This is a genomic window from Methylocystis sp. H4A, assembly GCF_015709545.1.
Lineage (GTDB): Bacteria > Pseudomonadota > Alphaproteobacteria > Rhizobiales > Beijerinckiaceae > Methylocystis > Methylocystis silviterrae.
On record NZ_JADNQY010000025.1, the window covers coordinates 169,550 to 225,078 of the forward strand.

At 63.1% G+C, this 55,529-nt stretch carries 53 protein-coding genes and 1 riboswitch (1 of these 54 cut by a window edge); of the genes, 25 read left to right on the top strand and 28 right to left on the bottom strand.

The genetic code is table 11. The features are described from left to right. From IYW40_RS12325 to IYW40_RS12345, 5 genes are all read left to right on the top strand, one after another. On the top strand, positions 1-73 hold the 3' end of the coding sequence (locus IYW40_RS12325; protein ID WP_196400681.1) for a 3-hydroxyisobutyryl-CoA hydrolase. 1,001 nt of this gene lie to the left of the window's left edge; only the last 73 of its 1,074 coding nucleotides appear in the window; its start codon lies off the left edge, out of view; its stop codon occupies positions 71-73. Positions 74-98: 25 nt separating this feature from the next. After that, the gene (locus tag IYW40_RS12330; RefSeq protein ID WP_196400682.1) at positions 99-1,289 is read left to right on the top strand and encodes an acetyl-CoA C-acyltransferase; all 1,191 of its coding nucleotides are present in this window, start codon (positions 99-101) and stop codon (positions 1,287-1,289) included. Between the two features lie 320 nt (positions 1,290-1,609). After that, positions 1,610-2,719, top strand: coding sequence for a pyruvate dehydrogenase (acetyl-transferring) E1 component subunit alpha (pdhA, locus tag IYW40_RS12335; RefSeq protein ID WP_196400683.1), 1,110 nt, complete (start codon positions 1,610-1,612; stop codon positions 2,717-2,719). After that, positions 2,712-3,692: an alpha-ketoacid dehydrogenase subunit beta gene (locus IYW40_RS12340; RefSeq protein WP_196400684.1), complete on the top strand. Its 981-nt coding sequence runs from the start codon at positions 2,712-2,714 to the stop codon at positions 3,690-3,692. The genes pdhA and IYW40_RS12340 overlap by 8 nt, the downstream gene beginning before the upstream one ends. Continuing rightward, the gene (locus tag IYW40_RS12345; protein ID WP_196400685.1) at positions 3,689-4,789 is read left to right on the top strand and encodes a dihydrolipoamide acetyltransferase family protein; all 1,101 of its coding nucleotides are present in this window, start codon (positions 3,689-3,691) and stop codon (positions 4,787-4,789) included. Before IYW40_RS12340 ends, IYW40_RS12345 begins: the two co-directional genes overlap by 4 nt. A gap of 4 nt (positions 4,790-4,793) precedes the next feature. Here IYW40_RS12345 and maiA read toward each other — a convergent pair whose 3' ends face one another. Further along, the gene (gene maiA, locus IYW40_RS12350; protein WP_196400686.1) at positions 4,794-5,426 is read right to left on the bottom strand and encodes a maleylacetoacetate isomerase; all 633 of its coding nucleotides are present in this window, start codon (positions 5,424-5,426) and stop codon (positions 4,794-4,796) included. 71 nt (positions 5,427-5,497) lie between these two features. Between maiA and hppD the strand changes: the two genes are divergently transcribed. From hppD to IYW40_RS12365, 3 genes are read left to right on the top strand one after another with little or no spacing between them, the layout of a single operon-like run. Beyond that, the gene (gene hppD / locus IYW40_RS12355; protein WP_196400687.1) at positions 5,498-6,595 is read left to right on the top strand and encodes a 4-hydroxyphenylpyruvate dioxygenase; all 1,098 of its coding nucleotides are present in this window, start codon (positions 5,498-5,500) and stop codon (positions 6,593-6,595) included. Between the two features lie 3 nt (positions 6,596-6,598). Next, positions 6,599-7,900, top strand: a complete 1,302-nt coding sequence (hmgA, locus tag IYW40_RS12360) for a homogentisate 1,2-dioxygenase (protein WP_196400688.1) — start codon at positions 6,599-6,601, stop codon at positions 7,898-7,900. Next, the gene (locus IYW40_RS12365; protein ID WP_196400689.1) at positions 7,897-8,916 is read left to right on the top strand and encodes a fumarylacetoacetate hydrolase family protein; all 1,020 of its coding nucleotides are present in this window, start codon (positions 7,897-7,899) and stop codon (positions 8,914-8,916) included. The genes hmgA and IYW40_RS12365 overlap by 4 nt, the downstream gene beginning before the upstream one ends. Here the strand turns inward: IYW40_RS12365 and phhA are convergent. Next, positions 8,913-9,791: a phenylalanine 4-monooxygenase gene (phhA, locus tag IYW40_RS12370; RefSeq protein ID WP_196400690.1), complete on the bottom strand. Its 879-nt coding sequence runs from the start codon at positions 9,789-9,791 to the stop codon at positions 8,913-8,915. The two genes, IYW40_RS12365 and phhA, sit on opposite strands and share 4 nt — an antisense overlap. Before the next feature lie 99 nt (positions 9,792-9,890). Between phhA and IYW40_RS12375 the strand changes: the two genes are divergently transcribed. The 3 genes from IYW40_RS12375 (at position 9,891) to IYW40_RS12385 (ending at position 13,383) form a co-directional block, all read left to right on the top strand. After that, the gene (locus IYW40_RS12375; RefSeq protein ID WP_196400691.1) at positions 9,891-11,387 is read left to right on the top strand and encodes a CoA-acylating methylmalonate-semialdehyde dehydrogenase; all 1,497 of its coding nucleotides are present in this window, start codon (positions 9,891-9,893) and stop codon (positions 11,385-11,387) included. 2 nt (positions 11,388-11,389) lie between these two features. Beyond that, the gene (gene mmsB / locus IYW40_RS12380) at positions 11,390-12,265 is read left to right on the top strand and encodes a 3-hydroxyisobutyrate dehydrogenase (RefSeq protein ID WP_196400692.1); all 876 of its coding nucleotides are present in this window, start codon (positions 11,390-11,392) and stop codon (positions 12,263-12,265) included. 110 nt (positions 12,266-12,375) lie between these two features. Further along, positions 12,376-13,383 (top strand): DUF4331 family protein, encoded by a 1,008-nt coding sequence (locus IYW40_RS12385; RefSeq protein WP_196400693.1) that lies wholly within the window; start codon positions 12,376-12,378, stop codon positions 13,381-13,383. Between the two features lie 67 nt (positions 13,384-13,450). Here the strand turns inward: IYW40_RS12385 and IYW40_RS12390 are convergent, their stop codons facing one another. The 6 genes from IYW40_RS12390 to ppsA form a co-directional block, all read right to left on the bottom strand. Then, a complete protein-coding gene (locus IYW40_RS12390) occupies positions 13,451-13,993 on the bottom strand; it encodes a DUF992 domain-containing protein (RefSeq protein WP_196400694.1) in 543 nt (180 codons plus the stop codon). Positions 13,994-14,197: 204 nt separating this feature from the next. Further along, complete coding sequence (locus tag IYW40_RS12395) at positions 14,198-14,335, bottom strand: hypothetical protein (RefSeq protein ID WP_196400695.1); 138 nt, start codon at positions 14,333-14,335, stop codon at positions 14,198-14,200. Positions 14,336-14,534: 199 nt separating this feature from the next. Next, the gene (locus IYW40_RS12400) at positions 14,535-14,690 is read right to left on the bottom strand and encodes a DUF3309 family protein (protein ID WP_196400696.1); all 156 of its coding nucleotides are present in this window, start codon (positions 14,688-14,690) and stop codon (positions 14,535-14,537) included. Between the two features lie 244 nt (positions 14,691-14,934). Next, complete coding sequence (locus IYW40_RS12405; RefSeq protein ID WP_196400697.1) at positions 14,935-15,429, bottom strand: cupin domain-containing protein; 495 nt, start codon at positions 15,427-15,429, stop codon at positions 14,935-14,937. Between the two features lie 160 nt (positions 15,430-15,589). Further along, the gene (locus IYW40_RS12410) at positions 15,590-16,660 is read right to left on the bottom strand and encodes a sodium:proton exchanger (RefSeq protein ID WP_196400698.1); all 1,071 of its coding nucleotides are present in this window, start codon (positions 16,658-16,660) and stop codon (positions 15,590-15,592) included. Positions 16,661-16,765: 105 nt separating this feature from the next. Continuing rightward, positions 16,766-19,228 (bottom strand): phosphoenolpyruvate synthase, encoded by a 2,463-nt coding sequence (gene ppsA / locus IYW40_RS12415; protein WP_196400799.1) that lies wholly within the window; start codon positions 19,226-19,228, stop codon positions 16,766-16,768. A gap of 318 nt (positions 19,229-19,546) precedes the next feature. On the opposite strand from ppsA, the gene IYW40_RS12420 reads away from it, so the two are divergent. After that, on the top strand, positions 19,547-20,068 hold the full coding sequence (locus tag IYW40_RS12420) for an ABC transporter permease (RefSeq protein ID WP_175093023.1): 522 nt from the start codon (positions 19,547-19,549) through the stop codon (positions 20,066-20,068). Positions 20,069-20,262: 194 nt separating this feature from the next. On the opposite strand, the gene IYW40_RS12425 is transcribed toward IYW40_RS12420, so the two are convergent. Genes IYW40_RS12425 through IYW40_RS12435 form a run of 3 tightly spaced genes read right to left on the bottom strand, consistent with a single transcriptional unit; the run spans position 20,263 to position 23,927 of the window. After that, the gene (locus IYW40_RS12425) at positions 20,263-20,652 is read right to left on the bottom strand and encodes a hypothetical protein (protein WP_196400699.1); all 390 of its coding nucleotides are present in this window, start codon (positions 20,650-20,652) and stop codon (positions 20,263-20,265) included. A gap of 3 nt (positions 20,653-20,655) precedes the next feature. Further along, the gene (locus IYW40_RS12430) at positions 20,656-23,208 is read right to left on the bottom strand and encodes a cbb3-type cytochrome c oxidase subunit I (protein WP_196400700.1); all 2,553 of its coding nucleotides are present in this window, start codon (positions 23,206-23,208) and stop codon (positions 20,656-20,658) included. A gap of 11 nt (positions 23,209-23,219) precedes the next feature. After that, a complete protein-coding gene (locus tag IYW40_RS12435; RefSeq protein ID WP_196400701.1) occupies positions 23,220-23,927 on the bottom strand; it encodes a cytochrome c oxidase assembly protein in 708 nt (235 codons plus the stop codon). 128 nt (positions 23,928-24,055) lie between these two features. Between IYW40_RS12435 and IYW40_RS12440 the strand changes: the two genes are divergently transcribed. Then, positions 24,056-24,514 carry an MgtC/SapB family protein gene (locus IYW40_RS12440; RefSeq protein ID WP_196400702.1) on the top strand — a complete coding sequence of 153 codons (459 nt, stop codon included), beginning with the start codon at positions 24,056-24,058 and terminating at the stop codon, positions 24,512-24,514. Between the two features lie 154 nt (positions 24,515-24,668). Here the strand turns inward: IYW40_RS12440 and IYW40_RS12445 are convergent, their stop codons facing one another. Next, positions 24,669-26,261: a methyltransferase regulatory domain-containing protein gene (locus IYW40_RS12445; protein ID WP_196400703.1), complete on the bottom strand. Its 1,593-nt coding sequence runs from the start codon at positions 26,259-26,261 to the stop codon at positions 24,669-24,671. Between the two features lie 423 nt (positions 26,262-26,684). Here IYW40_RS12445 and IYW40_RS12450 point away from each other — a divergent pair, with 423 nt between their 5' ends. Together IYW40_RS12450 and IYW40_RS12455 are read left to right on the top strand one after the other, a co-directional pair. Further along, positions 26,685-29,066, top strand: a complete 2,382-nt coding sequence (locus IYW40_RS12450; RefSeq protein WP_196400704.1) for a cell surface protein — start codon at positions 26,685-26,687, stop codon at positions 29,064-29,066. Positions 29,067-29,069: 3 nt separating this feature from the next. Further along, positions 29,070-29,663, top strand: a complete 594-nt coding sequence (locus IYW40_RS12455; RefSeq protein WP_196400705.1) for a hypothetical protein — start codon at positions 29,070-29,072, stop codon at positions 29,661-29,663. A 62-nt stretch (positions 29,664-29,725) separates the two neighbouring features. On the opposite strand, the gene IYW40_RS12460 is transcribed toward IYW40_RS12455, so the two are convergent. Then, a complete protein-coding gene (locus IYW40_RS12460) occupies positions 29,726-29,980 on the bottom strand; it encodes a hypothetical protein (RefSeq protein WP_196400706.1) in 255 nt (84 codons plus the stop codon). A gap of 209 nt (positions 29,981-30,189) precedes the next feature. Here IYW40_RS12460 and IYW40_RS12465 point away from each other — a divergent pair, with 209 nt between their 5' ends. Next, positions 30,190-31,728, top strand: a complete 1,539-nt coding sequence (locus IYW40_RS12465; RefSeq protein WP_196400707.1) for a YifB family Mg chelatase-like AAA ATPase — start codon at positions 30,190-30,192, stop codon at positions 31,726-31,728. 9 nt (positions 31,729-31,737) lie between these two features. Then, positions 31,738-33,453: an ATP-binding protein gene (locus IYW40_RS12470; protein WP_196400708.1), complete on the top strand. Its 1,716-nt coding sequence runs from the start codon at positions 31,738-31,740 to the stop codon at positions 33,451-33,453. A gap of 102 nt (positions 33,454-33,555) precedes the next feature. Here the strand turns inward: IYW40_RS12470 and IYW40_RS12475 are convergent, their stop codons facing one another. Next, the gene (locus IYW40_RS12475) at positions 33,556-34,434 is read right to left on the bottom strand and encodes a pirin family protein (RefSeq protein ID WP_196400709.1); all 879 of its coding nucleotides are present in this window, start codon (positions 34,432-34,434) and stop codon (positions 33,556-33,558) included. A gap of 130 nt (positions 34,435-34,564) precedes the next feature. Here IYW40_RS12475 and IYW40_RS12480 point away from each other — a divergent pair, with 130 nt between their 5' ends. Then, positions 34,565-34,891: a multidrug efflux SMR transporter gene (locus IYW40_RS12480; protein WP_196400710.1), complete on the top strand. Its 327-nt coding sequence runs from the start codon at positions 34,565-34,567 to the stop codon at positions 34,889-34,891. Positions 34,892-34,944: 53 nt separating this feature from the next. Here the strand turns inward: IYW40_RS12480 and IYW40_RS12485 are convergent, their stop codons facing one another. Beyond that, a complete protein-coding gene (locus tag IYW40_RS12485; protein ID WP_196400800.1) occupies positions 34,945-36,057 on the bottom strand; it encodes an amidinotransferase in 1,113 nt (370 codons plus the stop codon). A gap of 386 nt (positions 36,058-36,443) precedes the next feature. On the opposite strand from IYW40_RS12485, the gene rpmI reads away from it, so the two are divergent. Together rpmI and rplT are read left to right on the top strand one after the other, a co-directional pair. Then, positions 36,444-36,644 (top strand): 50S ribosomal protein L35, encoded by a 201-nt coding sequence (gene rpmI, locus IYW40_RS12490; RefSeq protein WP_014890449.1) that lies wholly within the window; start codon positions 36,444-36,446, stop codon positions 36,642-36,644. 38 nt (positions 36,645-36,682) lie between these two features. Next, the gene (gene rplT, locus IYW40_RS12495; protein ID WP_018409162.1) at positions 36,683-37,048 is read left to right on the top strand and encodes a 50S ribosomal protein L20; all 366 of its coding nucleotides are present in this window, start codon (positions 36,683-36,685) and stop codon (positions 37,046-37,048) included. A gap of 100 nt (positions 37,049-37,148) precedes the next feature. Here the strand turns inward: rplT and IYW40_RS12500 are convergent, their stop codons facing one another. Further along, positions 37,149-39,626 carry a hypothetical protein gene (locus IYW40_RS12500; protein ID WP_196400711.1) on the bottom strand — a complete coding sequence of 826 codons (2,478 nt, stop codon included), beginning with the start codon at positions 39,624-39,626 and terminating at the stop codon, positions 37,149-37,151. Positions 39,627-39,761: 135 nt separating this feature from the next. Here IYW40_RS12500 and lpdA point away from each other — a divergent pair, with 135 nt between their 5' ends. Then, positions 39,762-41,201, top strand: coding sequence for a dihydrolipoyl dehydrogenase (gene lpdA, locus IYW40_RS12505; RefSeq protein WP_196400712.1), 1,440 nt, complete (start codon positions 39,762-39,764; stop codon positions 41,199-41,201). A gap of 237 nt (positions 41,202-41,438) precedes the next feature. Here the strand turns inward: lpdA and IYW40_RS12510 are convergent, their stop codons facing one another. Then, positions 41,439-43,322: an alpha/beta fold hydrolase gene (locus tag IYW40_RS12510; RefSeq protein WP_196400713.1), complete on the bottom strand. Its 1,884-nt coding sequence runs from the start codon at positions 43,320-43,322 to the stop codon at positions 41,439-41,441. A gap of 147 nt (positions 43,323-43,469) precedes the next feature. On the opposite strand from IYW40_RS12510, the gene IYW40_RS12515 reads away from it, so the two are divergent. Continuing rightward, a complete protein-coding gene (locus tag IYW40_RS12515; protein WP_196400714.1) occupies positions 43,470-44,015 on the top strand; it encodes a peroxiredoxin in 546 nt (181 codons plus the stop codon). An 85-nt stretch (positions 44,016-44,100) separates the two neighbouring features. Here the strand turns inward: IYW40_RS12515 and irrA are convergent, their stop codons facing one another. Continuing rightward, on the bottom strand, positions 44,101-44,583 hold the full coding sequence (gene irrA, locus IYW40_RS12520) for an iron response transcriptional regulator IrrA (protein WP_014890443.1): 483 nt from the start codon (positions 44,581-44,583) through the stop codon (positions 44,101-44,103). Positions 44,584-44,721: 138 nt separating this feature from the next. Here irrA and IYW40_RS12525 point away from each other — a divergent pair, with 138 nt between their 5' ends. Further along, positions 44,722-45,939 carry a lytic murein transglycosylase gene (locus IYW40_RS12525; protein ID WP_246720780.1) on the top strand — a complete coding sequence of 406 codons (1,218 nt, stop codon included), beginning with the start codon at positions 44,722-44,724 and terminating at the stop codon, positions 45,937-45,939. A 126-nt stretch (positions 45,940-46,065) separates the two neighbouring features. Here IYW40_RS12525 and IYW40_RS12530 read toward each other — a convergent pair whose 3' ends face one another. Continuing rightward, positions 46,066-46,848 carry a hypothetical protein gene (locus IYW40_RS12530; RefSeq protein WP_196400715.1) on the bottom strand — a complete coding sequence of 261 codons (783 nt, stop codon included), beginning with the start codon at positions 46,846-46,848 and terminating at the stop codon, positions 46,066-46,068. Positions 46,849-47,013: 165 nt separating this feature from the next. Between IYW40_RS12530 and IYW40_RS12535 the strand changes: the two genes are divergently transcribed. Next, on the top strand, positions 47,014-48,852 hold the full coding sequence (locus IYW40_RS12535) for a M3 family oligoendopeptidase (RefSeq protein ID WP_196400802.1): 1,839 nt from the start codon (positions 47,014-47,016) through the stop codon (positions 48,850-48,852). A gap of 76 nt (positions 48,853-48,928) precedes the next feature. Here IYW40_RS12535 and IYW40_RS12540 read toward each other — a convergent pair whose 3' ends face one another. Next, positions 48,929-49,300 (bottom strand): hypothetical protein, encoded by a 372-nt coding sequence (locus tag IYW40_RS12540; RefSeq protein ID WP_196400716.1) that lies wholly within the window; start codon positions 49,298-49,300, stop codon positions 48,929-48,931. Positions 49,301-49,501: 201 nt separating this feature from the next. Between IYW40_RS12540 and IYW40_RS12545 the strand changes: the two genes are divergently transcribed. Then, positions 49,502-50,170 (top strand): O-methyltransferase, encoded by a 669-nt coding sequence (locus tag IYW40_RS12545; protein WP_196400717.1) that lies wholly within the window; start codon positions 49,502-49,504, stop codon positions 50,168-50,170. 9 nt (positions 50,171-50,179) lie between these two features. On the opposite strand, the gene IYW40_RS12550 is transcribed toward IYW40_RS12545, so the two are convergent. The 8 genes from IYW40_RS12550 to crcB form a co-directional block, all read right to left on the bottom strand. Beyond that, positions 50,180-50,641, bottom strand: coding sequence for a hypothetical protein (locus IYW40_RS12550; RefSeq protein WP_196400718.1), 462 nt, complete (start codon positions 50,639-50,641; stop codon positions 50,180-50,182). Positions 50,642-50,814: 173 nt separating this feature from the next. Continuing rightward, positions 50,815-51,210 (bottom strand): DUF2946 family protein, encoded by a 396-nt coding sequence (locus IYW40_RS12555; RefSeq protein WP_196400719.1) that lies wholly within the window; start codon positions 51,208-51,210, stop codon positions 50,815-50,817. A gap of 84 nt (positions 51,211-51,294) precedes the next feature. Further along, entirely contained in the window at positions 51,295-52,359 is a 1,065-nt protein-coding gene (gene obgE / locus IYW40_RS12560; protein ID WP_196400720.1) for a GTPase ObgE, read from the bottom strand. Positions 52,360-52,366: 7 nt separating this feature from the next. Further along, positions 52,367-52,969 (bottom strand): GNAT family N-acetyltransferase, encoded by a 603-nt coding sequence (locus IYW40_RS12565; protein WP_196400721.1) that lies wholly within the window; start codon positions 52,967-52,969, stop codon positions 52,367-52,369. A 178-nt stretch (positions 52,970-53,147) separates the two neighbouring features. After that, positions 53,148-53,417, bottom strand: a complete 270-nt coding sequence (gene rpmA, locus IYW40_RS12570; protein WP_175093050.1) for a 50S ribosomal protein L27 — start codon at positions 53,415-53,417, stop codon at positions 53,148-53,150. A 64-nt stretch (positions 53,418-53,481) separates the two neighbouring features. After that, on the bottom strand, positions 53,482-53,790 hold the full coding sequence (rplU, locus tag IYW40_RS12575; RefSeq protein ID WP_175093051.1) for a 50S ribosomal protein L21: 309 nt from the start codon (positions 53,788-53,790) through the stop codon (positions 53,482-53,484). Positions 53,791-54,015: 225 nt separating this feature from the next. Next, positions 54,016-54,708 (bottom strand): spermidine synthase, encoded by a 693-nt coding sequence (locus IYW40_RS12580; protein ID WP_196400722.1) that lies wholly within the window; start codon positions 54,706-54,708, stop codon positions 54,016-54,018. 204 nt (positions 54,709-54,912) lie between these two features. Next, positions 54,913-55,287, bottom strand: a complete 375-nt coding sequence (crcB, locus tag IYW40_RS12585; protein WP_196400723.1) for a fluoride efflux transporter CrcB — start codon at positions 55,285-55,287, stop codon at positions 54,913-54,915. Positions 55,288-55,371: 84 nt separating this feature from the next. After that, positions 55,372-55,433, bottom strand: a riboswitch (Fluoride riboswitch). Positions 55,434-55,529: the final 96 nt, after the last annotated feature.

The following is a 55,529-nucleotide window of genomic DNA, read 5'->3' on the forward strand; positions in this document are numbered from 1 at the left end:
CGCCGGGGACGACACGCCCCTCCCGGCGTTCAAAAGGCGGGATTCAACCCCATATTCTGCCTGGATGGGTTAGCTCGCCAGCCGATGAGGAGATTGTCATGAGCGCTGCCGCACCGGTCGCCATCGTCGGCGCCGCGCGCACCCCGATCGGCGCGTTTCTGGGAGAATTGAAGGACGTTTCCGCGCCGCAGCTCGGCGCGCACGCCATCGAGGCGGCCGTGACCCGCGCCGGACTTGCGCCGAACGACATAGATGAAGTGGTCATGGGCTGCGTCCTTTCCGCGGGCATTGGCCAGGCCCCGGCGCGGCAGGCGGCGCTCGGCGCCGGGTTGCCGGAGACGACGGGCGCCGTCACCATCAACAAGATGTGCGGCTCTGGAATGAAGGCGGTGATGCTCGCGAGCGATCAGCTCGCCGTTGGAGGCGCGCGGGTCGCGGTCGCCGGCGGTATGGAGAGCATGAGCAACGCGCCTTATCTGCTCGATCGCGCGCGCACCGGTTATCGAATGGGACACCGCAAGGTCCTCGATCACATGTTTCTGGACGGTCTCGAGGACGCCTACGAAAATGGTCGGCTGATGGGCTCCTTCGCGGAGGATTGCGCGACGGAGTATCAATTTACCCGCGAGATGCAGGACCAATATGCGTCGACGTCGCTGGCGCGCGCGCAACACGCCACGAGCGACGACTCTTTCGCGCAGGAGATCGCGCCAATAACGCTCGGCAAAGGCGCCAACGCGCGCGCCATCGCCAGCGACGAGCTGCCCGGCAAGGCCAAGGCGCAGGATATCGCCCGCCTGAAACCCGCCTTCAGGGAGGACGGCACGATCACCGCCGCCAACGCCAGCGCGATATCGGACGGCGCGGCGGCGCTCGCACTGATGCGCATCGACGAGGCCGAGCGCGCCGGCGCGACGCCGCTCGCCATCATTCGCGATTACGTCACCGTCGCGGGCGCGCCGAGCCGCTTTTCCGTCATGCCGATCGAAGCGATCCGCAAACTCCTGGACCGAGTCGGCTGGGCGGCGCGCGACGTCGACCTCTTTGAGATCAATGAGGCGTTCGCCGTCGTGGCCATGGCGGCGATGCGCGAACTGGACTTGCCGCATGAGAAGGTCAATGTCCGTGGCGGCGCCTGCGCGCTTGGCCATCCGATCGGCGCGTCGGGCGCACGAATCATCGTCACGCTTCTCGCCGCTCTGGAGGCTAAAGGCCTAAAAAGGGGTGTGGCGGCGCTCTGCATCGGCGGCGGAGAAGCGACCGCGATGGCGATCGAGCGGCTGGGCTAGCGCCAGCGCCTCAATTGCATGATCCTGCGCAGCCGGTCGGTCGAAAGGTCCATCGTGGCGTCGACAGGAAAAACGCTTAGGGGGCGAAAGGCGCTGCTTCGCCGCCCCGCCATTTTTTCTATGCGCACGTCGCCCACGTTGGCAGTCGAGCATGTCGACATTTTCCGCGCGCAGCGCATCGGGGCGCGCAGCCGGAATCAGTCAAGCCCGCAGCCGAGCCCCTTTTCCTGCGCTGCGGCGCCGGGAAATCGCCAAAAAAAATGTCGCGGAGCCGTGACCTCGCGCATCGCCGCGCTACTTCGCTCATCAGGAGCGGGGCGATGGGAAACATTGAGATGGGCTTCGATCTCCATATGGATCTTGTTCAGCTGTTGTCGCCGAGCGGCGAGATCAGCAAGGCGGCCAGCAATTCGGCGAAGGACATCGAGCGACTAGTCGGATTCTATCGCGCGATGACGCGAACCAGAATCTTCGACAACAAGGCGATCAGTCTTCAACGCACCGGTCAGCTGGGCACGTTCGCGTCAGCGCTCGGCCAGGAAGCGATCGGCGTCGGGGCGGCCGCGGCGATGGAAGAACGCGACGTGCTCGTGCCGTCCTATCGAGATCATGCGGCGCAATTCTATCGCGGCATGGCGATGTCCGAATGTCTGCTCTATTGGGGCGGCGACGAGCGCGGCAGCGATTTCAAGAATGCGCGTGGCGATTTTCCAAACTGCGTCCCTGTCGCCACGCAGGCCCCGCAGGCGGTCGGCGCGGCTTACGCGTTGATGGCGCGGAAGGAGGATCGCGTCGTCGTCACGTTCATCGGCGACGGCGGCACCTCCAATGGCGCCTTTTACGAAGCGTTGAACATGGCGGGAGTTTGGAAAACGCCTGTCGTGTTCATCATCAATAATAATGGCTGGGCGATATCGACGCCGCGGGAACTCGAGAGCGCGGCGGAGACTCTCGCGCAAAAGGGTGTCGCCGCCGGCGTTGAGGGGCGCCAGGTCGACGGCAATGATGTCATCGCGGTTCATGAAGTGGTGCGCCGCGCGATCGACAAGGCGCGATCCGGCGGCGGACCGACGCTGATCGAAGCGCTCACCTATCGGCTCGGCGATCACACCACCGCCGACGACGCATCGCGCTATCGCGATCCCGAAATCGTGCGCGCGCAGTGGACGCGCGAACCGATCGCTCGGCTGCGCGCCTATCTCGTGAGCGAAGGCGCCTGGTCGAAAGAGCAAGAGGCGGAGCTTCACAAGGCGTGTGCCGAAGAGGTCGATCGCGAGGTTGCAGCCTATTTGAACGCCTCGCCGCTGAGCTGCGACGCGATGTTCGAACATCTCTACGCAAAGCTCCCGGATACCCTGCAGTGGCAGCGCGAAGAAGCGCGCCGATTTGCCCAGCGCAGCGCAAATGGCAACGGAAACGGTCATGTCTGAAATCACTCTTGTCGAAGCGGTCAATCTCGCGCTCGCGCGCGCAATGAGCGAAGACAAGGACGTCCTCCTGCTTGGCGAGGACATCGGCGTCAATGGCGGCGTGTTCCGCGCCACGAACGGCTTGCAGGCGCGCTTCGGCCGCGAGCGGGTCATCGACACGCCCTTGGCGGAAGGGGGCATCGCCGGCGTTGCGGTCGGCATGGCGGCGATGGGGCTGAAGCCCGTCGCCGAAATCCAGTTTTCCGGTTTCATCTATCCGGCGATCGACCAGATCATCAATCACGCGTCTCGCATGCGCAATCGCACGCGCGGGCGGCTGACCTGTCCCATGGTGCTGCGCTCGCCTTGCGGCGCCGGCATTCACGCGCCCGAGCATCATTCCGAAAGTCCGGAGGCGATGTTCGCCCACATGCCAGGGCTTCGCGTCGTCGCGCCCTCTTCGCCGGCCCGAGCCTACGGGCTGCTTCTGGCGTCTGTGCGCGATCCCGATCCGGTGATCTTTCTCGAGCCCACGCGCCTCTATCGTCTCTTCCGTCAGGAGGTCGAGGACGACGGCGTGGAGCTGCCGCTCGACGCCTGCTTCATCCTGCGCGAAGGCGCCGACGCGACGGTTGTCACCTGGGGCGCGATGGTGCCCGAAACGCTCGCCGCCGCCGAAAAGCTCGAAGAAGAGGGCGTGATGATCGAAGTGATCGACGTCGCCACTCTGAAGCCTCTCGATGTGGAAACGATCCTGCGCTCCGTCGAAAAGACCGGACGCTGCGTCATCGTTCACGAGGCGCCGCGCACGGCGGGCTTTGGCGCCGAGGTCGCCGCCGAAATCGCTGAGCGCGCGCTTTACTCGCTGTTGGCGCCCATTAAGCGGGTCACCGGCTATGACGTGATCGTGCCGCTCGCGAAGTTGGAAAAGCAATATATTCCAAGCGTGGATCGTATTGTCGACGGCGTTCGGCAAGTGATGGAGGCGTCATGAACATCTTTCGTCTTCCCGATCTCGGAGAGGGATTGCAGGAGGCCGAACTCGTCGAATGGCGCGTCGCCGCCGGCGAGGACGTTAAAGTCGATCAGCCGCTCGTGGCGGTTGAAACCGCCAAGGCGGTGGTCGAAATCCCGTCGCCTCGCGCCGGCCGGGTTGAGCGCTTGTTCGCCTCCGCCGGAGACGTGATTCGCATCGGAGCGCCATTGATAGGTTTCGAGGGCGCCGGAGAGGACGCGGGCTCGGTGGTGGGCGCGGTTCAGCAAAGCGCCGCTGTGGTCCGCGACCAGCCGATCTCAGTCGGCCACGTCGGCGGAGCGGTGCGGGCGACGCCTGCCGTAAGAGCGCTTGCGCGCAAGCTGAACGTCGATCTCGCCATGGTGACGCCCTCCGGCGCGGACGGGTTGATTACGACGCAGGACATCGAGCGCGTCGCGCGCATTCTCAGCGAGACGGAAGCCGCCGAGCCGCTGCGGGGCGTGCGCCGCGCCATGGCCCACAATATGGCGCAGGCGCAGGCGGAAGTGGCCGCTGCCACGATCGTTGATGACGCGGACATCCACGCGTGGGCGTCAGGAGCCGATACGACCATCCGCCTGATCCGCGCTCTTGCCCGGGCCTGCAAGGCGGAGCCTGCGCTCAACGCCTGGTTCGAGCCTCACGCCTTCGCGCGTCGCGTGATGAAGAAGATAGACCTTGGCGTCGCCGTGGATCTGTCAGAAGAGGGCTTGTTCGTGCCTGTCTTGCGGGACGTCGGCAATCGTGATGCGCAGGACTTGCGCAAGGGCCTCGACCGCATGCGCCAAGACGCGGCGGCGCGCCGCATCCCGCCCGAGGAGCTGCGCGGCGCGACCATCACGCTTTCGAATTTCGGCATGATCGCCGGGCGCTACGCCGCCCCGATCGTGTTGCCGCCCACGGTCGCGATTCTTGGGGCCGGGCGGATCCGCGACGAGGTGGTCGTTGTCGATGGCGCGCCCGCGGTCCATCGGATATTGCCGCTAAGCCTGACCTTCGATCACCGCGTCGTCACCGGCGGCGAAGCAGGCCGCTTCCTGGGGGCTGTGATCGCCGATCTGACGCTCGCGTCCTAAAGTCTCATTCGGCGTCCGGCTGCGCCTCTGGACGCGCTTGCATGAACGCAGGGTGCGCGGCGCAAGCCGCCTCGACGGCAAGGATGCGCGGGCAGGCGTCGAGGGAGACGTCAAAGCGTCGCGCGTTATAGACCTGCGGAATGAGGCATATGTCGGCAAGCGACGGCTCGGCGCCAAAGGCGAAAGGGGCAGGCGGCGCGATAAGCGCCTCGACCGCGGTGAGGCCGTCCAAAATCCAGCGCCTGCGCCATACGGCGATCTGATCGTCCTTCGCCCCGAACTGCCGCTGCAGCGCCTCGATCACCCGCAAATTGGCGAGCGGATGAATCTCGCAGGCGATCGTCAACGCCGTCGCCCGCGCCTGCGCCGCCAGGACGGCGTCTCTCGGCAAAAGCGGCGGCTCAGGCTTCAGCGCGTCAAGATAATCGATGATCGCCAGCGACTGGGTAATGAGTCGACCGTCATCAAGTTGGAGCGTCGGCACGATGCCCAGCGGGCTTTTGGCGCGATAGCCGGGATCACGCTGTTCGCCGTGCAAGAGATGGACGCGGCGGCGTTCCACGACGAGCCCTTTGAGCGCGATGGCGATCCGCACGCGATAGGCGGCCGACGAGCGATAATAGTCGTAAAGGATCATGGGCCTTTAACCGGATCGGGAACGCAATATTTAAATAGCAGGTCAGCCAAAGCTGTATATAGGGCCTGCTCATGGACTCGACGCTTGGCGGCGCTGGAACGCCCGCCGAAAACCCGATGGGAACAGACGGATTCGAATTTGTCGAATTCGCTCACCCCGATCCCGCGCAACTCGCCTCGCTGTTCGAGAAGATGGGCTTTGTCGCCGTCGCGCGCCATCGCTCCAAGGACGTGACGCTGTATCGGCAGGGGGAAGTGAATTATGTGCTCAACGCGGAGCCTCACAGCTTCGCCGCCGAATTCCAGAAAGCGCACGGGCCGTCGGTTTGCTGCATCGGCTTCCGCGTCGTCGACGCCGCAAAAGCGGTGCGCCGCGCTATTTCTCTGGGCGCCAAGCCTGTCGCCTTCGGGGTTGGCCCGATGGAGCTGAACATTCCCGCCATTGAAGGCGTCGGAGGTTCGCTCATCTATCTTGTCGACCGATATGGCGATCAGGGTTCGATCTGGGACATCGACTTCCGGTGGATCGGCGAGCGCGATCCGAATCCCCCAGGCGTGGGGCTGACCAATATCGACCATCTGACTCACAATGTTCGGCGCGGCCGCATGGACGCGCTCGCGGCATGGTATGAGCGCATCTTCAATTTCCGTGAAATTCGCTACTTCGACATCGAAGGCAAGATGACGGGCTTGCGCTCTCGCGCCATGACGAGCCCTTGCGGCAAGATTCGCATCCCGATCAACGAAAGCGCCGACGAAAAAAGCCAGATTGAGGAATTCTTGGACGCGTACAGGGGTGAAGGGATTCAGCACATTGCCTGCGCGTGCCGGGATATCTATGAGACCGTTGTCGCGATGCGCAACAACGGGCTCGATTTCATGCCGGCACCGCCGGACGCCTATTACGAAGCCCTTGAGCATAGGCTGCCGGGGCACGGAGAGCCGACGCAGCGGCTCAAGGAGCTCGGCATTCTGATCGACGGACTCACGACGGGCGCTCGACGTCTGTTGCTGCAGATTTTCTCCAAAACCGTGATCGGCCCGATCTTCTTCGAATTCATTCAGCGCAAGGGCGATGAAGGTTTCGGCGAAGGAAATTTCCGGGCGCTATTTGAATCCATCGAAGAGGATCAGATCCGCCGCGGCGTTTTGAACCGGGCGGCAGGTTAGGCAATGTCCCCCACGCGCTATTTGCACGGCTTCGGCAATGAGTTCGAGAGCGAAGCTCTGCCCGGCGCGTTGCCGATGGGGCAGAACTCGCCGCAGCGGTGCCCTTATGGGCTTTACGCCGAACAATTGTCCGGCTCTGCATTCACCGCGCCCAACCATCTTAACAAACGCTCCTGGCTCTACAGGATACGACCTTCAGTCCTTCACGTCCGCAACCCCCAGGATATCGAGCCGAGCCACTGGAAAACCGCGCCCTGCCGCGATGTTGACGCGCCGCTCGGGCAGCTGCGCTGGGGCGCAAGCGAGATCCCTGACAATGCGGGCTCTTTCATTGATGGAATGCGCACCATCGTAACGGGCGGCGACAGCGGCCTGAGAGTCGGCATGGCGGCGCATCTCTATCTCGCCGGGCAGTCGATGCACGACGATTATTTCTACAACGCCGACGGCGAGTTGTTGATTGTCCCGCAGTTTGGCGACCTACGCATCTTAACGGAGTTCGGCCTCATCGAGTGCTCTCCCGGTGAGATATGCGTCATTCCGTGCGGCGTGAAATTTCGAGTTGAGCTCTCGGCCGGCCCGTCTCGCGGCTATGTCTGTGAGAATTACGGCGCGCCGTTCACATTGCCCTATCGCGGCGTCATCGGCGCGAACGGACTCGCCAATCCGCGCGAATTCTTTTCGCCGACCGCCGCGTTCGAAGACACGGAAAAGCCCTGCCGCCTCCGTGTCAAATGGGGCGGCCGCTTCTATCGCTGTGACCTCGATCATTCGCCGCTCGACGTCGTCGCCTGGCATGGGAATTACGCGCCCTATAAATATGATTTGCGAAAATTCTGTCCGGTCGGCGCCTTGCTGTTCGATCATCCCGATCCATCAATATTTACGGTCCTGACCTCTCCTTCAGACGAAAGCGGCGTGGGCAATGTCGACTTCGCGATTTTTCCGCCGCGTTGGCAAGTCGCGGAACATACGTTCCGGCCTCCCTGGTATCATTTGAACATTATGAGCGAATTCATGGGCCTGATTTACGGACGCTACGACGCAAAGCCATCCGGCTTCGAGCCTGGCGGCATGTCGCTGCACAACGCGATGCTGCCGCATGGCCCGGACACGGAGGCCTTCGAACAGGCCTCTGAGGCGGATCTTGGCCCGGCGAAGATCGACGACGCTCTCGCCTTCATGTTCGAGTCTCGACTGCCGCTCTATCCGACCTCTTTCGCCATGTCGCTTGAAACCCTGCAGCAAGATTACGCGGAATGCTGGGCGGGCCTGCGCCGTTATTTCACCGGCAATGGACCGTGAAGCTCGCATCCCTGAAGAGCCGGCGGGACGGCGCCCTCATCCTCGTCTCGCGCGATCTCACGCGGGCTGTCGCGGCGGGCTTCGTCGCGCCCACCATGCAATCGGCGATCGAAGATTGGGACGCCGTGGCGCCGGAGCTGCGGGCGCTGGCGGCGCGGCTCGAATGCGGACTTCGCGAGAGCTTTCCCTTTCGCGAGCAGGATTGCGCCTCGCCGCTGCCGCGCGCCTATCAGTGGGCGGACGGCTCGGCATATGTCAATCACGTCGCGCTTGTTCGCAAGTCCCGTGGCGCGGAAATGCCGGAGAGTTTTTGGAGCGACCCCCTGATGTATCAGGGAGGCTCCGACGTCTTCCTTGGCCCGCGTGACGCCATTCCATTGCTCGACGAAAAGCACGATCTCGATCTCGAAGCCGAAGTCGCCATTGTCACGGATGATGTGCCGATGGGCGTGACGCCGGAGGACGCGCGCGATCACATCAAGCTCGTCATGCTGGTCAATGACGTGACCTTGCGCGGGCTGGTCCCTCCGGAGCTTTCAAAAGGCTTTGGCTTTTTCCAGTCAAAGCCAGCGTCAGCCTTTTCTCCGGTCGCCGTAACGCCTGACGAGCTTGGCGACGCCTGGGACGGCGGACGGCTGTCGCTGCCGCTTCTGTCCTTCGTCAATGGCGCGCCGCTCGGCCGGCCGGACGCCGGAAAGGATATGACCTTCGACTTTCCGCGTCTCATCGCGCATGCGGCGCGCACGCGCGCGCTTAGCGCCGGAACGATCATCGGTTCCGGCACCATTTCCAACCGGGACGCCGACGGCGGTCCTGGCAGACCGATCGCGCAAGGCGGAGACGGCTACTCCTGCATCGCCGAGCAGCGCGTGGTCGAGAAGCTCATTGAGGGCGCGCCGCACACGCGATTTCTAACGGCTGGCGATGTGGTGCGCATCGAGATGCGCGCCGCCGATGGGCGCTCGATTTTCGGCGCCATAGAGCAACAGGTCGTCAACTCAGGGCCTAGGCCTTAAGCGCTGCGCTTGGCGCGGAAGTAATGGAAATCGCCGCGCGAGATGATGCGGTCTCCTGGCGCGAGTTCATGCGCCGCAAAGTCAGAAGCGTTGCGCAGGCGATCATAGATCGGCGCAAAATCCTGATAGCCGTCGGCGAGAAGCTTCTCGAAGCTTTCGATGACGAAATATGTCTGCTGAAAATCGCTGATGATGTAATTCGTCCGCATGACGCGTTCGAGGTCGAAGGCGACGCGGTTTGGCGACGAGTTTTCCAGCGAAAAGATCGTCTCGGAAGGCGAGGACATGATCCCAGCCCCAAAAATGCGCAGCCCTTTCGGCGTCTCGATCAGTCCGAACTCGATCGTGTACCAGTAGAGCCGCGCGAGATTGTGGAGCTGCCCGCGCGCGAGCGCGCGTCGGCCGCCCTTGCCATAAGATTCGAGAAAGCGCGCATACGTCGGATTGGCGAGGAGCGGCACATGGCCGAAGACGTCATGGAAGACGTCGGGCTCCTGCAGATATTCAAGCTCCGACTCCGGGCGAATGAAGGCGCCGGCCGGAAATCGCCGATTGGCGAGATGATCGAAGAAGGCGTCATCAGGAATCAGCCCGGCCACCGGAACGACGCTCCAGCCGGTCATCGCCCCCAATCGGCGGCTCAGATCGGCGAAATCCGGAATGCCGGAGCGCGACAGTTCGAGCTGTTGCTTCGCCTCCAGGAATTCGTCGCAGGCCCGTCCGGGCAAGAGCTTCGCCTGGCGGGCGAACAGCCTGTTCCAGCGATCGTGCTCCTCGTCGCTGTAGGAGGCCCAGTTCTGATCAATCGTCCAGTCCGCCTGTCGCGGCGCCTGCGCGTATCGATTCTTGCTTTCGCTCGTGAGCTGCAGTCCCATCGCGGGTGTCCGTCGTGGAAGGCGTCTCTCTCCAACATATAGGCGCGCGATCCCGTCTTGCGAGATGACATCGGCCGGACGCGCCTTAGATGAGCGAACATGGAAGAGCTTTCGCATTTTATCGGCGGACGCCGGGTTAAGGGAAAGTCCGGCCGTTTCAGTGAGGCCTATGAGCCGATGACGGGCGCGGCGATCTCGCGCGTGCCGCTCGCCAGCCGCGACGAGGTGCGTGAGGCGATCGCCGACGCCGCCGCGGCGCAGCGAGAATGGGCGGCTGTCAATCCGCAGCGCAGAGCCCGCGTGCTGATGAAATTCGTCGATATCGTCGGGCGCGAGAAGGAGAGGCTTGCTACGATTCTCGCGCGCGAGCACGGCAAGACGCTCGCCGATGCGCAAGGCGAGATCCAGCGCGGGGTCGAGGTCGCCGAATTTTGCATCGGCGTTCCGCATCTCATGAAGGGCGAATTTACCGATTCTGCGGCGGCCGGTCTCGACGTCTATTCGATGCGCCAGCCGCTCGGCGTCGTCGCCGGCATTACGCCTTTCAATTTTCCGGTGATGATTCCGATGTGGAAATTCGCCCCGGCGATCGCCTGCGGCAACTCCTTCATTCTGAAGCCTTCCGAACGCGATCCTGGCGCGCCTTTGTTTCTTGCCGAACTGATGCTCGAAGCCGGCCTGCCGCCGGGTGTGCTCAATGTCGTCAACGGCGACAAGGAAGCGGTCGACGCGCTGCTCGAAGACCCTGAAGTCAAGGCCATTGGCTTCGTCGGTTCGACGCCGGTCGCCGAATATGTCTATGCGCATGGCGCCGCCCACGGAAAACGCATGCAGTGTTTCGGCGGCGCAAAAAACCACATGGTGATTATGCCTGACGCCGACCTGGATCAGGCGGTCGACGCCCTGGTCGGCGCCGCCTATGGGTCGGGCGGCGAGCGGTGCATGGCGATCTCGGTCGCCGTGCCGGTCGGGGAAGAAACCGCCGACGCGCTGGTCGCGCGGCTTGAACCGCGGGTCGAAAATCTGCGCGTCGGCCCTTCGACCGATCCTTCAGCCGATTTCGGCCCGCTGATCACCCGCGCGCATCTGGAGCGGGTCAAGGATTACGTCGCGCTTGGCGTCGGGGAGGGCGCCAAACTCCGGGTCGACGGACGCGGCTTCAAAATGCAAGGCTATGAGAACGGCTTCTACATGGGCGGATGTCTGTTCGACGAGGTGCGCCCGGAGATGCGGATCTACAAGGAGGAAATCTTCGGCCCGGTGCTCTGCGTCGTGCGCGCGCGCGGCTTCGACGAGGCGCTATCGCTGGCCAATGATCACGAATATGGCAATGGCGTCGCGATCTATACCCGCGACGGCGACGCCGCGCGCGAATTCGCCTCCCGCGTCGAAGTGGGCATGGTCGGAGTCAATGTGCCGATTCCGACGCCGCTGGCCTATTACACCTTCGGCGGTTGGAAGCGTTCGATGTTCGGCGATCTCAATCAGCATGGGCCGGACGCGATTCGCTTCTACACAAAGACGAAGACGGTCGCATCGCGCTGGCCGGGCGGCGTCAGGACGGGCGCGAGTTTCGTCATGCCGACCTTGTCGTAGCCATGATGCGCGCGGCTTTCATCGGTCTGGGCAACATGGGCCGTCCGATGGCGGCGGCGCTGGCGCGCGCCGGCGTCGAGACGCGAGGATTCGACCTTAACGCCTCGCTCGTCGAAGCCGCCGCCCAGGAGGGCGTCGCCGCCGCAGGTTCGTTGCGGGAGGCGATTGAGGGCGCTGACGTTGCGATCACCATGCTGCAGAGCGGCGATCAGACGCTTGCCGTCTGGCGCGAAATCGCGCCTCAGGCGCGTGGCAAACTCCTCATCGACTGCTCCACGATTGACGTCGAAAGCGCGCGCGCCGCGCATCGGCTGGCGCAGGAGAGCGGCGCGCTCTCGGTCGACGCGCCGGTGTCCGGCGGCGTCGCCGGCGCGAAAGCGGCGACGCTGACTCTCATGTGTGGCGGCGAGGCGGAGGCGTTCGCGGCGGCAAAGCCGATCCTCGAACATATGGGCGCGCATGTGCTTCATTGCGGCGGCGCCGGCATGGGGCAGGCGGCGAAAATTTGCAACAATCTCATGCTCGGCGTCACGATGATCGCGACGGCCGAGGCGTTCGTGCTCGCGGAAAGGCTCGGCCTCTCGCACAGGGCGCTGTTCGACGCGGCGTCGATCTCCTCGGGCCAATCGTGGTCGCTCACCACCTATTGCCCCGTGGCGGAGATGACGCCTGCTTCGCCCGCGAACAATGATTACAGGCCGGGCTTCATGAGCGCCCTGATGCTGAAAGATTTGCGACTCGCGCAGGAAGCCGCCGCCCAGGCTGGCGCGGCCTCGCCGCTAGGGGCCGCGGCGACGCAGCTCTATGCGCTGCATCAGGCCGCGGGCCAGGGCGGCGCCGATTTTTCGAGCATCATCAGACTCATTCGCGGCGAATAAGCAATTTCAAACAATCTTGATGTTGAAACAAACACGACATAGCTTGCGCCGGCAGGCGCTCAAAACAGATCAGCCGCACATTCTCTCCACCTTTTTAACGGAGGCGACACGTGTCGAATCATTTTACGGGCCTTAGTCTCGGTCCGCCGCTCGGCGATCAAAGGTTGGACCTATGCGATCTTTACGCCTTTCAGTCTCCAAGCGATCCATCTCGGACGGCGATCATCCTCAACGCCAATCCCTCTTGCGATGAGTTCCATCCTGAGGCGATCTACCGGCTCAATATCGACAATGACGGCGATTGCCTGACGGATATTGCAATCAGCTATGTGTTCTCGCCCAAGCAAAACGGCAAGCAGACCTTCGACGTTTTCCTGGCGCGCGGGGCAGAGTCGCATTCTCCCGAACCCGTAGGCGAGAAGATCGTCTCTGGCGCGGAAGTCTCCTTCGGGCCCAAGCCGAACATCGTGCGGGCAGGCGATTTCACCTTCTTCACAGGCGTTCGCAGCGACGCGTTCTTTTTCGACTACGACGGCATTCTGGCCTTGTACGACACGTCCGGCGGCAGAAATTTCACTGCGCCGCATCTTGGCGGCAAGTCTCCCTGGACTGGAAAGGATTCAAACACCGAGGCCAATGTGCTTTCGACGGTCGTCGAAATGCCGACGAGCGCTCTTGGGGGCAATCCGGGGGTCAGAATCTGGGGACGGTGCAGCGTGCGCGAGGACGGCAAGCTGATTCATGCCGATCGCGCCGGACATCCGTCGGTCAGCAGCTTCTTCAATACCGACGAAACTAAGGAAGAATATAACGCCAGCGAACCCGTCAACGACCGCGAGCGCTGGCTCGAGCTGTTCATCCATCTGATGGGCCATACGGGCGACTACACGAGGGAAGACGCGATTACGGCGATCGACGAGCACGGCATTCTACCCGATATGCTGAGCTTCGATCCAACCAAGCCCGCGGGCTATCCCAATGGCCGCACCTTCGCCGACGATGTCATCAATTTCCGGTTGTCCTTTCTCTCGAAGGGCGACATCCCGCCGGATGGGCTGGAACCGCATACCGACACTTTGAAAGAGTTCCCCTATCTCGGAACGCCGCACTCGAAGTAATCGGCGGCGTAGAAAAACGGGCGCGCTAGCGGCGCGCCCGTTTTTCTGTCCGTTGCGTCGTCGGAGATTACCGGTGTGCGCGGGTTTTCTTCGGCTTGGCGGCGGGCGCGGGGGGCGGCGGCGGCGGGGTCACCGGCATATATTGCAGGCTGACATTGCCGAGGCCTGCGGAAACATTGAGGCCGGTGCCAAGGGAAACGGACACGGGCTGCAGCGAGATTGTCTTGTTGGAGCCGCCGACAAGGACCGCGCCGCCGGCGCCGGCGCCGACTGCGACCGACCCTTCCGCGCCGACATAGTCTCCGGCCAGCGCGCCAGGCGCCACGCTGTTGGTGGCCGCGAGAACCGTCCAAATCATCTGCCCCGGACCGCTGATGCCGATATTGGCGCCGACGTTGGTCAGTCTGCCGATGTAATGCTGGGGCGGGCTGCCTTTAGCGTCCGTATACACGCAGTCGAGCGCCTGATTCTCCATGATGATCATGCCGACGCCGCCGGAGACATGGCAGAGAAGGGTGCCGACTTGCACCGACTGAGCCATGGCGGCGCTGGACGACAGCGCGATGAAAGACATCGCGCACATCGCGCGGCCGAGCGAGAAATGAGACATTATCGAACTCCAATCGATGGGTGCGGAACTTAGCCGCGCGGCGGGACTTTAATGGCGAAAAATACAAAAAGTAACCCCGCAGGGAATCCCTTGGGCAGTCACATGAATATTTGCGCACAGCGGATCGCGCCCAAGCCGAGCGGGCGTGGGTTCGCGCCGGAGCGATCCGACGCCGAAACGCCAGCGCCGAATTTCGTACGCGGATCAATGCGCGGGCGCGGAGTTCGACGCGCCGAGCTGGACGCGGCGCAAGAACCAGGCGAGCGGGATGATCGTCGCTGCGACGAACGTCAGGGCGTAGAAAACGTCGATATAGGCAAGATGGGACGCCTGCGTTTGCATCTGCCGGCCAATCTAGATGATAGCCTGCCGCCGCGCCTCCGACGCCGTCCCGCCGAGCGATAGAAAATGTTCAGTGGCGCGCCGCAACGCCTCTCGAAGCGCTGATCTGCGCGCGCTGCGCAGCGATTTGCGCCTCGAGAGTCTTCGCGGTCGCTTGCGCCGCGGCAAGCCATCGCTACGCCGCGCCGGCTCCGAATTGCTACAGCCTGCCGATAAGCGCCATCACGACGATGATGGCGAGCAGGGCGCCGACAATGCCGCCGGGGCCATATCCCCATTGAGAGCTATAAGGCCATGTCGGCAGGGCGCCGATCAACAACAACAGCAGAACGACGATGAGGACGGTCGAGAGCATGGCTGAACTCCGCTTGTCCGCGCGCGCCACTTGCGCGACAGTTTCAAAGCGCAACTCTGACGCTCGAATAATGTTCCTCGCGAGCTCTGGACGCGGAAGAGGGCGTAACGGCCCGGCTTGCTTTCAGTTGCGCTGGGCCTAGGTTTTCACCGAGAGGCGGCCGCCACCAGCGGTAGCCCTACACGGAACGGCTCGCGACCTCGGATGTAAAGGCGCGAGCCGTTTTCTTTGAAGCGTTTTCCGCTTAGTGCACAGGCGCTCCCGCAGGCGCAATATTCAGCCGTGGGTCGTCTTTCGGATCGTAATAGTCGATCTGCCAAGGACCGGTGGCGTTGATCTGGAGCACTGAGTCCTCGTCGACGAAAACATAATGCAGCACGCCGGCTGGCATTGAAATGAAGCTTCCTGCCGGTAGCTTTTCGACCGTGGCGCGGTCGGCCGCCTGCCCTCGCCCGAAACTGAATGCGCCGGAGATGATCGTGACGAGTTCGGCCTTGGAATGCGTGTGTGGCGGCACCCGATAGCCTTTCGGCGCTTTGATCCTGACGACGAAGTCGCCTTCTCGGCTTGGATCTCCGTACAGCACCGCCATTTCGGCGCCGCCCGGCAGCGAACTCGGCGCCGCCTCCCATTTCATGTTCTGCGGAAGAAATACGCGATGCGCTTCGACTGCGCCGCCCTGGGCCACTCCGCCGCAGGCGAGGACGCCAGCGACGACGATCGCTATTCTTGTTTTCATGAGTCTCTCCCACCGCCGCGATCTGTTTTCCCGCACGACGCCAAGCCAACTGCTCCGCGGCGCCTTCAGGGCGAGAGATATAGGGCGAGAGCGACTGCGCTCATCCCTTCACGGCCGGAAAAAGCGTAGAATTGAGAAGACGTCACGTTGTCGGGAGGGGCTAACCCCACCAGAAGATCGCCGCGATAATGACGTAAAGACCAACAAGCGCGGCCCCGTCGACCATGTCCGCGCGGCCGTCGACGGTGACCACCGTGACCACCAAAACTGAAAGAAACAGGGCCGCCGCAAGAATGGGCGGAATGGCGAGCGTGAACGTCGCCGCGCCGCCCATTGCAAAACTGACGAGCACCAGAATCGGAATAAGCGCGACGGCGACCTGAAGCGCCGAGTTCAGAATGACGCTGACCGCGAGATCGGCCTTGCCCTGAGCCGCGAGCCGAATTCCAACGACGTTTTCGACGGCGTTGCCGGCGATGGCGACGATCACGAGGCCCGAGAAGGCTTCGCTGACGCCCAGCGTTTCGATCGCCGGACCGAGCGCGTCGACGAACCAGTCCGAGACGAAGGCGGCGCCGCCGCCGCAAGCCGCGAGAACGCCGATCCCGGCGCCGAGCGACCATGCATGCACGCGCGCATGCGTCTCGGCCGGCAGCGCGCGCTGCCCCTGACTGAGCATCGCATGGGTAAGCACAACAAAAACTAAAAGAAGCACGACCGCACAGACGACGGCGAGTTCCTGCTCATGCGCGCCGCTCGGCAGATGCAGCTCCTGAGCGAGCGTCGGCAGCACCAGCGCCGACACCGCCAGCAGAAGCAGCGTCGCGATCATTCGCGGGGTCTGACTTTCGAAGTGAAGGACGCCGACCCTCCACCCGCCGCTGATAAAAGCGAGGCCCAGGACAAGAAGCGCGTTCGACAGAATAGAGCCGATCAGCGACGCCTGCACGACGGTCAGCAGCCCGGCCCGGAGCGCAAAGATGCAGACGAACAGCTCGGGGAGATTGCCGACCGCCGACTGAACAATGCCGGTCGCCGCTGGCGAGAGGTGATTGCCAAGCTGATCGGTGGCTTCGCCAATCACATGCGCGACGCTCGCCAGGGCCAAAGCCGAGGCGATGAAGTTTACGATGGGTCCGGCGTCGGTGAAATGCAGCGCCGCGGCGACTCCCACAAGTCCGGCCGCTGGAGCCATCGTCGCGAGGACTTTCCGGTTGGCGGCTGCGCTCATTTGCTTTTCCTTTATTCGGCGACGCGCGCCACAGTCGCTCGACGCCTTGCGCGGGCGCCAAGCGTGAACGGCGATCTAGACATTTCTAAAAGATGCGCTCGGCGGTCAATCCACCTTTCGCGGCTCTCGACCGAGACGCTTCTCCAGGTCGACGATGCGTCTTGTGGTCTGCAAAACCGTGTCGGGATTGAGGCTGATCGAATCGATTCCCAAGCGCACGAGGAACTCAGCGATCTCCGGATAATCCGAGGGCGCCTGGCCGCAAATGCCGCAGTGACGTCCGTTTCGCTTCGCGCCCTCGACCGCCAATCGAATGATTTCCTTCACGCCTTCATCGCGTTCATCGAAGTCGAAAGCGACGATTTCGGAGTCGCGGTCGACGCCAAGCGTCAGTTGCGTCAGATCGTTCGAGCCGATCGAAAAACCGTCGAAATGTTTGGAGAATTGATCGATAAGCATGACGTTGTTTGGAATTTCGCACATCACGTAGATTTCGAGCCCGTCCTTGCCGCGTTCGAGACCGAGCTCGCGCATCAGCGAGATGACCTTCTCCGCTTCTTCGATGCGGCGGCAGAAGGGAATCATCAGCTTGATGTTGGTCAGACCCATCTCGTCGCGCACGCGGGTCATCGCGGCGCATTCGAGCGCAAAACCTTCCCGGTAAGCAGGGTGCGCATAGCGCGACGCGCCGCGAAAGCCAATCATCGGATTGGCTTCCTGCATTTCGAAAACCCCGCCGCCGAGCAATGAGGCATATTCATTGCTCTTGAAGTCGGACATGCGCACGACGACAGGCTTTGGATAAAACGCCGCTGCGATCGTGCCGACGCCTTCCGACAGGCGCTTCACAAAGAATTCGCTGGGGCTCGCATAATTTGCGGTCAGCCGCGCAATTTCGGCGCGCTCCCGCGCTCCGAGCCGCTCCGGGTGAACGAGCGCCATGGGATGCGCCTTGATCGAGTCCGCAATGATGAACTCCATGCGCGCGAGGCCGACGCCGTCGTTCGGCAACGCCGCAAGGCCGAAGGCGATATCGGGATTGCCGACGTTCATCATCACATGCGTGGCGGGTGTCGTCAGAGTTGAAAGATCGACGCGCTCCACCTCGAAGGCGATGGGTCCGTCGTAGACCTTTCCGACGTCGCCCTCGGCGCAGCTCACCGAGATCATGTCGCCGGTGCGAATGAGGCGCGTCGCCGCATCCGTGCCGACGATTGCCGGAATGCCAAGTTCGCGCGCGACGATGGCCGCATGGCACGTGCGACCGCCGCGGTTCGTCACGATGGCGGCGGCCGATTTCATCACCGTGCCCCAGTCGGGCGACGTCGTATCGGCGACGAGGATCTCGCCCGGAACGAATGTTGAAAGCTCGCTGGCGCGCTCGATCACGCGCGCCTTGCCGCTAGCGATCTTTGCGCCGACCGCGCGTCCTTCGACTTTCACCGCGCCGTGCTTCGTCACCTTGTAGATTTCAGCGATGTTCCGGTCGCGTCGGGACGCGACGGTTTCGGGGCGGGCCTGAACGATGTAGAGCTGGCCGTCGAGACCATCCTTAGCCCATTCGATGTCCATGGGGCGGCGCGCGCCGGCTCTGGCGCTATAGTGGTCCTCGATCTCGATCGCCTGGCCGGCGAGCGTCAGCGCCTCTTCGTCGGAGATGCAGAATTTCTCTCTTTCCTTGGCGTCGGTGGGGATGTTGCGCGTCGTCGTCCGGCCCCGGTCCGAAAAGACCATCCTGATTTTTTTCGCTCCCAGCGCGCGCTTCAAAATGGCGCGCTTGCCCTGCCGATAGGTGGGCTTGAAGACGTAGAATTCGTCCGGGTCGACGGCGCCCTGCACGACGTTTTCGCCAAGGCCATAGGCACCGGTGAGGAAGACAACGTCCTCGAATCCGCTTTCGGTGTCGATCGTGAAGATGACGCCAGACGCCGCCAAATCCGAGCGCACCATTTTCATCACGCCGACGGAGTTGAACACTTTGAAGTGATCGAATCCGTTGTCGATGCGATAGCGGATGGCGCGGTCGGTGAAGAGGCTCGCAACGCAATGACGGATCGCGTCGAGAACGGCGGCGGGGCCGCGCACATTGAGATAGGTGTCATGTTGTCCGGCGAAACTTGCGCTCGGCAAATCTTCCGCCGTCGCCGACGAGCGCACGGCGACCGTCAAATCGGGTCCGTATTCGTCGGTGAGGCGGGCTAGGGCGCTGCGAATTTCGGCTTCGACATCCGGAGGCGTCGGCGCGCCATAAACGATGTCGCGGGCGCGCGCGGCGCGCTTGGCGAGATCATCGACGTCAGACGGGTTCAATCCGTCGAGCGCCTCTTTAAGCGCGGTCCAGACGCCCGCTGCATCGAGCGTATAGCGATAGGCTTCGGCGGTGACGGCGAAGCCATTGGGCACCAGGATGCCCTTGGCCGTCAGCTCCCGGTACATTTCGCCAAGCGAGGCGTTCTTGCCGCCCACCAGCGGCACGTCGGAGATGTCCACCTCGTTGAAAAAACGAATAAATTTCCCGGATGCCGAATGCGCCGGCTTTGTCTCTTTGGCGTTGGTGGAGTCGGCCATTTTATTCATAACGAGCTCTTTTGGTAAGGGAGCGAGTGGAGGACCTTGGCTATTGCGCCAAAATTATTACAGCTGCGCGGTGATATTGAGCGCTTACACAGAATTTGTGTGAACAAGGCACGTTTTCAGTCGCATCGGCGCTCTTATTAGCTTAAGCATTGGTTCCTGGAGGCCGATCTGTCCTAGGAAAAACGCTTACCCCGCTGGTTATGGTTAAAACTTGACCTAATGGTCGAGATTTGGCCGGATTCTTGACCATAATAGGAATCTGATTGGACGGCTGGCCCAACTCAGTTCGTGCGATGGCGGGAGGCGCAAATGGATTCGCTGGATCTGGATCAGGTGATGGACGAAATCATCCCGAGAGGGGACAACAGGCCGCTGGCGCCGCCGGCGCCGAACTTTCCTGTCCGTCAGCGGCCGCGCGCCACTGACGACGCTACGGCGGCGCTGGACCTCGTGTCCCAGGCCGCCGCGGCGATCAAGGAGCTCGAAAAGCAGTCCGCTCAGGCGGTGGCGCGCGCGCATAGCGCCGCCAATGTGGTGAGAGAGAAGCTGGAGCGCGCGGAAGACCGTGGCGATCGCGCCGAAGCTGCGTTGCGCAAATCGGAGTCGGAAGCCGCCGAACTCTCCGCGGCCCTCATTCAGACGCGGAAAGATCTCGACGGGGTGCAGTCGCAGCTCGCGGCGAGGCAGGCCGAACTGGCGGCGATGGAGCAGCGGGCGGTCGCGGCGGAGAAGCGCGCCAGTGAGGCCGACGCCTCCGTTCAGAGGATCGTCGACGCGATACGCACGCAGCTTCCGGTCAAGGTTGCCGAACAAGCGAAGCCTGCGGCCTAGAGTCCAGAGCTTGGACGCCAGAGGGTCGCGAGCGGCGTAGGCTGATCCGGCCCAGCCTGAGAATTGACTAGTGCGCGCGCAAACCGGCGCCAGATGCTCCACGCTTTGGCGCAGCCGGCAGCGCGTCAGCGCCGGCTGCTCAGGCGCAGCGCCCGCGGCGCCATCCTCCCGCACTTTTTACGATCTCGGCGACTTCATCGCAGCGTCTGGCAGGGAGCGATAAAGAAAGCCGCGAGGCTCGCCCACACCACGCCGGCGCTCGACAGCAAGATGAGCAGCAACGTCGCATACATTTGAAATTCCGCTGACAGAGCGGCGTCGCCGTCGCTCTCGACCACATAGCGACGCCAGCGGCGCGCCGCGCGCGCGATGAAAACAAGAAGCGCAAGGGCTGCGCCGCCCGCCACGATCACACTCGCCCGTATGATTTGAGGCTCGCTGGACCAGCCGAGCACGCACATCAGCGTGTGCCCGCCATAGACAAAAAGAAAATGCAGGCCCCAGACGATGGGACCGGCGAGTAGAAAGGCGATAATCGTCGTCAGAGACCAGCGAGGATGCTCAGCCTTGCTTGCGCGCGACATCGTCTACTCCAGCATTCGCGGAAAGCCATAAATGAGCAGAAATCCGAGGAGCCCTTGCGCGGCTGTGTAGTAAGCCAGCAGCGCCGCGCTTTCGAATGATACGCGTCGCTGCGCATCGAGTTTCCCCGTGACGAGACGCGCCAAGGCGAATCCGGTCATCACCGCGACAGTCGCCACAAGCTGACCTGTCAAGACGATCTCCAAATACACCATGGCGCCGTAGGAGTTTTCCCCCGGCCGCAGGCCGGATCGCCATTGCGCGTAGCCTTCTATCCCGACCCCGGCGATGAGGCACAAGGCGCCGGCGATCATCAGGAGCGCCGCCGAAAGGCCGATCGAACCGGGTTTGGGAAGCGCACGGTCGGCCATCCCGTAAGCAAGAATGCTGAGAAGCATCAGCGACGCGCCGCTCGCGGCCCAGCGCAGGTCCGGAAGCGGCGACGCGCCAACGACGGGCCAGACTTGCGGGCTGACGGTCCAAAGATAGAGGTAGGAGAAGACGAAGGTGATGTAGAGCGAGCCGGCGACGAGGATAAGCACGATCATCGCCCACCAGGCGTGCGACGAGGGTCCGGACATATAGGTGGGCAGACTGATCCCGCCGCCGATCTCCACCCGTCCGCGCGGCGGCGGGTCGAGCTGCCAGCACCAGACGAGCGTGGCGAAGACGGCCAAAGCGCCGCAGACGAGCGCGATCGCAACGGCCTTTACCGTCAGCAGCAGAAAGAAGGCGGCCGTGAAGACCGCGGAGAACATATGCGCCCAGCCGGGTCCCGGCATTTCAAGGAGATATTCCGGTCGGGCCTCGATGGGCGAGGTGACGATCGTCTCGCGCCGTCCGGTTGCGGCGTTCGGCAGATAATAGGCCCCCGCCGCGACGTCTTCGGCGAGATTGGGCTGATCCCATAGAGGGTAGCGACTCGTCACGATCGGAACGCTGCGCATCGAATAGAGATCGCTCGGCAGCCACTCCAGCGTTCCGGCGTCCCAGGGATTGGTCTGCGTTCTCTGCGTCTCCCAATCGCGTCGGAAACGCACAAAAAGATCCACGACGAACACCAGCACGCCGAGCGCGAGAATGAACGCGCCGATCGTCGATATCATGTTCAGCGTGTCCCAGCCCATGGCGCGGGGGTAAGTCCAAACGCGCCGCGGCATGCCGAGGAGACCAGAGATGTGCATGGGGAAAAAGGCGACGTTGAAGCCGATGAACATCAGCCAGAACACGTAGCGCCCAAGGCGCTCCGAAAGCCGGTTCCGGCTGATCATCGGATCCCAGTAATAGAAGGTCGCAAAGAGCGGAAACACCATGCCGCCGACGAGCACGTAATGGAAATGCGCGACGACGAAGTAACTGTCATGCGCCTGGAGATCGAAAGGCACGACCGCGACCATCACGCCGGTCAGGCCGCCGATGGCGAAGATGAAAAGAAATCCGAGAATGAACAGCGACGGCGTGGAGAGTCTGAATCGATCGCGCGCCGCGGCGATCGTCGCGATCCATGAGAAGACCTGAATGCCGGAAGGCACGGCGACCGCCATGCTCGCGGCCGAAAAGAAACCGAGGCTCAGCGCCGGTAAGCCGGTGCTGAACATGTGATGCACCCACAGGCCGAAGCTGAAGAAGCCTGTCGCGATCAGCGCGACGACGATCAGCCGGTATCCGATCAGCGGCCGTTGCGCCATCGTCGGCACGATCATCGAGACGAGACCGGCCGCCGGTAGGAAGATGATGTAGACCTCGGGATGCCCGAAAAACCAGAAGAGGTGCTGCCACAGCAACGGATCGCCGCTCTGGGCCGCATTGAAGAAGGGCCAGCCGAAGGACCGCTCGATCTCGAGCATCATCGTCGCGAGGATCACGGCGGGGAAGGCGAAGACGATCATCGCCGCAAAGACCAGCATCGACCAGCCAAAGAGCGGCATCTTGTCGAGCGTCATTCCCGGCGGCCGCGTGCGCAGCATCCCGACGATGATTTCAATCGCGCCAGCGATCGCCGATATTTCGATGAAGCCGATGCCGAGCAGCCAGAAATCGGCGTTATCTCCAGGCGAAAATCTTGTCAGCGTCAGCGGCGGATACATGAACCAGCCACCGCTCGGCGAAAGGCCGTAGAAAATCGTCGAGAAAAACACGAGGCCGCCAATCACATAGGCCCAGACGGCGAAGGCGCTGAGCCTTGGAAAGGGAAGGTCGCGCGCGGCCAGCATCTGCGGCAGCAAAATGACGCCGAGCGCCTCCATCACAGGCACGGCGAAAAGGAACATCATCGTCGTGCCATGCACGGTAAAGATCTGGTTGTAGAGATCCTGTCCGATGAAACGATTGTCGCCGTGCGAAAGCTGGACGCGCATGATCAGCGCCAGCACGCCCGCGAGCAGAAAGAACAGAAAGGCCGCGCCGATATAGATGACGCCGACGAGGCTGTTGTTGATCTCGCTGATTTTTCGCCACCCTGGCGGATAGGCCCAGACGCGCTCAAGCTCTTCAAGTTCGCCTGGCGGCCGCGGCGTTTCGTTTGGAAGGCGCTTCGGGTCGCTCTGGCGGTCAGGCATCGAGGCGCGCTCTAGGCGCCGTCCGGACGATCGGAAACCGCGTGCAAGCGATCGTCCTCCAATGCAAGCAGCCACTGGGATGCGATCCAAACGCCGGAGAGGACATAGCTTGCAGGGCAGGCCGCCAGCATCAGCAGGCCGGCAAGGCGCTGATCCGCCAGCATCATCTCTGTGGTCGCTCCCCAACTCGCAGCGCTTGTGTCGAGAACCCGCGGCGCGAACACAAGAAGCACGCCGAGGAGGCAGGCGAGCTTTCCGGTGATCGCCAGAGCGGCGACGCTGCGCCAACGCGCGATTCCTGTATCGCCAAGAATCGCGAGCCAAAAAAGCAACGCCGCCGCGAGCAATGAGGCGTGCATCGAAAGATGCGCAGCCGGATGCGACTCCGTGTAAGCGGCAGCGCCCGGCGCATGCCACGCATAGAGCAGGGCAAGCTGCGCTGCGGTGACAATCGCCAAGGCGCGACCGGTCGTAAGGACTGCTGCCGACGCAAACCTTATCGACAGCACAGCCAAAAAAGGCGCGAGCGCGCTCATGAGTATTATGTGCGTCGCCATGTGCGACGCGCGAGGTCCGAGGCCTGGACCCGCGTAAGCGACAAGACCGACCGCGCAGACGACGACCCCCGCGAGTGCGATCTTCGCTCGCGGCTCCCAGGCGGCTCGGGCGCGGAGCGCGCCGTTCGCCGTCGATGCAATCGCCAATTTCGCTCTGCTCATCGCTTCATTGGTGCGAGTTGCGGATAGGGAGCATATTGGCCAGCGCTCCGGTCAATCCAGAGCTTGCGGCGTATTGAAACGTCTGCTTCGTCGCCTACTGTAAACTTGGGGCGGCAAGCGGCTTCGACGTGGACAAATTTCAGATTCTTCCGCATCTCGCGGCGCTTGCTGGCGCCTATGCGCTCGCTTTGCCGATCGGCTGGGATCGAGAGCGACAGGACCGCAGCGCAGGGCTTCGCACCTTTCCACTCGTCGCTCTTGCCTCCTGCGGATTTGTCCAGGCGGCTGAGCAATACATGGCGAATTCGCCTGACGGCATGGCGAGAATCATCCAAGGCGTCATCACCGGAATTGGTTTCATCGGCGGCGGCGCCATTCTCAAGCAAGGCGCGTCGGTCAAAGGAACGGCGACCGCGGCGAGCCTGTGGGCGACAGGCGCTATTGGAGCCGCAGTCGGTCTAGAAAGCTATGACGTCGCGGTGGCGATCGCGGTTTTCACCTTTCTAACGCTCAAGGTGATCACGCCGATCGAGAACACTGTTCTCGCCGATGAAAATTCGCGCGGCAAGGAAGGTGAGAGTTCGTAGCCGAGTCAGCTGCGCCGGCGGATCCTCTCCATAAATGCGCCGACGCGAGGCGTGCCGAATGCAGATGATCAGGCGGAGAGCGCCGCTTCGCCAGAGCCCGCTCCGCCTGATGAATCGAGGCGCGGCTGATCCGCCCTCGACCTTGGAGGCGTCCTCAGGCGATGAGGCAGGCGTTGCTCTGAAGGTGGCCGAGCACGCGGTCGACGTGCTCGGCGGCGCAGACGGCGACATCGGCCGGCTCGACCACTGTCTGACCGGCGCGCTGGAAAGTGACGCGGCCGGCATCCGCCGCGGCGATCGTCGCGGCGATCAGGCCGTCGCGGTCGTTACTGCCGTCGAGCAGCGGCGTCACCACTTGAGCGACGATATCGAGCCGAATCGGCTCGTGGCGCAGATTGGCCGAGTGCAAGACGCCGGCGGCCGCGTCAGCCCGCAGCATGGGGCAGGCGATAGGCTGCGCCGAAAGCGCGCGAGCGATCCGCAGGGGTTCCGTCGAGCCCGTCAAGAGCCCGACAAGCGTCATGCGCATAAGCGCGTCGGCGATTCTGGATCGCATCGCCTCGTCGACGGAGGCGCCGCGCACCTCCATCGCTGCGACGAGCTCGTCGATCGAACTCGAATCCGGCAGGCGCGCGACAAGCGCGTCCATGGCCTTCCGCACGCCAGGATCCCGTGTGGAAAACCAGGCGCCGGAACCGTCGGCGAAAAAGGCGATGCCGTCCGCTTCACGCGAAAAACCAAAGTCCGGCCGCGCCAGAAAATGTAGATCTTGGAGCGCATCGGGCGTCACTGTGCGGACGCACTTGCCTTCCCGCTCTTTATGGATGAGCAGGGTCTGGCGGAACGTCCGGCCGGTGAAAATGTCCATATGCTGCTCGAGCGACACCTGATTGTCGCCCGCCAGCGCGCGCAGCAAGGGCGCCGCCGCCGGATTCATATTTTCGGGCATCATCGTCGAAAGCCCCGCCTCGCCGAGATAGGCCAGTCCGCGGCCCCCGGCGCTCGCCATGAACTCGGAGAAACTGCACGGCTCGTTGCAGTCTTCGAGAAATTCGTGGCCGATGTAGGAGTCGTCCGCCATACGCAAATTGGCGGCTTCGGCGCGGAAAATACTGCCCCAGGTTGTCTCCGCCGGCGTGTTCTGCTCCAGAAAGGACAGCATTTCGCGGGCGCGGGCGACGCGCTCGCGCAGCGAGCCGTGCGGCCCGACGTGCAGCCCCAGCGCGTCGCGCAAGGTCTGCCGCAGCCGCCATCCGGGCTGAACATTGTAGCTGATGAAGGCGACGCCGTGCGGCGCCAAATTCTCGCGGGCGATGCGCAGAATCGCGTCGCGCACCTGCTCGGGCACCCAGCTGTAGACGCCGTGACAGATAATATAGTCGAACCCCCCGTCCTTGGACCGAAGGTCGGTCAGGCTCTGGCGGCGCAGATTGACGTTGGACAGTCCGAGCGCGGCGATTCGCTGCTGACCCTCATCGATTTGTCGCTGGGAAAGGTCGACGCCGAGAAAATAGGCGTCGGGGTGACGGGCCGCGAGCGGGATGAGATTGCCCCCGGCCGCGCATCCAAGCTCCAAAACGCGGGCGCGGGAGAGATCGGGGGCCGTCAGCTTGAAGATGCGGGCGACCGCGCCAAGCCGCGCCGGATGCGTCTGCGGAAAGGGATGCGAGACATAAGGAAGATCGTCATAGGAGGCGGCGTTACGCGCAATCGCCGCCTGCACGGCCGTCCCGAAGTGAGTCGTCATAAGCAAGTTTCCGGAGCGTAAAGGGAGTTTCATTCTCCCTTTCGGCCGGCGGATTTGCAAATGACGCGCGGCGATTCTCGCAAAACTGCAAGAGAATCACGCACCTATCTCTCGTTGTAGGCCGATATTTCCCAAGTGGTGGATGCGGCGGTTTGAGGCGCGCCCGGCGCTCAATTGAGGCGCGCATGATCAGAATCCAAATAGATGAGTTACTTCAAGTATTTGACGTGTTTTCAGTCACTTCCGCACTGTTTCCTATTTATCACAGCGGCCGGAAATGTGGCCAAACCGAGCGCAAAAGGCGTCGTTCGTCGTTGACTGTGCATGCCCGTATAAATTGTAAACATCACGATCGCTCTTCCCGCGGCTTGGCAAATTCGCGGCTCGGTGCTCATCGCAGACTAGGAACTGGGGGAACTGTTCGTGACCAAACTTTCTCGGAAACTCAGCACGTCGAAAAATGGCGCCATCGCGATTCGTCGCGCGCTCATGGGCGGCTCGGCCGCTGTAGCGATGGGCGCGGCGTTTGCTCCGACTTCGGCGAGCGCCGCAGTCTGCGGCAATTCATTCGGCTCCGCCGCTGCGTTTACTTCCTTTGCCTGCGGATTTCTCGACAATGCGTCGGGAGCCGTGTCCTCGGCTTTCGGCATTGGCAATACTTCCTCTGGGGCAGGTTCGGCGGCGTTCGGCAACACCAACACCGCGTCTGGGAACCTTTCGTCGGCCTTTGGCATCGGCAATACCGCCTCTGGGCTCGGCGCCGCTGCATTTGGCAACGGCAACAACGCCATCGGAGCTGGCTCTGCGGCGTTTGGCGTTCTGAACACCTCGTCGGGCCTCGGTTCCTCGGCCGTTGGCGTCGGCAACCTTTCGAAGGGCGATCTGTCGACGGCGATCGGCAATCTCAATGAGTCGAATGGCGCTGGCTCCGCGGCGATCGGCATCGGCAATACGTCCAACGGCGTCGGCTCCTCGGCGGTTGGCGTCGGCAACACCTCGAACGGACTTGGCTCGTCGGCGGTTGGCACAAAAAACACCTCCAACGGAGCTGGGTCTGCGGCAATCGGCGTAGGCAACACCTCGGATGGAGTTGCCTCGGCGGCGATCGGCGTCGGCAACAAATCGACCGGATTGGGTTCTGTCGCGCAGGGCGTCGGCAACACCGCGTCGGGGCCGCTGTCTGTCGCGCAGGGCGTCGCCAACACTTCCGCGGGAACGGGCTCCACTGCGGTGGGCGTGGCGAATTTCGCCAATGCGGACGGCTCCACCGCGGTCGGCAATCTGAATATCATCACCGCCGCGTCGACCAAGGCGACCTCGGTCGGCTCGTTCAACGCGATCGCCGGCGAAAACTCGACCGCTGTCGGCACGCTCAACGGCATCCTGGGGAAGAACTCCACTTCTGTCGGCGCCAAGAACCTTGTGGTTGGAGACAAGTCCACCATCGTCGGCACGACCAACGCCGTCATCGGCGACAATTCCAGCGCCTTCGGCACGGTCAACGGCGTCATTGGCGACAACTCCGCAGCCATGGGCGCCTTCAACGGCGTGATCGGCGACGGTTCGCACGCCGTCGGCACGCTTAACGGCGTGATCGGCGACGGTTCGAACGCGGTCGGCACGATCAACGGCGTGATCGGCGACGGTTCGAACGCGGTCGGCACGATCAACGGCGTGATTGGCGATGGCTCGAACGCGGTCGGCACCATCAACGGCGTCATTGGCGACAAATCCACCGCGATCGGCAACACCAACCTCGTCGTCGCCGATACTGCCCAGGCCTTTGGCTCTGGCAATCTGGTCACCGGCGACAGCGGCACCGCCGTCGGCACGGGCAACGCTGCGTTGGGCGACAATTCCTTCGCCGCCGGCTCAGGTTCGAAGGCGATTGGAACGAACGCGGTCGCGATCGGCAACAACGCGCAGGCGGGCGCCAAGGGCGCCAACGCGATCGCGATCGGCACGAACGCGAAAGCCACCGACTCGGTCGCGATCGGTCTCAATTCGACCGCGTCGAACAACGGCACGGCCGTCGGCGACTTCTCGAAGGCGACGGGCAAGGCCTCGAACGCCTATGGGTTCGGCTCCACGTCGACCGGCTTGGGCTCCTCCGCGACCGGCGCCTTTTCGAACGCCAGCGCCGCTGGCGCCACGGCCTCTGGCGCGTTCTCAAACGCGAGTGGCATCGGCTCCACGGCGAACGGCGCGTTCTCCAACGCGAGCGGCGTGGCTTCCACGGCCATGGGCGTCGGCTCCTCCGCGACGGGCTTAGGCTCGACGGCGATCGGCGCCGGCTCCTCCGCGACGGGCGTCGGCTCGACGGCGATCGGCGTCGGCGCAGTCGCCACCGCTCCCAACCAGATCGTGCTCGGCACGGCGAACAACGTCTACCAAGCGCCGGGCATCACCTCGGCCCAGAGCCTGGCCTCGCAGGTTGGCGTGACGAAGTTCACCACCACTGACGCTAACGGAAATCTTGCGACTTCGGCTTTCGGTCCGCAGGACATCCAAGCTCTCCAGGCCGGCGTTCTGGGCCTGTCGCAAAGCGTGTATAGCCTCGGAAGATCGGTGCAACGTGGTTACGAGGGCACGGCGGTCGCCGTCGCGCTCGGCGGCGCCAGCTACCTGCCGGACAACAAGTTTTTCTCGGTCACCGGCAACTTCGGCACCTTCCGTGGTCAGTACGGCCTTGCCGCTCAGGCGCAACTTCGCTTGAACGAATGGGCGGTGGTCAATGCCGGCATCGGCGCGGGCCTCAAATACGGCGGCGTCGCTGGCCGCGCCGGCGTGACGCTGGCTTGGTGATCCATGATCGTGAAGGTCAAGACAATACTGCTCGCGGCCCTTGTGGCCGCGAGTTTCTCTCCGATGATGGCTTCGGCGCAGTCGCCTAAGCCGGCGCCTAAGCCTGCGCCGTCGAGGCCGGCGCAGGCGCCAAGGCCCGCTGATATCGACAAGAACGGGGTTCTGATTCTCGTCCGCTCGACTCTGCTTGCGCTCGACCAGGCCAACAAAACCGGCAATTATACGGTGCTGCGCGACCTTGGAGCCCCGGGCTTCCAGACGAACACGGCCGCGCGGCTAGCGGAAATTTTCGCCTATCAGCGCAACCAACATCTCGACCTGTCAGGCGTCGCCGTCTTGGAGCCGCAGCTCAGCATGCTGCCGCAAATCGAGTCGACGGGTATGATGCACATGTCAGGGTTTTTCCCCTCCGTGCCGACGCAGATTCGCTTCGAGCTGCTCTATGCGCCGGTTCAAGGCCAGTGGAAGCTGTTCGGCCTCTCGGTTTCGCTGGGATCTTCGGCGCCGGTGGCGCCGAGCGACGCGCCAGCCCCGAGCGCCGCGGAACAGCCAAGAGGCGGGACGGGACTTCGCCCGTCCGGGCCAAAGCAGCCCTGACGGCGACGGGAGGGCGCCGCCAAAGCGCCGGGACGGTTCGCCATCCCGGCTTTTCGCTGAGCTTAGTTTGGCCAGCAGCGGCGGCCGTAGGGGCCGAGATGGAAGCCGCGCGGGCAGGCGCGACCGACGCCGTATCCTCCCCATTGTCCGCCCCAACGGCAGCCGCCATAGGGACCGCGATGGCCGTAAGGCCCGCAACCGCCATAAACTTGCACGATCGGCGCGCCGGCCGTCTCACTCGGCGCGAGCGGCATGGCGGCGGCCGGCGCGGCCAGAGCCGCCGCAAAAACAAGCGCGAGACCCGTCGTCCATTTCATCTCCAATCTCCTCCTTAAACCTGTCCAATCGCACGGCTTGCGCGCCGCGCCCGCAGAATATCAGCGCGCGAACCGAAACTTGGCAATTGCAATTTGCGATCTAGGTTAGTTCTGGCGCGGCTATGTTCATATAATGTTCTTGCGCTGGGATCGCGCGCCCGTTAAGCTGTCGAAGATAATTGCAGAAAAGAATTTCTCGGGAGCGCGCGATGGCGGTGAGGGTGGCGACGGTCGCGTTCGAAGGCGTCGAGGCCCGTCCCGTCGACGTCCAAGTGCAGATTTCGAGCGGCGCGGTCGTCTTCAACGTCGTCGGCCTGGCCGACAAGGCCGTCGCCGAGTCGCGCGAGCGGGTCCGCGCGGCGCTGATCGCGTCCGGTCTGGCGCTGCCGGCGAAAAGAATCACCGTCAATCTCGCCCCTGCCGACATGCCCAAAGAGGGAAGCCACTATGACGTGCCGATCGCGCTTGGCGTCATGGCGGCCATTGGAGCCATTCCCTCCGACGCGCTCGAAGGATTCGTCGTGCTTGGCGAACTTGCGCTCGACGGAACGCTGACGCCGACGGCGGGGGTCCTGCCGGCGGCGGTGGCCGCCAACGCGCGGGGCTTGGGATTGATCTGTCCGAGCCAATGCGGGCCGGAAGCGGCCTGGGCGTCGAGCGATATGGAGGTGATCGCGCCGCGCTCGCTCATCCAACTCGTCAATCACGTTAAGGGCGTGCAGGTTCTGGCCCGGCCTCAGCCGGCGGTGCGCAGGCTCGCCGCCGATCAGCCCGACCTTTCCGACATCAAGGGACAGGAGAGCGCCAAGCGCGCGCTCGAGATCGCCGCCGCCGGCGGCCACAACCTTCTGATGAGCGGCCCTCCGGGGGCGGGAAAATCGATGCTCGCCGCGCGGCTGCCGTCGATCCTGCCGCCGCTGACCCCGCGGGAATTGCTCGAAGTCTCAATGGTTCATTCGGTGGCGGGGCAGATTGCCGGAGGCGAACTGACCGACCGGCGGCCCTTTCGCGCGCCCCACCATTCCGCCTCGATGCCGGCGCTGGTCGGCGGCGGCTCCCATGCAAAGCCTGGCGAGATTTCGCTCGCCCACAACGGGGTGCTTTTTCTCGACGAATTGCCGGAGTTTCAACCGCAAGCGCTGGACAGCCTGCGTCAGCCGCTGGAGACGGGCGAGGTGGCGGTGTCGCGCGCCAATCATCGCGCCGTCTACCCAGCCCGCTTTCAGCTTGTCGCGGCGATGAATCCTTGCCGTTGCGGTCACGCGATGGATCCGGGCTACGCCTGCAAGCGCCAACCCAATGAACGCTGCGTCGCGCAATATCAGGCGCGGCTTTCGGGGCCGCTGCTCGACCGTTTCGATGTGCAGATCGAGGTGCCGGCGGTGACCGCCGCCGATCTCGTGTTGCCGCCGCCGAGCGAGGGTTCGCGGCAGGTCGCGGCGCGCGTCGCGCGGGCTAGAGAGATTCAGCGCGCACGCTACGACGCTCTCTCGCTGCCAAGGGTCGCCGCCAACGCCGCCGCGCCGGCGGCGGTCATCGAGCGCGTGGCGTATCTTGACGCCGCCGGCACAGCGCTGATTCGGGACGCCTCCGAGCGCTTCGGCCTCACGGCCAGAGGGTTTCACAGGGTCTTGAAGCTCGCGCGCACCATCGCCGATCTCGACGGCGCTGAATCCGTCGGCCGACCGCATCTTGCTGAAGCGCTTTCCTATCGCGCAGGACTTGCGTCGGGGCGCCTTGCGGCCTGATATGGGCGCATGTCCTTAAACCATATTGTGGTTTTGTTCGCGGCGCAGCTCGCCATTCTGCTGCTGGCGGCGTCCATTTTCATTGCTTTGCGCAGGCGCGGCCGCGAACAGGTCGAGGCCGAGTTCGAATCGCTGCGCGATGAAATCTGGGAGCTGCGCGCCGCCGCCGCGGCTCGCGACAGAGCGGAAGCCGCCAGTCTTGCCAAGTCGCGCTTTCTCGCAGCGGTCAGCCACGAATTCCGCACGCCGCTCAACGGCGTCATGGGGCTGGCGCAGCTTCTCGCGATGACCAGGCTCACCGCCGAACAGGCGAGCTATGTCGAAGCGATCGGCGATTCCAGCCGTTCGCTCTCGCAGCTGATCGACGACATTCTGGATTTCTCCAAAATCGAAGCCGGCAAGTTCGAGCTGCGTCACGAAGCCTTTGCGCTCGCGCCGTTCGTCGAAAGCGTGGTCGAATTGCTGGCGCCGCGTGCGATGGCCAAAGGGCTGGAGCTTGCCAGCGTCATCCTGCCCGACACGCCGCGCGAGATCGTGGGCGATCCGGCGCGACTTCGGCAGGTGCTCGTCAACCTCATCGGCAACGCGGTGAAATTCACCGAGCGCGGCGGCGTGGGCGTGCGCGTCGCGCGAGACGGCGCGCGGCTGCGCTTCGAGGTGCGCGACTCCGGGCCGGGCGTTCCAGAGGCGGCGCGCGAGGCGATCTTCGAGGAATTCGAGCAGGCCGATCCTTCCGAGAACCACCCGCAGGCGGGCACAGGGCTCGGCCTCGCCATCTCTCGCCGTCTCGTCGCCAGGATGGGCGGCGCGCTGGCGCTGGTCAATTCATCGGACATGGGCGCCGTTTTCGCCTTCACGCTTCCTGCGCCGCCGTTCAGCGAAGACAGGGCGCCGGCGCCTCTTTCCGGGCTTAAGGCGCTGATCGTTGCGCAAAGCATCTTTGAAGCGCCCTATCTCGCCGAGAGCTTGCGGTTCGCCGGAGCCGAAGCGGAGATCGTCGCGGCCGAGGATGCGCCCTCCGCGCTGCAAAGGCGGCGCGAGAAACCCTTCGACGCCGTCATCGTCGACTGCGCGCTGGGCCCGCAAATGACCGCGCAGTTGGCGAAAGTCGCTCGCGACGCGCAGGCGGGACGACTGTTTCTGCTCTTCTCGCCAATCGAACGGCGCGCCTTCGGCGAAGACGCTCTGTGCGACTTCGACGGCTGGCTGGTGAAGCCGGTGCGGATCGCCTCGCTGATCGCCCGTCTGTCGCCAGAGCGCGCCAAGGCGCCGGCGCCTGACGACGACGCGCCGCCGCAGGCGCTCGCCGGGGTGAACGCGCTTATCGCCGAAGACAATGAGATCAACGCGCTCATCCTCACGCGTCACCTCGCGAAGCTTGGCGCGACAGTGACTCGGGCGGAAAGCGGCGCGCTTGCGCTCGCGCGCGCCCGCGAAGCGATCGAGGGCGTGGGCGCGCCCTATGACGTGATCGTCATGGATCTTTTCATGCCGGATTTCGACGGACGCGAGGCGAGCCTCCGCATTCGTGAGGCGGAGGCGCGGGCAGGCGCGCCGCGCACGCCCATATTGGTGCTCACGGCCAGCGCGCGCGAAGAAGACGAGCGCGCCGCCCGCGCCGCCGGAGTCGATGCTTTTCTCACCAAGCCGGTGGAGTTCGCATCGCTCGCGGCGACGATCGAAGAGCTGAGATTGGCGCCGCGTCGCAGCAGCGCTTCCTCTTAGAGCAGGTTCCGAAAAAGCTGACAGACTTTTTCGATAGGAACCTGCTCCAACATTTTGATGTTGAGCGATTCCTTACATCATTCGATGTGCTCGGAAAGCGCTCTAGCCGCCCTGGGGCGCGATGACGCCGAACCGTCCCGACTGATAGTCGGCGAAGGCCTGCCGCAATTCATCCTGCGTATTCATCACGAATGGGCCGTGTTGCTCCACGGGCTCGTCAATCGGCTCGCCGCTCATGAGGATCAGCTTCACGTCATTGTTGGCTTCGAAGGCGATGTCGCCGCCTTCCTCGTCGAATACGACAACGTCCGTCGCGCGCGCGATCTGCTCGCCATTGACTTCGACCGTTCCTTCGAGAATCGCCGCAAGCGCCGTATGGCCTTCTGGAAGCGCGAATCGGGCGCTTTTTCCTGCGTCGATCCGCACGTCCCAAAGATCGATCGGCGTCGCCGTTTGCGCCGGTCCGCGATGGCCATCGAATTCCCCGGCGATGACGCGGACGATTCCGGCGTCATCTGGCAGATCGACGCGCGGAATGTCCTTGTCGAGGAGGGTCTGGTAGCGCGGCGGGCTCATCTTCTCGCGCGCCGGCAGATTGACCCAAAGCTGCACGACCTCGAAGCGTCCGCCCGACTTGCCGAAGCTTTCGGAATGATACTCCTCGTGGACGACGCCCGAGGCCGCGCGCATCCACTGCACGTCGCCGGGACCGATAAGTCCGCCGGCGCCGGTCGAGTCGCGATGCGCGAGCTCGCCGTCCAGGACGATCGTCACCGTCTCGAAGCCGCGATGCGGATGGGCGCCGACGCCGCGCCGCTTGGCGGTCGGTGGAAAGTCAAACGGTCCCGCGTAGTCGAACAGCAAAAAGGGGCTCACCCCCGCGCCATGTTCGTGATGCGAAAACAGCGAACGCACGGGAAAGCCGTCGCCGACCCAGTGCATGGAGTCCGGGGCGGGGTAAACGCCGACAATTTTTCTCATGAGGAAGCTCCTTGCGGCCTATGTGGGCGGCATTGGGCGAAATGCAAATTGGCGGTTCTTGACGGATCGGACCGCAAAACCCACAAGTCGCCGGACGCGGCGACGACGTCGCATTGGCAAGGACGGTTAGATGGATTGGATCATCCTCTTTATCGGCAGCATCTGCGAGGTCGGCTGGCTCATCGGGATGAAATATGCCCAAGGATTCACGCGGCTCTGGCCTTCGCTCATCATGGTTTTTTTTATGGCGGCGAGCGTCGGATGCCTGGGCCTAGCGGTGAAAACGATTCCCGCCGGCACGGCGTACGCCGCGTGGACGGGCACAAGCATCGCCGCGGCGACGCTTGTCGGCGTCTACCTCTTTAACGAACCGACGACCTTTCTGCGTTTAGGCTCGATCGGCCTTATCGTTCTGGGCATCATCGGCCTGCGGCTCGGCGGCGTCGACCTGAAATAGAGATCGCCCGGCGCTCCTTGCCAGAAGCGTCGGGCGAAAGAAGCGCGATTGAATCAAAAATAGCTTTCGAGCGTTCCGCGCCGCCGCACGTCGAGCGTCGCGCAGTGGAACGCGCCGCCGAACGCCGCATAGTGCAGGAAGGGCGCCGGGATCGGCTCGTAGCCCCATTTCTCCATCTGCCGCATCATGTTGGTATGATGCGGATCGACGATGACGCGTTTCTCGTCGATCATCAGAATGTTCATGCTGAGCCATTTGCCGCACATCGAGGTGATCGCGAGAATGCGGTCGTTGATCGGATCGGGCTCCGGCGCGACGAGAATGTCCCATTTCTTCAAAATGTCGGGCAGTTCGTCGGGATCGATATATTCGGGATTGATGAGCACGCGACCCGGCCCCAGCGGCAGGATCGTGGTGTCGATATGCATCGGATTGGGGCAGCGGCTCTTGATCTCATGGATGCGATAGCCCTCGCCAAGATGGCGGCGCAGCCAGTCGATGCCCATGGCGTTCGTCACATTGGAGCGCGTGACGAAAATATCGCGGCCGCAGCGGAAGAAATCGGCGGCGTCGAACACCGGCTCGAACTCGGTGAGAATATAGCGGAGCGGCTCGCCCTTCTCGGGCAGCGTGAAATCGGGGTCGAAGAGTTCGTCGGTGAGTTGCGGCTTGGGCGCCGAGGTCCAACGCGCGCCGCGCTTAAAATAGTCCTTCAGGATCGGCCGATAGGAGTGCGTTTCGAAATAACGGCACGGCCAGGCCATGGGCGTTTCCAGAATCTCGTCGCCGAAGACGAGCATGGAATCGCGCGGGCAGGAATTGCAGAAGCCGCGCGACGACCAATAGGGCGTCGAAAATTTCGCCTTGTGATTGAAGGGCTCGGGCCGCGTCACCGTGACGCCGAGCGATTCGAGCACCTTGATGAAATTGTCGAGCTCCTGCTGCGCCGGCTCGATCATGAATTTCGGAAAGCGGAAGCCCGCAGCGAGCGACTGGGCGCGCGCGGCCATGCCGGGGATGTTGCAGGTGACGACCGGATGGTCGGAAGGAATTGTCGAGCCTTCGAGGCGGCCGACGATGATCTCCTCCAGTGGATCCCACTCATTGTGGGAATTGACTGGACAGTCCGCGGCAATCGCGGCCCCCATAGATGCATGCATATTCATAATGCGCCCCGGATCGTTTCCAGCGAGTGACATCTAGCGCTTTCCGATTGTTCTTCAATCTTACGAAAAAACGGCGTTAATTCTTGGTTCAACGTCGCGCTGCTTGGTCTTCCTCGCTCTGTTGCCGACTCAAGCCTTCTTGGCGGTCGGACTATGTCGCCAAGAGGCGGGGCCGTCTACTCCAGCCGCTCCCAAGGCTTGTCCTGGCGCTCCCAAGGCTTGCGCGGACTTGCGTTTCCCCCGGCATTGGGCAATAAACCGCGCTCTACAGAACCGCCCGGCCAGTGATGGGCTGCCGTGGCGGTTCTTTCGCTCGCGCGAACACGCGTCGTTCGGACCAATTTCCTGCGGCGCAAACAACAGGGCCCAGAGCCCGGGAGAGCAAAATGCCCAAACTGAAGACGAAATCCGGCGCGAAAAAGCGCTTCAAGATCACCGGCACCGGGAAAGTGGTCTACGCCCAGCAGGGCAAGCGCCACGGGATGATCAAGCGGACGAACAAGCAGATCAGAAATCTGCGCGGCACGAACGTCTTGTTCAAGACTGACGGCGACAACGTCAAGAAATACTTCCTGCCGAACGGCTGATCGCAAAGAGCGCACTATTTCCGCAAAGGAGTTTCGTCATGGCTCGCGTCAAACGCGGCGTCACATCGCACGCCAAGCACAAGAAGACCCTCAAGGCCGCCAAAGGTTTCTATGGCCGCCGCAAGAATACGATTCGCGCCGCCAAGGCCGCGGTCGACCGCTCGATGCAATATGCGACGCGCGACCGCAAGGCGAAGAAGCGCGTGTTCCGCGCGCTGTGGATCCAGCGGCTCAACGCCGCCGTGCGCGAGCACGGGCTGACCTATTCGCGGTTCATCGACGGGCTCGCCAAAGGCGGGATCGAAGTCGACCGCAAGGTTTTGTCGGATCTCGCCATCCACCAGCCGGAAGCCTTCGCGGCGATCGTGGCGCAGGCCAAATCGGCGTTGCCGCAGGCCGCCTAAGACTTATATCGCGAACACATTCGAGCCTCCCGCAGCCGGCTGCGGGAGGCTTTTCGTTTTGGAATGTTTTCTATTCTTGGACTGCCTATTGCCGGCGATTTCATCTCGCCCGCCCACGAATTTTGGGAGCGTCCGCCGCCGGCCGATTTGGCTCTTGAGCCGTAGGCGCGCTCTGTAATTCGGCTGGCGTTGACGGCACGGGCCAGCGTGTTGGCCGATCCATGACGAACTGATTGATCGCGCAAATGAACGAACTGAACATGAAGCCGCCATGGCTCATGAGCACATCGTCATAGGCGCGCATGTTCCAGAACGGGTCGTTCGCGCGCGTGATCGGGAGCATTCCCGCGAGCCGGAAGCCGTGAGTCATCTCGACCGCTGGATGACCGCCGCTGCCGCGAGGATTAGCAGGATCAAGATCGAGCGGCGGCGCCAGCGATGCGCTCTCCCACTGAGTGCCAAACGGCGGCGTCGCTCGTCGCGCGCGCGTGAGCCAATCATGGCTGATCTGGCAGTCTAACGAAGGATCGGATGCGATCTGCTCGTAGGGCGCCTGGTTGGGCGCCGCCCAACCAATGCTGCGGATTTCATGCGTCGTGCCGAGCTGGCGCGCCGGCATGCGATAAGTGTCGACGAGACTTACCGACGACCGCGGCGGATCGAGATGGCCGATTGTGCGCGAAGATTCGATATCCGTATTCTGGAAGGGAAGATCGCTCACGAATTCTCCGACCCTCTGCCAAAAGCTCAGCGCCCGCTGTTCTCGCCGGTTTGCAGGCAGCTCGAAGCTTTCGCAGGCGGCGCGCCAATCGCGCGCGGCGCCGGCGATCATCGCGCCAAGGGGACGGAGGTCGCCGCGAAAAAGCGGGAAAGCGAGATAGGTCGCGAGGTCAGACTTGATGCCGATTTTCTTTTTTCGATCGATATCCTCCACCGCTTGATCGAGCGCAAACGGCGTTCTTAGCGCCCCGCAGGCGCGCTCGTCGGGGTTCGGCGTCTCGTCATGGAAGATGAATTCCCCGGGTTTTTTTGCCTCTAGGAACCGCTTGTATCTCGCGCACATTTCGCTCGGCGAATTCAGATCCGGACCGAGCAAACTCAGTTTGTCGTGCATGGCTATGGCGCAGTCTGCCGGCCGAATCCCGCCGGGAGGCCAGGAATAGGCCGAGGTGACTGAAATCACGACAGGACTTTGATGAGCGGGAAAAAAGCGGTGACCCGCCATGAGGTCGCCTTCGCCCTCGAAGAAAGCGACTTTCTCCCAGACGGCGCGCTGAACATCAGTCCATTTGGAGGCTTCAGCCGCTGGGTTAATGAGAACCACGAGATCGCCGAGCGGGGGATAAAAATAGGCGTTGGCGCCCGGATGATTACGCACAGCCTTGATCAAATGGTCTTTCAAAGCCGTGGCCAACATGTTGCCGCCGAGGCTATGACCGATCACGATCATCTTGTTTGGATTGTCTCGTTGCTTTGCCTTCGTCCCGGGCTGTTTGTTGAGAACCTGCTCGATTTTTCTCAGCGCCATGAGGGCGTGCGGCGCAATATATTCGCTGACCGGTTTGCGGTCGAACAAGGTCAGCGTCGCGACGCCGGAAGCGAGCGAATCGCCCCAGGAATTGATCCAGTTCTTCCAGCACAAAGGCTTTTCGCTGGGTAAAACGCCGTTCGAGCAATGTGAGGCGTCGCCATCTAAGAGCGCGCCCACGCTATTGCCCAGGGCGATAAAGGGAAGATGCAGTCGCGTCTCGTTCAGGCGTGCGCCTCGCCAGCCGACGTACGCCGCCGTCACCTCGCGCCCGCAATGCTCGCTTTCGCCAGCGTTGCACCGGTCGCGAAGGTATCGCGCGACATGCGCCGCGTAAGCGCGAAGATCGGTGACATTGCCGTCTCCGATCGATGCATCATGCCGCCAGCCATGAACGAAGACGATTACATAATTGCTATGCTTGACGACATTCCCGAATTCGTCGCTGTGGGTCCGCTTTTCAACTGATCGAAGATGCGCGTTGAGCGCCTCAAGTTGTGTGATCGGCTTCCATTCGCTGCGCTCGATATAGCTCACGCGATCGGTCAATTCGTTCAGGGTAAACAGCTGATGAGGGTCCTTGATCAGCTCGAACGGCTCGCCCTCCTCCTTGAATTCCAGAAAGGCCAGCGTGTAGCCAAGCGGATTCGATCGATTGTTGGCATCAGCGCTGGGAACAGGAACTTCGTGACGCTGTATCGCGCATTGAAATCTCGTGTCCCAATGACCTGCCTCGTCCTTGAGCGCCGCTTCGTTTTCGGCGTTGCCATAAGCAGCGAGAATATTCCATGCCGGCGACGCGTAGTTCCCGTTTTCGCCGATCCGCATGTTGCAATCGCGCGAGTCGGGATCAAGAACGCGATAGGGGTGGTCCTTCGGCGTGGAAATGGCCCAAGCGGTCACGAGAACCATCAGAAAGGCCAAAAGCAAAAGACGCACGACAGTTATTGCGGCGCGCCAGATGAAACGAGCTGCGCGACGCAGACCAGTGAGGATCTTGAAAGAAAGTGAACGCAGCGAGCCGGTCGTAGATGCAAGACGGGCGCTCATTCAAAGCCCCCTTATGGTCACGTGACTGCAAACGCCTAAACAATATATGCTTTTCTCCAGGCCGTAAATTTTCGTGAATTTTTTAGGTTTGCCGACAACGCTGAAGACTGGGTCACTTGGAAGCTAGGACGAAGCATGGCCGACACATATGATCTCATCGTCATCGGCGGCGGACCCGGCGGCTATGTCGCCGCGATTCGCGCCGCGCAATTGGGGCTGAAGACGGCGGTCGTCGAGCGCGAACATCTTGGCGGCATTTGCCTGAACTGGGGATGCATCCCCACGAAAGCGCTGCTGCGCTCGGCCGAGGTCTATCGCCTCGCCAGCGAGGGCGAGCGGTTCGGCGTTTCGTCAGGCGCCCTGAGCGCCGACGTCGCGCGCATCGTGGCGCATTCGCGCGAGGCGGCGACGCGGCTCAATGGCGGCGTGGCGTTTCTGCTCAGGAAGAACAAGATCGACGTCATATGGGGCGAGGCGACGATCGCGGCAAAGGGCGAGGTGCGCGTCGCCGCGCCGACCAAATCGCCCACGCAGCCGCAATTGCCCTCGCCGAAAACGAGGCTCGACCATGGCGTTTATCAGGCGAAACACATCATCATCGCGACCGGCGCGCGCCCGCGCGTTCTGCCGGGCCTCGAGCCCGATGGACGACTCATCTGGACTTATTTCGAGGCGATGAAGCCGGAGCGCTTTCCAAAATCGCTGCTCATCGTCGGCGCCGGCGCCATCGGCGTCGAATTCGCCTCTTTCTATCGGACGTTCGGCGTCGAGGTCATTCTTGTCGAAGCGCTGCCGCATATTCTTCCGAGCGAAGACGAAGAGATCGCCGCTTTGGCGCATCGATCATTCAAGAAGCAGGGGATCGATATCCGCGTCGCGACGACGGTGACGGGCGTCGAGAAGAAGGCCGACAGCCTCGCCGTGACGCTGAAGCCCGCAGACGGCGAGATGGAGACGCTCGAAGTCGAGCGCGCGCTGTCGGCGATCGGCGTCGTCGCCAATGTCGAAAATCTCGGGCTGGAGGCGCTCGGCGTCGCCCTCGAGCGGGGCGTCATCAAGATCGACGGCTTCGGGCGCACCAATGTCGAAGGCGTTTACGCGATCGGCGATGTCGCCGGCGGCCCGATGCTTGCGCATAAGGCGGAGCATGAGGGCGTCACTTGCGTCGAGGCGATCGCCGGATTGGACGCGCACGCGCTCGACCGATCGCGCATTCCAGGCTGCACCTATTGCCATCCGCAGGTCGCGTCCGTCGGTCTGACCGAAGCGAAGGCGAAAGAGCAGGGGATTGACGTCAAGATCGGCCGCTTCCCCTATCTCGCCAATGGCAAGGCGATCGCGCTCGGCGAACTCGAAGGCGTCGTGAAGACGATCTTCGACGCCAAGAGCGGGAGGCTGCTCGGCGCGCATATTTTTGGGGTCGAAGCGACGGAACTGATTCAAGGCTTCGTTATCGCGATGAATCTCGAGACCACCGAAGAAGACTTGATCCGCACGATCTTTCCGCATCCGACGCTGTCGGAAACGATGCATGAAAGCGTGCTCGCCGCCTTCGGCCGCGCGATTCACGTTTGAGGCGACGTTCGGTTGAGCAGTTCGTCTGGGCTGTCATTCCCGGCAGGCCGAAGGCCTGACCGGGAATCCAGAGCCGATACAACAATGCTCGCTCTGCTCTGGATTCCCGATCGCGCAAAGCGCGTCGGGAATGACATCCGGGGAATTCAACGGAATGTTGCGAGGCGTGGCGCGCGCCGAGGGCGCCAGGCGCGGGTCGTCCCCAACGAAACTTCTGCACGCCGCCGTCCCCGCGCGTCAGCTCTGCAGCACATAGGTTCCCGGCGCGTCGCAGAGCGCTTCGGCCATCGCAGGCGGCGCGACTGGCGGGCCGGAACGGGCGGCGAGCCAGGCGCTCCATTCCGGCCACCACGATCCTTCCCTGACAGCCGCGATCTTCACCCACTCTGCGGGGTCGGCGTAATGCTCGCCGTCCACGCGGTTCGTGAAGCGGTATTCGCCGCGCTTCTTCTCGGGCGCCGAGACGATGCCGGCGTTATGCCCGCCGCTCGTCAGCAGGAAGGTGATCTGGGCGTCGACGAGCAGGTGGATCTTATAAACCGAACGCCAGGGCGCGACGTGATCGCGCTCCGTGCCGACGGCGAAAATCGGCGCGCGAATGTCGCTGAGCGCGACGGCGCCGCCGTTGACGCGCAGCCGGCCCTCGGCGAGATCGTTGTTGAGGAAGAGCCGCCGAAGATATTCCGAATGCATCTTGTAGGGCATGCGCGTGGCGTCGGCGTTCCAGGCCATCATGTCGGTCATCGGCTCGCGCTCGCCCATCAGATAGGATTTGAGCGCGTAGGACCAGACAAGATCATTGGAGCGCAGGAGCTGGAACGCGCCGGCCATCTCCTTGGAATCGAGAAAACCGTGCTCCCACATCAGATCTTCGAGAAAGTCGAGCTGGCTTTCATTGACGAAGAGCGTCAGTTCTCCGGCTTCGGTGAAATCGGTTTGCGCGGCGAGGAGCGTCACGCTCTTGAGCCGATCGTCATTGTCGCGCGCCATGGCCGCCGCGGCGATCGTGAGCAGCGTTCCGCCGAGGCAATAGCCGGCCGCATGTATCTTTCGGTCCGGCATGAGCCGCGAGATGACGTCGAGCGCGGCCATCACGCCGAGCCTGCGATAGGCTTCCATGTCGAGATCGCGATCTTCGGCGCTCGGATTGCGCCAGGAGATCATGAAGACCGTGAAGCCTTGCTCGGTCAAAAACCGCACGAGCGAATTATGCGGCGATAAATCGAGGATGTAATATTTCATGATCCAGGCGGGTGTGATGAGCACGGGCTCGGGCCGTACTGTCTCGGTTGCCGGCGCATATTGGATGAGCTCGATCAGCCGGTTGCGGTAGATCACCTTGCCGGGCGTGATCGCGACGTTCTGTCCAGGGACGAAGGCTTCGGCGCCGACAGGCCGCTTGCCGCCGGCGCGCCGCTCCATGTCTTCGAGAAAATTCTGCAGGCCATAGACGAGATTGACGCCGCCGGTCTCGAACGTGCGTTGCAGCGCCTCGGGATTCGTCAGCAGGAAATTCGACGGCGAGAACATGTCGAGCAATTGCCGCGAGGCGAATTCGACGACGTTTTCATGCTGCCTGGTGACGCCGCGGATGCCCGTGGTGGCGTTGTGCCACCACTGCTGATTGAGCAGAAAACCCTGGTAGAGCAACGCATAGGGCCAGCTTCGCCAGGCTTCGCCGGCAAATCTCTTATCCTGCGGCAGCGGTTCGATGCAGGGCGCGGCGTTGGGCTGCAGCGCGCAACGCCCGGCGTAATTGGCGAATCGCCAAGTTTTGCGCATCGCCTTTTCGGCAAGCTGCATCTGCTTTCCTGGCGCTGACGCGAGATGCGCCGCCCAGTCCCAATAGGCGCTCGCCATCGAGGCGGGCGAAAGGCCGCCGGTCAGATGGGCGACGCTCGCATGAAGCGAACGGTCGATGACATTGCTCAGCGCCGCGTAGCCGTATGAATCACTGTCGGTGGCGCGTTCCGCCGCCAGAAAGGCGCTGGGCCACGCTTCGACGAAGGCTTTCGACGCAAGGCTAGGAAAGTCATGAACACGGGAGGAGTGGGGAAGGCTGGAAGTTGTCTGCTCTGCGTGCGCAGGGTTCGGCTGCGCGGCATGGGGGTGCTTTGTCATCAAGGTCCTTTAAGCGGCGGGCGCTCGACTGGATTCTGATCTTATTTCGGGCAATGCTGCGCCGCAACATTGTGTTTCCCGGACTTGGCCGGGAGGCGAGCGCTACCATGTCCCTGTGAAGGAATGCCGACCGCTTAGGAGACCTTCATGAGAGCCATCGCCGTAGCCGCCCTATTAACTCTCGTCTCCAGCGCGGCGCTTGCCGCTCTCAAGCCCGGAGACGCCGCGCCCGACTTCAGTCTGGAGGCCGCGCAGGGCGGCAAGGAGTTCTCCTTCTCGCTGCGTCAGGCGCTCGAGAAGGGACCGGTCGTGCTGTATTTCTATCCGAAGTCGTTCACGAGCGTCTGCACGCTCGAGGCGCATGAATTCGCCGAAGCCATCGAGCAGTTCGCCGCCATGGGCGCCAGCGTCATCGGCGTGTCGAGCGACAAGATCGCCACGCAGCGGGAATTCTCGATGAAAGAGTGCCGGGACAAATTCCCCGTCGGGGCCGATCCGGGCTTCAAGGTGATCAACGCCTATGACGCCGGCTTCAAGGTTCCGGTCGCGGGAGCGATGTTCGCGAACCGCATCTCTTATGTCATCGCGCCCGGCGGGAAGATTCTGTCAGCGGTCGAGGATTCGGGCGCAACGAAGCATATTGAGAATGCGCTCGCCGTCGTGCGGCAGTGGCGCGACGCGCAGCGGAAATAAGCTGCGAGCAAGGGGCGATCGTCCGTATGCAAAGGCCAGCCGCCCGACGCGCTAAAGCAGCGCGCATCCCGCGGCGGGCTGTCGCTCACCCCCTCTTCGGGCGAATGCGGATGATCACGTCGCAGCCGACGATTTCCATCCCTTCCGGCGGCGCCGGCAGTCGCGTAAATTCGACAGAGCCATCGGCGGCGTCGAACATGCGGCCCGTCGCTTCATCCATGAAATGGTGGTGCGGCGAGGTGCGGGTGTGGAAATAGGTGCGGGGACCCTGCACGGCGATCTCGCGCAACAGCCCGGCTCCGGCGAACTGGTTGAGCGTGTTGTAGACCGTGGAGAGAGACATTGTTAGACCGGCTTCGCGCGCTTCGGCGTGCAAAGCCTCCGCGCTCACATGTCGATCGCCATTGCCGAAAAGCAGCCGGCTCAGAGCGAGCCGCTGAACGGTTGGACGCAGACCTGCGCCGCGCAGCCGGGCTTTGATTTCCGAGACCTTCGTTGCGCTCTCGGGGGATTGATCGCGCAGTTTGATCGAACGGTCGAAACTCGTAGTCGAAGGTTGATGAGTCATTCTTCGCGACAGGCGAGCATCACTCGCTCCCTATTCATACATTAAGCTTTTTTCAGTAGAGGGCAGCGCCCGCCCCCTGTCAAACGAAATGGCGGAAGGTGTAATATTTCCAAAGAAGCAGCAAAGGACTGGCTAATGATGCGGCGCCTTGAGCCAATACTCTGTGCAGGGATTGATCGACGTCAGATGCTCGGCGCGTCGGTTCGTGCGGTCGCCGCTCTCTGGCTTGCCGGAGGCAGCGCCAAAGCCGACACGTTCGAGGCGTTTTTGCAGGGCCTGTGGCCGTCGGCGCAGGCCGCCGGCGTCTCGCGCGAAACCTTCGACGCGGCGATCGCGGGACTTGCGCCGGACCCGTCGGTCTCGGCGAAGCCGCGCGCGCAGTCCGAGTTCACCATCTCGATTCCAGCCTATCTCGCCGGCGCTGTGACGAATGGTCGCGTGGCGCGCGGTCGTGCGGTCGCCGCCGAACTCGCGGGCCCGCTCGGTCGCGCCCAGTCGCGTCACGGCGTTCCAAGCGAGATCGTCGTCGCCATTCTGGGCGTCGAGAGCAATTTCGGAACGGCGGCCGGCGGCTCTGACGCGCTGCGCGTCCTGGCGTCGCTGGCGTGGAAGGGGCATCGCGCCGAAACCTTCATTGAGGAATTTGTCGCCGCGCTCGTGATGCTGGAGAAGGGCTACGCGACGCGCGCGCAGCTGCGCGGCTCCTGGGCCGGCGCCATGGGCCAACCACAGTTCATGCCCTCCGCCTATCTCAAATATGCCGAAAGCGACGAGGGCGGCGGCGCGCCGGACATCTGGCGCTCGCGCGGCGACGCCGTGGCCTCCATCGCCAATTTCCTGGCGAAATCCGGATGGGTCGCCGGATTGCCCGCCGTCGTCGAAGTGCGACTGCCCGAGGGGTTCGACTACGGCGCCTTCGATCTCGACTTCGCTCGCTGGCGGCAGCTCGGCGTGACGCGCGCCGACGGCGGCGCGCTCCCCGGCGGCGGCGCTGCAAGCCTTTATCTGCCGGCCGGCGCGAACGGCCCGGCCTTTCTGATCACCGACAATTTCGAAGTCATCCGCCAATACAATACGTCCGACGCCTATGCGATGTCGGTCGCGCTGCTCGCCGATCGCATCGCCGGCCGCGAGATCCCGATCGCGCCCTGGCCGAAGGTCGCGCCGCTGTCGACCGCCGACGTCAAGGCGATGCAGCAGCTGTTGACGGAGCGCGGATTCTATCGCGGCACGTTCGACGGCAAGCTCGGCCGCGCGAGCCGCAACGCCATCCACGCCTTTCAATTGAGCGCGGGCATACAGCCCGCCGACGGCTTTGCGACGAAGGACGTTCTGGCGCGGCTGCGCGGGCGCTAGAGCGCGCTGCGAAAAAGTGGAATCCGGTTTTTCGCGTAGAGCGCGCTCTAAGCTATTGGAATCGATCACGCTATTTGCATTTTGGCGAATCCGCCAAAATGCAGCGTGATCTAGAGTCGCTGCGGTTCAGACGTCGAGATCGCGGTAGACGGAGACTTCCCTTTCGCGCGCGATCCGCGCCGCATCGCCGGCGCGAAAGCCGCGCCAGACGTCGAAGGCCATGACCAGCGTCGTGAACAGTCCGGAAATTTTCCCGACGATGAAGCTGAAGGGAAAAATGAGACGGTCGGGCGGAAGAATGAATTGCGCGCCAAGAAAGATGAGCGCTGCGTTGACGAAATAGGCCGGCCGGAACAGCGATTTTTCTTCCCAGGCGCTTTGCGCATAGCTGCGCGAATTCTTCTTCACCGTGCGGTTATAGGCGGGATTGGGAAACATGCCCCAAAGGCGCCGTTTGGGCGGAAGCGCATTCGGCCCCGCGAGCAGCGCGCGATAGCTTTGACGCACCGAGGAATGCGCAAGCAGCGCGAGAACGATGTTGGCGATCACGAACGCGAATTTGAGCTGCAGGAACGAGAACGACAGTTGCGCGGCGAGGTCGACGAAAAACAAATGGGTGAATGCGTTCAGCACGAAGGCGGAGCGATGAAAGCTCGCGCGGTTGATGTCTTGAACCTTCTCGTCGATGAAAGTCGCGCCCGCCTTGGTCTCGGCGCGTTCCTTGAGGGTCAGCCGATCATAGTCGTCGGTCTTGAACCGCTTCGCGATCTCGCCAATCGTTTCGAGCGGCGGCCCGCGCTTGATCTTGAAGGTCGCTCTGTTGAGGAAAGTTGAGATACGCGCGAAAATATCTCGCGCCATGGCGTAACGCGACGTGACCGAACTGAGAAAATCGGGCTCTCCCGCCATTGCGCGCACCTAAGCTGATTCTTTCGCCCCCATATTGTTATAGACGCAACTGGCGCGGGCGCCGACCCTGACCACATGTTGATCCCGTCCGGCCTCTTGCCATATTTAAGCTTATCCCGATCCTCGCGCCTTCGCTTGTCGGAGCCGCCCATTTTGGTCCCCGCCATGTTCAGCGCCCGTTCTTTCGCCCATTCGATCGCCGAAGCTCCCGCCGCGAAAACTGCGGAACGACTGCCGGAATGGAATCTCGCCGATCTTTATCCGGGCGCCGATTCTCCCCAGGTCGCCGCCGATCTCGCCAAGGCCGCGCAGGAGGTTGCGCAATTCGGCAAGGATTATCGCGGCCGGCTGGAGTCGCTGGCTAAAGGCGCCGACGCCAGCGTCAAGCTCGGCGAGGCGCTCGCGCGATATGAAGCGCTGCAGGACGTGCTCGGGCGGCTGATGTCCTTCGCCGGCCTGCTCTATAGCGGCGACACCACCGATCCCGCGCGCGCGAAATTCTATGGCGACGTGCAGGAGAAGGTCACCAACGCTTCGGCGCAGCTGCTGTTTTTTCAGCTTGAGCTCAATCGGATGGACGACGCCGCGCTGATGGCCGCGGCCGGCAAGGAGCCGCTCTCGCGCTGGAAGCCGTGGCTCGAAGACATCCGCAAGGAGAAGCCGTACGAACTCGAGGACAAGCTCGAAGAGCTGTTCCACGAGAAATATATCTCCGGCGCGGCCGCCTGGAATCGTCTTTTCGACGAGACCATCGCCGGGTTGCGCTTCAAGGTCGCGGGCGAGGAGCTCGCGATCGAGCCCGTGCTCAATTTGATGCAGGATTCGCGCGAAGAGACGCGCCGCGAAGCGGCGCAGGCCATCGGCGTGACGCTCAAAAACAATCTGCGCACCTTCTCGCTCATCACCAATACGTTGGCGAAGGACAAGGAAATCTCGGATCGCTGGCGCGGCTTCCAGGACGTCGCCGATTCGCGCCATCTCTCCAACCGCGTCGAGCGCGAGGTCGTCGAGGCGCTCGCGCAAGCGGTGGAGGCCGCGCATCCCCGCTTGTCGCATCGCTATTACAAGCTCAAGGCGAAATGGTTCGGCAAGGACGCGCTCGACTATTGGGATCGCAGCGCGCCGCTGCCGTCGACGCCGGCCAAGCGCTATTCCTGGCCGGAGGCGCGCGACATCGTGCTCGAGGCTTACGACGGATTTGCGCCGCGCATGGCGGAGATCGCCGGGCGCTTCTTTGAGAAGAACTGGATCGACGCGCCGGTGCGGCCGGGCAAGGCGCCGGGCGCCTTCTCACATCCGACCGTGCCCTCCGCGCATCCCTATGTGCTGCTGAATTTTCAAGGAAAGACGCGGGACGTGATGACGCTCGCGCATGAACTCGGCCATGGCGTGCATCAGGTGCTTGCGGCCCGACAGGGCGCCTTGATGGCGCCGACCCCGCTGACGCTCGCGGAGACGGCGTCCGTCTTCGGCGAAATGCTCACTTTCCGCGCGCTCATCGCGCAAGCGTCGGATAAGGCGCAAAAGCGGGCGCTGCTCGCCTCCAAGGTGGAGGACATGCTCAATACCGTGGTGCGGCAGATGGCGTTTTACGCTTTCGAGCGAAAGGTGCATAACGCGCGACGCGAAGGCGAATTGACCGCAGATCAGATCTGCGAACTATGGATGAGCGTGCAGGCCGAAAGCTTTGGCCCTTCAATCCGCCTGGGCCCCGGCTATGAGACCTTCTGGGCCTATATCCCGCATTTCATCCATTCGCCCTTCTACGTCTACGCCTATGCGTTCGGCGATTGCCTGGTGAATTCGCTCTACGGCGTTTATCAAAAGGCGCATGAAGGATTCGCCGAGCGCTATTTCGCTTTGCTCGAAGCGGGTGGCGCCAAGCCTTACGCCGAGCTTCTCAAGCCTTTCGGATTGGACGCGCGGGATCCGGCGTTCTGGAACATCGGCCTTGAAATGATCGAAGGCCTGATCGCGGAACTCGAAGCGATGGAGGACGCCTAATCGGCGCGTCCAACGCCAAACGAAAACGCCGGCGTTGAGCCGGCGTTTGTTATTGGAAGAAGCTGTTGTCAGGCGCTTAGTTCTGGCCGCCTCTGATCACGATTTTTTCGCCGTCGCAGACGGCTTCGCCCAAGTACACGTTATGAGCGCCCTCGACGGGCTTGCCGGTCCATACGCAATTCTTCTTGGAATCGGAGCGGTCCACGAGTTTGAGCGTGTAAACGCCGCCCGTGAGTTCACCTTCAAGCTTGTAGGTCAGCATGGAGCCGTTATCGAGCTGCATTTCGCTCTTGCCCGAAACCTTGTCGCCTTCCGTCGCGACAGTCCAGGTGCCCTGCGCGCGCTTGATGCCCGCCTTATTCGCTTCGGTCACATTCCACTGCGCGGCATAGGCCGATGCGCTAAAGGCGGCGGCGGCAAGGGCCGTCGTCAAAGCAAGCTTGATCATTGGTTGTGCTCCCATAAAGTGTTGTGATGAGCAGCATATCGGCCGCAGTCCAACTGGGGCTCGTGAAATGCGGCTATCAAGCCTTTTTGCGTCCGTGCGCTTTGGCGCGCGAACGACGGCGGAACATCGCGTGATATCACGCGAGATGTCAATTTATTTTCGCCTTAGCTAACGTTAAGCGTTCGATGTAAGGGACGTCAAATGTTCGAAGAAAAAGCCTGGCGTCGCGTGGACGACTATATCGGCGCGGCGCTGATTTCCAAAGAAGAAGCGCAGGAGGAAACGCTTGCGGCAAATGCGCGCGCTGGCCTGCCCGCGATCGATGTTTCGCCGCCGCAGGGCAAATTGCTGCATCTGCTCGCCTGCGCGATCGGCGCAAGACGCGTTCTCGAAATCGGGACGCTGGGAGGCTACTCGACAACCTGGCTGGCGCGGGCGGTGGGCGAGGGCGGCAAGGTCGTCACCATCGAAGTCGATGCGCGACATGCCGAGGTCGCTCGCGCCAATATTGCCCGTGAAGGCATGAGCGCGCGCGTCGATCTGCGCGTCGGCCCCGCGCTCGAAATGTTGCCGCGGCTTGAATCAGAGCGGGCGCAGCCTTTCGATCTTGCCTTCATCGACGCCGACAAGCCCAACAACGCCGCCTATTTCGATTATGCGCTGAAGCTGTCGCGCCCCGGAGCGCTGATCATCGTCGACAATGTCGTGCGCGAGGGCGCCGTCGCCGACCCTTCGAAAACCGATGGCGGCGCGCTCGGGGCGCGCGCGCTGTTTGACGCCGTCGCCGCGGAAGGGCGGGTTGAAGCGACGGCGGTGCAAACCGTCGGCGCCAAGGGTTGGGATGGATTTCTGATCGCGCGCGTCAAATAGGACGCCTCGTCAGCCGCCTTCAGACGCTCTGTCGAACGCCCGCTTGCCGCGCCGCTTGCGGGGCAAGGGCGCGCCGTCGGCTCCGAACAAGGCTGCTTCGACCTGGTTGCCGCTGTCGTCATAGCGCCAGGAGATACGCGCCGCGCCAAGATCCTTGCGGATCGTCGGCTTACCTTCGGCGTTGAAATAGGCCTCCTCGACCTGATTGCCCTTGGCGTCATAGAAGCGCGCCACCCTGGCTGCGCCCAGGCTTTTGCGCTTCATTGGCCGCCCGTCGGGGTCGAAATAGGTCTCGACGACCTCCACCCGTCCGCGCGTCGGCGCGGGGGCCGCAATGGCTTCAGGCGCGACGCGGATGTCGCCGTCGCTCGCGGCGGTCAGCTTTCCGCTCTGAGAGCAGCGCCGTTCTCCCGAGGCGGCGCTGCGCGCCCGCTTAACGAGGCGCGGCGCCAATTGAGTTTTCTGTTCCATGATCCAAAATCGCTGCGCGGTCCGATGGCTCGTCGCAACCGCCAGTCTGAGAACTGAGCGGCGCGTGCTCTGTGCGATGCACGCTGACAAACGACGGATACGCTGGTCTGACTCTCCCCCGCCGGCGGCATGCCGACATGTCGGGGCGTGACGCCGCATTTCTGCGGCAAGCGTCAGATCAGGACGGGAGGAGCGCGGGAGCCGAGCGGCGGGGTCGACGCCTCTGGAAGACGAGATGTCTCGTCAAAGGCCAGTCCGATCGTCGAATAGGACGCGGCCGGGGGCGTCTCGCCGATGAATGGCGAGGCGGCGGTCGCGCCTCCGAGCGATGCGCAATGCACGACGCAACAGACGTCGCCGTGCCGCGCCGGACGCGCGGGCGTCGCGGGATCTCCGGAAAGCGGTCCGGAAGCCTTGCTAAAGCAGATCGTGTTGGCGAAGAGGCCCGAACCGCGTCCGCTGAACGAAACGCCGACAGCGAGGCCTTGCAAAACAAACAGATAGGCGACGAGCAGCGTGACTGCCGTCGAACTGAACTGCGATGTTTTGACTTCGCTGCGCGCGCTCATAGCCCGTCGAAGCTATTCACTGATCTTGTTAAGGTCAATGGCGACGCCGCGCGCAGGCGGCGATTAAGGGTTTCGCGTCCGAAGTCAGGGGGTCCAGGGCCCCTCGGCTTCCGACGCGCGCTCGTACGCCTTTTGCGCCTCGATGGCGTCGAACACAGCGCGGAGCGCTTCCCTGACGCCGGCGCCGCTCGCCGACGAAAGGAGCAAGGGCGCCGGTTGGCGCTCGCGCGTCTCGGGCCCGGCGGCGGCGATCGCCCGCTTCAGCCGCTCCCGCTGCTTCTTGAGATGATCCGCGTCGACCGCGTCGATCTTTGAAAGCGCGACGATTTCCGGTTTCTCGGCGAGACCGGCGCCATAGGCGGCGAGTTCGCCGCGGATGATCTTGTAATCCTTGCCGGCATGTTCCCCCGTCGCGTCGATAAGATGCAGGAGCGCCCGGCATCGCTCGACATGGCCGAGAAATCGATCGCCGAGGCCGTGGCCCTCATGGGCGCCTTCAATCAGGCCCGGGATGTCCGCCAGCACCAATTCTCTGTCGTCGCTGCGCACGACGCCCAGACCGGGATGCAGCGTCGTAAAGGGATAGTCGGCGATCTTGGGCTTCGCCGCGGTCACCGTCGCCAGGAATGTCGACTTGCCGGCGTTGGGCAGGCCAATCAGCCCGGCGTCGGCGATCAGTTTCAGCCGCAGGATGATGGTGCGCTCCTGGCCCTCGAGGCCAGGATTGGCGCGGCGCGGCGCCCGATTGGTCGAGGTGGTGAAATGCGCGTTGCCGAAGCCGCCATTGCCGCCTTTGCAGATGACGACGCGCTGCCCCACCTCCGTCATGTCGGCGATGAGGGTTTCCCCATCCTCCTCGAAGATTTGCGTCCCGACCGGCACTTTCAGCACGGCGTCGGCGCCGCGCCCGCCGGCGCGGTTCTTGCCCATGCCGTGGCCGCCGGTCTTGGCCTTGAAGTGCTGCTGGTAGCGATAATCGATCAGCGTATTCAGCCCGGCGACGCACTCCGCGACGACGTCGCCGCCGCGTCCGCCGTCGCCGCCGTCCGGCCCGCCGAATTCGATGAACTTCTCGCGCCGAAAGGAGACGGATCCCGCGCCGCCGTCGCCGGAGCGGACAAAAACGCGGGCCTGGTCGAGGAATTTCATCTGCCGCTCACGGTGAAAAGAATCGCGGCCGGCGGGCGCCGAACAGCGTGTGCGCTTCGCCGCGCTTTAATTCGAAAAGCTCGACTTCCATTTCGCCGCCGCGCGCGGGCGCCGGCCGCATGCCGCGGCCCGTGCGGTGGAAACCGAGCTTCTCATGCACGTGCAACGAGGAGCGATTGTCCGGCCGCGCCGAGGAGACGATCCGATCCAGCGAGGTGATTCCGAAGGCGAGGTCGATGAGGGCCCTGGCCGCCTCGGTCGTATAGCCTTGTCCCCAATAGGGCTTGCCGAGCCAGAATCCGAACGTCGCCGAGCCGCGGCGATCCGCGCCATGAAGGCTCACAAGCCCGATCGGCTCGTTGGGCCTATTCTTCGGGGTGACGACGAGATGGAGGCCGCCGCCGGCGCCGTTCTCCTCGCGCACCGATGCGATGAACGCGTTGGCGTCGTGCGGCGCGTAAGGATGCGGGATGCTGGCCGTCATCAGCGCGACGTCGGGATCGCCGACGTGCTGGCGAATCTCATCGGCGTCGGCGGCGCGCGGCCAACGCAGCCACAGTCGCTCAGTCTCCAGCCGGAAAACGTCGTCGCGGGTAATTTCGGGAAACATTGATTGCTCCAAGCGACATCGGAAATATTGGCCCAAGAGCCTGAAAGGAGAGCGCTCCCCACTGGCCCTTCACGGCGCTTCCGGACATCTCGCCTGAAACGTTCCCGCCTGAATTCGCGAGAGAGGTAGTCGAGACGACTTCCGCCGGAAGGCCGGCGGCGGGTCGTCCCCTACCGCCTTACTCGGCTGCTGCGGCGGGCGCCGGCGCCACCGATACGCTGGCGCGTCCGCCGCTGGACTTGAATTCGACGACTCCTTCGACGAGCGCAAAAAGCGTGTGGTCCTTGCCCATGCCGACATTGCGGCCCGGGCGCCACTTCGTGCCGCGTTGGCGCACGATAATATTGCCGCCGATGACGGCTTCCCCGCCGAATTTCTTGACGCCGAGGCGCCGGCCGTCCGAATCGCGGCCGTTGCGCGACGAGCCGCCTGCCTTTTTGTGAGCCATGGTCTTGCTCCGACTATCCTGCGCGGCGACTGGGCCGCTCGATTTCTATTACGCGAGAGGGCGATCAGCTCTCGATCGCGGTGATTCTCACAAGCGTCAGGTCCTGACGATGGCCGCGCTTGCGCTTTGAATTCTGCCGACGACGCTTTTTGAAGGCGATCGACTTGGGGCTGCGCGTCTGCTCGGCGATCTCGCCGGAGACTTTCGCGCCGGCGATCGTCGGGGCGCCGACCTTCGGGCTGTCGCCGCCCAGCATGAGCACTTCGTCGAAAGTGACGGCGTCGCCCGGCGCGCCGTCGAGCGCCATGACGGTGATCACGTCCCCCGCGGCGACGCTATATTGCTTGCCGCCGGTTTTGATGACTGCGAACATCTTTTTTTCCTGTGTTCGTCCCGACGCTGGCGTCTCCGCCGGCCGGCTTCTTGGCAGTTAGTGGCTTCGCCTCGAATTTGCGCCAGGCGCAAACGAAAAGCGCGGCGAAACCGCCGCGCCGAAGCGACGTTCATCTACCCTTCAAAGCCGGCGACTGTCAATATGTGGGGCGGCCAGAAAAAAGGCGGGGCGCTGTCGATTTCGGTTTCAATAGAGATTGGCTTTCTATTGCATCTGAGGCGTCGACTCTCTTGTCGCGATCCAGATGACGTGCCGGGCGCCACCGCGTTGGCCGTTGGCGCGCACCTTGACTTCATCCACGCGGAACCCGGCTTTGCGGAGGCGCGACGTGAAATTCCGATCCGGCCCCGATGACCAGACGGCCAACACCCCATCATGGCGCAGCGCCTTGCGGGCCGCTTTCAATCCCTCGATATCGTAAAGTCCGTCATTGGCTTCGCGAGTCAGGCCCTCGGGGCCATTATCGACATCGAGAAGGATTGCGTCATAAGTCGAGCGGCCAGACCGGATCAGGCGCCCAACGTCACCTTCCTCGATGCTGACGCGCGGATCCGTCAGGCTGGCGCCGAAGACTTCCGCCATCGGACCGCGCGCCCAGGCCACGACCGCCGGAATGAGTTCGGCGACAACGATCCGCGCTTTCGCGCCGAGTACAGTGAGCGCGGCGCGCAGAGTGAAGCCCATCCCCAGCCCGCCAATCAGAACACGCGGCTGTGGGCGCGCCTGAATTCTCTCGCAAGAGAGCGTGGCGAGCGCCTCCTCCGAGCCACTGAGGCGACTGTTCATCAGTTCGATATTGCCCAACGTGATCGAGAATTCTGCGCCGCGACGCTTGAGGCGGAGTTCGCCCTCGCCGCCCGGTATCGGCGCTGTGTCGAGCAGGGTCCACGGAATCACTGATCCTCTCCGTTTCCTTGGGAAGCGCTTCATGCGACGACATGCGATGACCTCAATGCGCTAAATTCTGCAGTTCGGGCACAGGCCGCAAAGCGCCAATCCCGGACTATCGCTTCGCCCACAAACAGTTCCTCGACCGCCGTTCGCCAAATTTCATTTGCAAATTGCTGCCGCATCTCCACGCCAGGCTGGAGTTCGAACCCTTCACGAAAAATGGCGCAGCAGCGACACGCCGGCGAGGAGGCCGGCAATCGCAAGTCCGATTGACGCCACGACATAGAAGGCCGCCATCGCCAGTTCGCCGCGTTCGTAAAGCAAAACCGTCTCGAGCGAGAACGCCGAAAAGGTGGTGAAGCCGCCAAGAATCCCGGTCGTGAGGAACAGGCGCCAGTTCTGGGACGCCTCGCCCTGAAAGGCGAAATAACCCACGATCACGCCCATCAGGAACGAGCCAAGCACGTTCACGGCCAGCGTCCCGAAGGGAAAACCGACGCCGATCAGTCGGGCAAGAAGAAGATTGACCCCGTGGCGCGCGGCCGCGGCCAGTCCCCCGCCAGCAAATACGATGAAGAAGCCCATGACGTCGTCCTTTCCAACAGGCGGACGACAAACATGCTGCGGCAGGCGGCGTTTTAGGCGCGCCCCTCCCGCAGGACGCGCGTCCTTGCGGCAGGAGCCATCAGCCTCATCAGGCGGTTACCGGGAGCCCCATCCCGTGTGGGAGCCAGCATAGTCGAGCCGGCGCAAACGATCAACGCCGTCGCTGGCCGCCGACAGGGCTTCGAACTCTGGTTAATTTCAGCTCACTCTCAGCCGTCATG

Bases quoted from the DNA above. Each gene is read 5' to 3' on its own strand.
- IYW40_RS12330 (WP_196400682.1), top strand. From the start codon at position 99: ATGAGCGCTGCCGCACCGGTCGCCATCGTCGGCGCCGCGCGCACCCCG.
- pdhA (WP_196400683.1), top strand. From the start codon at position 1,610: ATGGGAAACATTGAGATGGGCTTCGATCTCCATATGGATCTTGTTCAG.
- IYW40_RS12340 (WP_196400684.1), top strand. From the start codon at position 2,712: ATGTCTGAAATCACTCTTGTCGAAGCGGTCAATCTCGCGCTCGCGCGC.
- IYW40_RS12345 (WP_196400685.1), top strand. From the start codon at position 3,689: ATGAACATCTTTCGTCTTCCCGATCTCGGAGAGGGATTGCAGGAGGCC.
- maiA (WP_196400686.1), bottom strand. From the start codon at position 5,426: ATGATCCTTTACGACTATTATCGCTCGTCGGCCGCCTATCGCGTGCGG.
- hppD (WP_196400687.1), top strand. From the start codon at position 5,498: ATGGACTCGACGCTTGGCGGCGCTGGAACGCCCGCCGAAAACCCGATG.
- hmgA (WP_196400688.1), top strand. From the start codon at position 6,599: ATGTCCCCCACGCGCTATTTGCACGGCTTCGGCAATGAGTTCGAGAGC.
- phhA (WP_196400690.1), bottom strand. From the start codon at position 9,791: ATGGGACTGCAGCTCACGAGCGAAAGCAAGAATCGATACGCGCAGGCG.
- IYW40_RS12375 (WP_196400691.1), top strand. From the start codon at position 9,891: ATGGAAGAGCTTTCGCATTTTATCGGCGGACGCCGGGTTAAGGGAAAG.
- mmsB (WP_196400692.1), top strand. From the start codon at position 11,390: ATGATGCGCGCGGCTTTCATCGGTCTGGGCAACATGGGCCGTCCGATG.
- IYW40_RS12390 (WP_196400694.1), bottom strand. From the start codon at position 13,993: ATGTCTCATTTCTCGCTCGGCCGCGCGATGTGCGCGATGTCTTTCATC.
- IYW40_RS12395 (WP_196400695.1), bottom strand. From the start codon at position 14,335: ATGCAAACGCAGGCGTCCCATCTTGCCTATATCGACGTTTTCTACGCC.
- IYW40_RS12400 (WP_196400696.1), bottom strand. From the start codon at position 14,690: ATGCTCTCGACCGTCCTCATCGTCGTTCTGCTGTTGTTGTTGATCGGC.
- IYW40_RS12405 (WP_196400697.1), bottom strand. From the start codon at position 15,429: ATGAAAACAAGAATAGCGATCGTCGTCGCTGGCGTCCTCGCCTGCGGC.
- IYW40_RS12410 (WP_196400698.1), bottom strand. From the start codon at position 16,660: ATGAGCGCAGCCGCCAACCGGAAAGTCCTCGCGACGATGGCTCCAGCG.
- ppsA (WP_196400799.1), bottom strand. From the start codon at position 19,228: ATGGCCGACTCCACCAACGCCAAAGAGACAAAGCCGGCGCATTCGGCA.
- IYW40_RS12420 (WP_175093023.1), top strand. From the start codon at position 19,547: ATGGATTCGCTGGATCTGGATCAGGTGATGGACGAAATCATCCCGAGA.
- IYW40_RS12425 (WP_196400699.1), bottom strand. From the start codon at position 20,652: ATGTCGCGCGCAAGCAAGGCTGAGCATCCTCGCTGGTCTCTGACGACG.
- IYW40_RS12430 (WP_196400700.1), bottom strand. From the start codon at position 23,208: ATGCCTGACCGCCAGAGCGACCCGAAGCGCCTTCCAAACGAAACGCCG.
- IYW40_RS12435 (WP_196400701.1), bottom strand. From the start codon at position 23,927: ATGAGCAGAGCGAAATTGGCGATTGCATCGACGGCGAACGGCGCGCTC.
- IYW40_RS12445 (WP_196400703.1), bottom strand. From the start codon at position 26,261: ATGACGACTCACTTCGGGACGGCCGTGCAGGCGGCGATTGCGCGTAAC.
- IYW40_RS12455 (WP_196400705.1), top strand. From the start codon at position 29,070: ATGATCGTGAAGGTCAAGACAATACTGCTCGCGGCCCTTGTGGCCGCG.
- IYW40_RS12460 (WP_196400706.1), bottom strand. From the start codon at position 29,980: ATGAAATGGACGACGGGTCTCGCGCTTGTTTTTGCGGCGGCTCTGGCC.
- IYW40_RS12465 (WP_196400707.1), top strand. From the start codon at position 30,190: ATGGCGGTGAGGGTGGCGACGGTCGCGTTCGAAGGCGTCGAGGCCCGT.
- IYW40_RS12470 (WP_196400708.1), top strand. From the start codon at position 31,738: ATGTCCTTAAACCATATTGTGGTTTTGTTCGCGGCGCAGCTCGCCATT.
- IYW40_RS12475 (WP_196400709.1), bottom strand. From the start codon at position 34,434: ATGAGAAAAATTGTCGGCGTTTACCCCGCCCCGGACTCCATGCACTGG.
- IYW40_RS12480 (WP_196400710.1), top strand. From the start codon at position 34,565: ATGGATTGGATCATCCTCTTTATCGGCAGCATCTGCGAGGTCGGCTGG.
- IYW40_RS12485 (WP_196400800.1), bottom strand. From the start codon at position 36,057: ATGAATATGCATGCATCTATGGGGGCCGCGATTGCCGCGGACTGTCCA.
- rpmI (WP_014890449.1), top strand. From the start codon at position 36,444: ATGCCCAAACTGAAGACGAAATCCGGCGCGAAAAAGCGCTTCAAGATC.
- rplT (WP_018409162.1), top strand. From the start codon at position 36,683: ATGGCTCGCGTCAAACGCGGCGTCACATCGCACGCCAAGCACAAGAAG.
- IYW40_RS12500 (WP_196400711.1), bottom strand. From the start codon at position 39,626: ATGAGCGCCCGTCTTGCATCTACGACCGGCTCGCTGCGTTCACTTTCT.
- lpdA (WP_196400712.1), top strand. From the start codon at position 39,762: ATGGCCGACACATATGATCTCATCGTCATCGGCGGCGGACCCGGCGGC.
- IYW40_RS12510 (WP_196400713.1), bottom strand. From the start codon at position 43,322: ATGACAAAGCACCCCCATGCCGCGCAGCCGAACCCTGCGCACGCAGAG.
- IYW40_RS12515 (WP_196400714.1), top strand. From the start codon at position 43,470: ATGAGAGCCATCGCCGTAGCCGCCCTATTAACTCTCGTCTCCAGCGCG.
- irrA (WP_014890443.1), bottom strand. From the start codon at position 44,583: ATGACTCATCAACCTTCGACTACGAGTTTCGACCGTTCGATCAAACTG.
- IYW40_RS12525 (WP_246720780.1), top strand. From the start codon at position 44,722: ATGCGGCGCCTTGAGCCAATACTCTGTGCAGGGATTGATCGACGTCAG.
- IYW40_RS12530 (WP_196400715.1), bottom strand. From the start codon at position 46,848: ATGGCGGGAGAGCCCGATTTTCTCAGTTCGGTCACGTCGCGTTACGCC.
- IYW40_RS12535 (WP_196400802.1), top strand. From the start codon at position 47,014: ATGTTCAGCGCCCGTTCTTTCGCCCATTCGATCGCCGAAGCTCCCGCC.
- IYW40_RS12540 (WP_196400716.1), bottom strand. From the start codon at position 49,300: ATGATCAAGCTTGCTTTGACGACGGCCCTTGCCGCCGCCGCCTTTAGC.
- IYW40_RS12545 (WP_196400717.1), top strand. From the start codon at position 49,502: ATGTTCGAAGAAAAAGCCTGGCGTCGCGTGGACGACTATATCGGCGCG.
- IYW40_RS12550 (WP_196400718.1), bottom strand. From the start codon at position 50,641: ATGGAACAGAAAACTCAATTGGCGCCGCGCCTCGTTAAGCGGGCGCGC.
- IYW40_RS12555 (WP_196400719.1), bottom strand. From the start codon at position 51,210: ATGAGCGCGCGCAGCGAAGTCAAAACATCGCAGTTCAGTTCGACGGCA.
- obgE (WP_196400720.1), bottom strand. From the start codon at position 52,359: ATGAAATTCCTCGACCAGGCCCGCGTTTTTGTCCGCTCCGGCGACGGC.
- IYW40_RS12565 (WP_196400721.1), bottom strand. From the start codon at position 52,969: ATGTTTCCCGAAATTACCCGCGACGACGTTTTCCGGCTGGAGACTGAG.
- rpmA (WP_175093050.1), bottom strand. From the start codon at position 53,417: ATGGCTCACAAAAAGGCAGGCGGCTCGTCGCGCAACGGCCGCGATTCG.
- rplU (WP_175093051.1), bottom strand. From the start codon at position 53,790: ATGTTCGCAGTCATCAAAACCGGCGGCAAGCAATATAGCGTCGCCGCG.
- crcB (WP_196400723.1), bottom strand. From the start codon at position 55,287: ATGGGCTTCTTCATCGTATTTGCTGGCGGGGGACTGGCCGCGGCCGCG.